This window comes from Klebsiella sp. CN_Kp104 (assembly GCF_040064515.1).
In the GTDB taxonomy this organism is placed as follows: Bacteria; Pseudomonadota; Gammaproteobacteria; order Enterobacterales; family Enterobacteriaceae; genus Klebsiella; species Klebsiella aerogenes.
This window is the reverse complement of record NZ_JBEAII010000045.1, coordinates 57,409-111,664: the sequence shown is the minus strand read 5'-3', so window position 1 is coordinate 111,664 and position 54,256 is coordinate 57,409. Positions and strand designations below refer to the sequence as shown.

The window sequence follows — 54,256 nt, the reverse complement described above, 5'->3', positions numbered from 1 at the left end:
GGTACTTCTGCAATCTGGTTAATTTGCTCATCTTATCCAGCCTTTTACGAATATGACCGCCAGCAGAAATAGCCAGGCGGATACAGCGGCCAGGTACCAGTACCACCCTGACCACTTTCCCCAATGGCGCGCTAACGCCTTCATGCCGCGGAACTCACCGGGCGATAAACTCTCTGATCAACCGGTGGCTTTTTTCCTGTGTATGCCTCAGGGCTATTGGCCTTTCTTTCATCAAGCCATTTTTCAACTTCTTCCTTAGTCCATGCACAGCGACGGTCGGTGATATACCAACGCTTAGGGAATTCGCCTGCAGCCTCCAGGCGGTCAATCGTGCTCCATGACAGTGGCACCACCGCCAGGAGTTCCTTCTTACCTAAAGCACCTTTCATAAAAACCTCTCTTTGATACAGGTGCGGCGCGCGTGGCGCCGCGGTGGTGGTTACATCGGAATTTCGTTAAGTTCGTCGCGTCGGATGGTGTACACGTCCGTTGCTTTCGCCAGGCGCTCATCATCATTGGCTAGGTTTTTGGCAACGTATTTGTATGCTTTATCCAGATCAGCAATGGTGTTGTAGTTCATTGCTGCATCGGTGAATGCTGTCAGCATTTCATCGGGATCACGGTCATCTGCTTTGCGCTGTCGCTCTTCCTGACTCTGTTCTGGCTTCGTGTTGATCAGTTTGTTCATGCCTGACGCAGTAGCTGGTGCTGGGGTAATGTCACGCTCAACGCGCGGCTGCGCTTCCTGCAACTCATCCGGTGTGTAGACACCAAGGAGAACATCAGGGGCGTGCAGACGGGCCCAGCGCTTAACGCACAGGTAAGCCAGTTGCTGACGCGGATCCTGTTCCCACAGAGGGGAATTACGCACGCCGACCTGAGCCATGCTGATCGTCAGTTCACGCGGTTCTGACTCTCCTTTGAGAATTGCCGAAACAGTGACGGTGAGTGATGGTGACTTATCGCTCTTTCCGTTTACCTTCGACCAGTCGCCATCCCAACGGTAATTCAGGCGGGTGGCCAGCAGGTTGGAAGACGAAACAACGGCGTTAACCAGTTGCGCTTCATAGCCCAGCGTGCCGTTTACAACATGCGTTTTCTGCGCTACCGCGAACGGGTTCATTCCCCACTGCGCCGCCTGCATTGTTACCGCCAGGCAGTCAGCAGGTTTTCCTGCAAGGTGCTGCGGAACGGTTGCCTTGCTGTCCGCCATCAGAGTTGCAAAGCGAACAAGACGATCCATGCCTTCAGGACTGAAAATAGCCGCGGCTGTGCCGACGGTAGCGCCTGGCTGAGAGGTGATTGCGATATCGTTGCTCATACGTACATATCCTGTTTGCGTGCCCACTCAGGGCGTTTAATAATTTCCACGCCGCCCCATTCATCTGAAAGGCGACACTGGTGATAGGTATTCAGATCACGGCGGAACAGCGCCATGCCCGCATCAACATCTGGTGCATCAAGTTCGAAAACGCGTACCGGGTATCGACCGCAGTCGATCGTTTCGCTTACTGCTAGGAAGAAGAATCCGTGTGGCTCACCAGTTACTTTCTGTGCACCTTCCCGGTACATGGCATCCTGAACGTGGTAACGAAACTCCTCGATGTGGCGGGCAAAGCGGTCCATATCTGCCACTTTCTTCACGTCGACAATCACGTTGTGCTCGTTTAGCCACTTATCAGGACGGATCCGGCACAACTCGCCGGTCTCATCGTCGTTCCAGTACATCGATGTTTCGCAGTGGCCTGGCGCTTCAAGCATCCAGCGCGCCGCCGGGTGAGCCATGGCGCTCTTATGCATTAACCCGAGTTTTCTCCAGTCTTCATCAGGTATTGGCGTCATATTGGATCCCTTAATTGAATCCTTAAATTCAGCCAGCGCTGCCTTTCCCTTTGTTGTTCTCAGGTCAACTTTTGGCTCTTTTATGAAACGCTTGTCGAATTCTTTCGGCTCCAGCAGCAGGCAGTGAAGGGCGGTACCCATATCCAGCGCAGATTTTTTATCTTCATCCTCCGGCGCCGCTTTTACCCATTTCAGCAGGGCAGGGTTCTTTGCAACCATATCCAGCTGTGACTTACTCACGCCGTCGCCGGCGTGGTAATCCTCGTTGCTGATATCGTGATAAATGCCAGGTGTCATGCCGCCGTCCTCGCGCTGTCGATCTGGTCAGCTACATCCCACTTACCAACGATCCCGGTCAGTTCGCTGATGAATGCCGCCAGTGATTCTTCAAACTCCACGCTTTCTACCGCGGCATTGATGATTTCCTGACGGACGCCAGCGCGGCGCAGATTGTCGAATGCCGGAAGCAGGTATTCAGTTTTCAGAGTTTCCTGCAGTTCAACCTGGCGTTCGTGAAGCATCTCGGCGACGCGGTAGTCGCGATCAAAACCAGCCATGATTTTTTGCAGGTTGCGTTGCTGTTGAGTTGAAATCATTTGCTCACCCCCATATCCATTTCAGTCCTGGCCGCCAGCTTGTTAACGAATGCCCAGCTAATGGCCTCTGTCAGCGTGCGAAACTTCCAGCTCATCAGCCCGCATGCCGTAACGCAGTACCAACCGTTGATGATCTTCCACTGCATAATTTGTTACCTCGGCTTGTTACCGTTGAGGTAATAATTATCCGTATGTGATTTGAAGTCAATAGATATGAACGTAAAAAATTACCCGACAGGTAATAATGGAGGCATAAAAAAAGCCGCTCAATGGCGGCTTACTTGTTGTTTATTATGGAATTATTGGTGAGGCTTTTCGTGCTTAACAATCACGAAATCAATGTAGTTCGCGATAGCCATCTTGTCGGACTCAGGTAACAATTTGTACCGGGCACGGTCATATTCGATGGCTGCCGGGTCATCTGGTGGCAGCAAAAGCTCGTAGGCATGGCGCCCGAACGGCTCAGCCAGCGCCGCCAGGTTGGTGATGGATATGCTGGCCTCGTTGTTGAGGAACCGGTTAATTGTAGACTGGCTGACGCCAGACTCTTCCGCCAGGCGCTGTTGAGATGACAGGTTTCGGTTCTCGCTCATCCAGCGTTTAAGGTTCCATGATGCCAGCTTGCCAATCTCTCCGAAATCGACATCCTGCACCTCTTCATGTACTGGCATGAATTTATCGATGTCGAGCCAGTTGGTCGGCTTGTTAGCTGCCTTCTCAATTTTACGCGCAGCCACGTCACCAATTATCTTTTTGCCGCTTGCCCAGCGGTTAATCAGATTTGGCTGGGTCTCCATCCGCTCCGCCAGGCGAGACTGAATTCCGTTGAACTCACGGTAAATCAGCTCTTTCAGGTTTTCGCGCCGGATATCGTGGATGCTTTTCATGTCAGTAAAATATTTCTCATATGTGAATCATTTAGTGTTTCAATTTACTGCCTTTTTACCTCTCGGGTAAATGCACCCCTGCGGTAACAAACATTGATTTTTGTTACCTTATGGGTGAATATTCATTATCTGAAATAAATATCAGGCAATAGTTATGAGCGAGAACACGCAGTTCGATTTTAAAAAGCACTGGCTTGCGCTGACGCCGGATGAGCGTGAAGCGTTCGCAGAAGAGGCAGGAACGACCAGCCATTACATCCAGACTCACCTGACGGGTAAGCGCAAAATGCCTGGTAAGGCATTGATGAATGGACTGTTTAAGGCATGCAAATCCCGCGAATGGGTTAAATCAAAGCCGGAGCTGGCTTACTTCTTCTACTCCTGATCCCCTAAAAATTCCCCTTCAGGCCGCCTTCTGGCGGTCTTTTCATATCTATTCGTACCTCAAAGGTAATAATCATCCATATACGGTTGATCTTTTTTCATGCTCAGCACAAAATGACCGATAACAATAACCAAATGGAGACAGCAAAGTGAAGATAGTTACCAGAATGGAGGCGGCGAAGGCCGGTCTTAACCGGTACTTCACCGGAAAGCGCTGCCGTAATGGTCATCTTGCAGAGCGTTATGTTCTGAACGGAACATGCGTTGAGTGCGCAATGAATAGCGCACACCGTCACCGCGATGAATTTACCTGCGCCCTGAAAGCTGCAAGGGGTGAGGCATGACATCCGCCGCGTATTACAACGAAATAGACCCTTTTGCAGCTCAATGGCTGCGCAACCTCATAGCCGCCGGGCATATCGCCCCAGGCGAAGTTGACGAACGGAGTATTGAAGATGTCACACCTGACGACCTCAGAGGATTTACCCAGTGCCACTTTTTCGCCGGTATCGGTGTCTGGTCCCATTCCCTCCGCCTCGCAGGATGGCCTGACGATCGCCCGGTCTGGACTGGCTCCTGCCCGTGCCAGCCTTTCAGCGCGGCAGGCAAAGGCGATGGGTTTGCTGACGAGCGGCACTTATGGCCCCACTTCTTCCATCTCATCAGCGAGCGCAGACCTCAGCATGTCTTTGGCGAACAGGTTGCAAGCGGTAACGCAAACACATGGTTCGACCTTGTACAAGCAGACCTGGAAGGAGTGGGATACGCCTTCGGGCTTGTGCCGTTTACGTCAGCGGGCATCGGTGCGCCGCACATCAGAGAGCGGGCCTACTGGGTGGCCAACGCCGACAGCGTCATCAGTGACCGGCGCGGGAACGTCTGGGCGCCAGGGCGGGATGAATATTCAAACAGCGGCGATGATGTCCGGCTGGCCGACGCCAACCACGATCGACAACAACCAGGTCAGGGGATTGGGTGCAGCTGCAAATGCGCCGAACAGGGGATCGACATTGGGAGGAGCCGCCAGAATGGCGGGCTGGGTGACACCAACGTCGCGCGACTGGAAAGACTCGGCGGGAATGACGGCGCAGCGGGACGGGAAGGAACGACTGGACCAGCTGCCGCGCCAGGCGTTCATGACGGGATGCCCAACTCCTCAAGTGAGCAATATCACCAATGCGACTACAGTGCAGATGAGCGGAGATGGTCGAGAAACTCCGAACAAAATCGGCTGGGCAGCGAGCTTATGCGGCCCCTTGAGGTTAACGGTTTTTGGCGAGATGCGGACTGGCTCTTATGTCGAGATGGGAAATGGCGTCCAGTTGAACCCGGCACTTTCCCGCTGGTTGATGGGGCTGCCGCGCGCCTGGGACGAGTCGAGCCCGGGGTGGCAAGAGTGGCAAGCAGCAACCGCGTCGGCAGACTAAAAGGCTACGGCAACGCCATAAACGCTCAGGCTGCCGCTGAGTTCATTCGTGCTTATGTGGAGGTAAACGATGGCCGGTGACTGGATAAAGATGCGCGCTGACCTTCATACGCATCCAAAAGTTGTCCGCATGGCGTCCGCATTGAAAGCGGACAGACTTCGGATAGTTGGCGGACTACATTCCGCATGGTGTCTTTTTGATGTCCATTCTGTTGATGGCTTTCTTGATGGTTACAGTCCTGAGACGCTTGATGATCTCATCGGATTTCCAGGCTTTGCCCGGGCGATGATGGCAGTTGGATGGCTTGAAGAAGATGGTGAAAGCCTAGTAATGCCGCGCTTTGAAGCCCATAACGGACAGTCTGCAAAGCGTCGGGCACAGGACGCAGACAGGAAAAGAGTTAAGAGAAATGTCGTCAAAATGTCCGCATCAGAAGCGGACGAAATGCGGACCAGAGAAGAGAAGAGAAGAGAAGATATAAAAGATATAGATCCCCCCAACCCCCCACGGGATAGAAAGCAGGTGAAACAGTATCCGTACCCTGAGCAACTCAATGCCAGTGCATGGGATGAGTGGAAAAGATATCGGGCTGAAATGCGATTCAAAGCCTATGCACCTACAGAGCGGAGCGAGGGAGCAGCTATCACAGAGCTGATAAACCTTTCTGGTGGAAACCATGAACGACAGATGCAGATCGTGAAGCAGAGCATGGCCAAGGGGTGGAAAGGGCTTTTCGAGCTGAAGGAATCACTTACCCGGCGGGATGTAAACGCCATATCTGTGCCGGATACGAGGATCCCGCAAGGATTCAGGGGCTGACATCCATCCTGATAAGCGACAGCGGCGCGGTAGCGCATTTTTTTACGCCCAAATTGTTACCTGCAAGGTAAAAATAAATGCGCATAGCTATTGAATATAATCCGTATATGGATTTAAATTACCCAAGAGGTAAATCATGAAGAAACAACTTCAGGCACTCGGAAGGCTCAAGTCTGGCCAGATGAACAAAACCGAAACCGCCTACGCGCAACAGCTTGAACTGCGTAAGCGTTACGGGGAAATCGCCTGGTACCGGTTCGAAGGTATCAAGCTGCGACTGGCTGACAACACGTTCTACACGCCTGACTTCGCAGTGATGCTTGCCGGCGGGCAAATGGAATTGCACGAAGTGAAGGGCTACTGGACAGACGACGCCAGGGTGAAAACCAAAGTCGCAGCTGAACAGTATCCGTTCCGGATCATCGGGGTAACGAAGCTACCAGCCAAAGCCGGCGGCGGTTGGAAGGTCGAAGAGTTCTGAATTGACGATCTTCATAGATATCAAATGAATCAATAAGTTAAGCGGGTAATCGGGGGTAATGATGGATCTGAATAAGTTAAGTCGTCGTCAGGCATGGATACTCGGCATCGGTGCATGCCTGGCAGTGTGGGGAGTGATTGTCTCGGTGATCGCTATTGGCGTCATGGTTGTTCGCAATGGGGTGTGCTCATGAATAACGAACTCACAGCAGCACTGTTAACTATCGAGAAGAGCAAAGAGGAATCAGGCTGTCCGGCTGGCGTAGACCTGCAGGACTGGGTGAAGCAGCTGGCGGCGGATAACTTGGCGCTAAAAGCAGGTGTCACTTACTTCGCATACTCGCCTGAATACGGTTTTGATTATTTCAAAGATAAACAGAGCGCTATCGACACAGCACAGGCGGAGATTGATGCATACCGTGAGGATGCAGACGACGGCTGGAGTGAAGATGTTAATCGCGTGTCATGGGGTGTCGTAATTCAGCAGGCTCAAGGCTTCGATGCCCAAGGGAAGCATACCTCCCATAGCCAGCATACCTATCAAACATGCGATTACCGGCTGGTTGACTTGGTATCAACTCCCGCCACCGATCGCATCGTAGCCGGGATTAAGGCTGATGGGGTGGCATTGGCTAAGTCTGCATTTGAGAAACATATCCAGTCTCCATCCTGCTATCAGGATGAAATGGTTGGAATGGAATCAGCGCTGAGCATTGCATGCCAAGTAGAGTCGCAGCTGCGCGAGAGGGCCGACAAATGACTGAACGCGGAATGATTTTTAACGGGGAAATGGTTCGTGCCATTCTCGACGGTCGGAAGACGCAGACTCGGCGGATTGTTAAAGGGACTGACGGCGCCGTGAAGTTCTGCAAGGAATGGGACATCAACGGAGAAGAGATTTTCGTTGTGCTCGGCGAAAAAGACCACACAGGAATGAACCCTGTTTTGGGTGCTATCTCATGCCCGTTCGGAGGCGTCGGCGATCGCATCTGGGTCCGTGAGACGTGGGCGCGCTACAACATCGACCAGAACAGCCACGACTTAGCGTACCGCGCCACAACTCCAGCAGACTGGCCAGAAGAAGGCCGCTGGCGTCCCAGCATCCACATGCCGCGATGGGCCAGCCGCATTCTGCTGGAAATTACAGACGTGCGGGTTGAGCGGTTGAACGCTATCAGCGAAGAGGATGCGCGAGCAGAAGGCATTATTGACGGTGGCTGTCTGAATTGCGGGGAACCTGAGCCATGCGGATGCGCCAATCCAGAGCCTGATGCTACCGATGCTTTTGCCTACCTGTGGCAATCGATTTACGGGCAGGAAAACTGGAATGCTAATCCCTGGGTTTGGGTTATCGAGTTCAAGCGCGTAGAAGGCGGTGCAGCATGACTGAAATCAACCGACTGATTGCCAGCCTCAAACGTCGCGCTGCCCATGCAAAAGATTTCGGCGACGATGTTACGTTTGTAAAACTTGAAGACCTTGATGTGCTGGTAGAGGCGCTGGAGAAGGCGCAGCAGGTAGACGAAGAACTTTGCAAGCTCCTGCCTCCAGGCGTTGAGTACATGGACCCACCAGACGGAGGTGATGTCACGCCGCTTGAAGGAGTGCGTCGAATGGTGGCTGATTACCGCCAGCGCATCGCCGAGCTGGAGTCCCGCACCGTCACCGTGAAGCTGCCAGATTGCGATTTGGCAGCCGTACAGCACATGTCTGGCGGAAGCAAGGATTACTGCAACGGGTTTGTTGATGGCACACAGAATGCCATAAGGGCTATGCGAGCTGCTGGCGTCGACGTCAGGGAGGCTGAGTGATGGCACTGACCAAAAAACAGCGCGCAGAATTGCGCATGAAATTTGGGGGCCGCTGCGCTTACTGCGGGTGTGAGCTTCCTGAAAAGGGCTGGCATGCTGACCACGTACAGCCTGTGGCAAGAATCTCTGAGCAGGATATGAAGGCCGCTGAAAAAGGAATTTTCAAGCTTAAAGCCACTGGAGATGTGCGGAATATCTACGCAGACACTTTGGAAAATCAGTATCCGGCGTGCGCTCCTTGCAACCTGTTCAAAACCTCTTACTCGCTGGAGATGTTCAGAAAACAAATCTCTCTACAGGTTGAACGGGGGAGAAAGAGCAGCGTTAACTTCCGCACCGCTGAGCGCTTCGGTCTCGTTGAAATCGTCGCAAAGCCTGTTGTGTTCTGGTTTGAAAAGTATCAAGCAGAAGGAGCCAACCAATGACCAGTAAATTAACCAGAGAACGTATCGAGCTAATCGCTAACTTTCATCGCGCAATGACGCTACCGCCAAGTCACGATGAAATTGAAGAGTTGGCCCGCATGGCGCTGTCCGCAATGGACAGCGAGCCGGTGGCGTACATTGGAGAGAGGATGCTAGAGGATCTGACTGAGGGATACAGGAGTTGCGGTCGCGTCTGGCCCTACATCAAAGATGAATTAAGCGGCGAATCCAGAATCCCTCTCTATCGCCACGCGCAGCCAGCGCCGGTAGTTGATGCCGACGATAATTTCTATTCGTGGTTTGGCAGGGAGTGGCAGGAGAATTATCAGCATAACCAATACACCACAGCAGCTAAGCAAATGCTGGGCGTGATGGCTGAATCTGCGTGGAAGGCTGGGCGCCGCGCCGCCATGCTCCAGGATGAACCTGTAACGACGGCTAACAAGTTGGGCAACTCTCCGGGAATTCCGGATACATGGATTCCGGTAAGCGAACGACTTCCAGAGGAAGGTGGTCGTTACTGGTGCTATGTGGAAGAGCAAAATGACTTGGGAAAATCCCACTATCAATGGAACTGTTCATGGAATGGGGAACGGTGGTGGGTTGAAAGCGAAAATGGCGGGATTGTTACCCACTGGATGCCGCTGCCAGCCGCCCCGCAGGGGGTGAAGTGATGACCAAGTGCAACGCTCTGCTTTATGCCATGGTGATTGGCTTCGGCCTGGCTGCTGGCATCCGGGTTTACATTGCCTGGGAATCATTAATCAATCTGGCGTGGAGTGCGATTCGTGGCTAAATCCCCAGCAGAACGCAAAGCCGCGCAGCGCGCGAGGCAGTCCGCCGCCGGTGAGCGCAAAATTGAACTGGTGCTGGATGAGCAGGAGCAGGAAATGTTGGCGCGCAATTGTGCCGCCCGGCGCCCTGGTCGTGATCCATATGATATGGCCGAGTATATCGCATTGCTGATCCGCCAGGATGATGCGCGGGTGCGCGGCCGTATAAATTCAATCAGCAAGCGACGCTGCGGTAAGTGTGGCGATGCGCTGCCGGTGGCGTCATGCCCGTGCGCTGGCGATTCTCAGTGCTGGGCCACACTCGGCTGGCACGAAACAAAATTACCTCTGTGACATGTCACGACGGATTGACTAAAGCCTCACACGATTATACTGTTTAAATATACAGTATTTTTATGTGAGGTCATCATGGGTTTTCCATCTCCAGCCAAAGACTACGTCGAGCGTACACTCTCCCCCAATATCCTGTGCCACATTGATGGTAATTGCCGGGTTATCGAAACCAGCGCCGGATACGCCGTTATCAACACCGCCATCAGGCCAAAGCAGGGTAGTAACATTCTGATATCTCTGTGCGGTCTCCTGCAGTTTGCAGTGGTGCGCGGTAAGGCAATTATCACCGAGGACGGCGAAACAATTGAAGGCGATGCGCTGGATGATGTCGACGTGAAAGGGGTGCTGACGTTCCTGGTTAATCGCGTCGACTGGCAGAGAGAAGATGATATTCCGATCATGTAACATCCTGGCTGGCATGATAGTATTACCATAGCGGTAATAATTACCCGGAGTGTTACCATGCCAAAGGACCCGAAACGAAAATCAACGCAGTTCAAGCCGCTGACAGTCCAGCAGGAGGCTTATTGCCAGGAGTATGTGAAATGCCCTGAGAACCAGACTCAGGCGGCAATTAACGCCGGATACTCACCAAATACAGCGGGAAAGTTCGCCAGCCAGAACATGCGCGATGCGCGTATTCAGAAACGAATTGCTGAGCTGATGGAAGACCGCAACAAGCGCCTGCGCGTCAGCGCTGATTATGTCCTGCTGCGCCTGGTTGAAATCGACCAGATGGACGTGCTGGATATCCTGAATGATGACGGCGGGATGAAGCCGATCGCTGAATGGCCGAAGGTCTGGCGTACCTCTCTCAGTGCTATGGATATCGCTACCATCAAGACGACCCAGGCTTCTCTGCAAAAAGAGAATGGAGAGGCGGATCTCTCTGTTGAGGATGTCGAGCATATCCTGAAGAAGGTGAAATGGCCCGACAAGGTGAAGAACCTCGAGCTAATCGGTAAGCACGTCGACGTGATGGCGTTCAAAGAGCGCATGGAAGTTAACGTGAATGTCACTATCGCCGACCGCATGGCCGCCGCGCGCAAGCGCCTGAAAGAGCACAATGGCGGTGACCAGTGACCAATGCCGTGCTATCCCCGGAAGAACAACTGATCGACGATATCGCCAGCTTCACGCACGACCCGCTGGGTTATGCGCTTTATGCGTTCCCGTGGGGCGAGGATGGCACAGAGCTGGCGCACGCCACCGGGCCGCGACAGTGGCAGGCTGATGCATTCCGCGAGATAGGTGAGCACCTGCAGAACTCGGCAACGCGTCACCAGCCGCTGATGATTGCCCGAGCCTCAGGTCACGGTATCGGTAAATCCGCTTTCATCTCGATGCTGATTAACTGGGGAATGTCCACCTGCGAGGATTGCAAGGTGGTGGTGACCGCCAACACCGACAACCAGCTGCGCACGAAGACCTGGCCAGAAATCATCAAATGGTCGAACCTTGCCATCAACAAAGACTGGTTTACCTGCACCGCCACGGCGATGTACAGCAACGATCCCGGCCATGACAAACGCTGGCGCGCTGACGCAATCCCATGGTCTGAGCACAACACAGAAGCGTTCGCCGGCCTGCACAACGAGCGCAAGCGCATCATCGTCGTATTTGACGAAGCATCCAACATTGCCGATCTGGTGTGGGAGGTGGCCGAGGGTGCGCTGACGGACGAAGATACCGAAATTATCTGGGTGGCGTTCGGTAACCCGACGCGCAACACCGGGCGTTTCCGCGAATGCTTCCGCAAATACAAGCACCGCTGGAAGTGCGCGAAGATTGATTCCCGCACAGTGGAAGGCACCAACAAACAGCAGTTGCAGAAATGGGTGGATGACTATGGCGAAGATAGCGACTTCGTGAAGGTGCGTGTGCGCGGGATCTTCCCTGACGCGTCAGAACTCCAGTTTATCCCTACAGGCCTGACCGACGAGGCCATGAAGCGAGTTGTCACTGCGGCGCAGGTGGCGCATGCTCCGGTGATTATCGGCGTCGACCCGGCTTATTCCGGCGTGGATGATGCGGTGATATACCTGCGGCAGGGGCTACACAGCAAAGTGCTATGGACCGGCAATAAGACCACCGACGATCTGATTATGGCGAAGCGTATCGCTGACTTTGAGGACGAATACAAAGCTGACGCCGTATTTATCGACTTCGGGTATGGTACCGGCCTGAAGTCCATCGGCGACGGATGGGGCAGGACGTGGCAACTAATCCCTTTCGGCGGTGGCTCCACCGACCCGCAGATGCTCAACAAGCGCGGCGAGATGTTCAACGCCTGTAAGACGTGGCTGAAACTCGGCGGCACGCTGGATGACCAGGAGACGGCTGATGACCTGTCAGCGGCAGAGTACAAGGTGAGAGTGGACGGTAAGATTGTCATGGAGCCGAAGGAAGATATCAAAGAGCGTCTTGGGCGGTCACCAGGAAAAGGTGACGCTCTGCTGCTTACGTTCGCCTTCCCGGTAGCGAAGAAACTGAATGACCCGCGACAGCAGCAGGGTAAGGCCATCACTGACTACGATCCGTGGGCGTAGCAAGGCTATTTCTAATGAAATCAATGGGCGCAAAATTGCGCCGGGTGAAGTTAAAAAAGGCCGCCTAAGCGACCTATCATCTCAATATGTTTCAAACGTCAGGATAAATCAGCGGCATCCAGTGAGTTACCTTCGTTGACCCTGAGTCAATAAATGCCTGAGTTCTTTGCCATGATCCGCCCATACAAGCCAGCCTGAACACGTCTCCAGTGTCACTTAGCGCTATGACATCTTTTGACCACCTGCCTTCCTGATTCTCTGGCGGGTGATCATCTGCGCTTATCCACAGGTCTTTAAAATCATCCATAACAACCTCGTCTAGTTGCTCGTCATGATATCAGTGGCAGGCGGTGACGATGCCGCTTTTCGGGAGCTACCCTAGCCACTGATGAATCTTAACACAGCCATCGGCGGGCAGATTGTGACATGTCACGGTATTATTTCCGCTTTCCGGCTTCGAGAATAGGAAGGTTAGCTTCAGTAGGGACGTAAATTACCTGACTCTTATTCTGCTGCAATCCATCAATCCATAAGTAACGTAAATATTCTTCATTGTTTCGCAGGCTATCGCCGATTATCTGGTTTGCTTTTGCTACTCCCTTTGCGCGCTCAATTTCTGCATCGGCTAACATGCGTGCGGATTCTTTTTTGGCCAGAGCTTCTTGCACCGCGATCTGTCTATCCTGAGTGGCACGTGCAAGAGAGGCTTTGCCAGCGAGATTGCTGCTCCATACGTTGTAATATGGGCAGCCTGCCATGCAAAGAGAGATTAGAACGGTAAAGAAAAACACAACATGGAGAACAATCGTCCCCCATTTAACCTCTTGATTACTGTAGTCGTAGTATCTACTCATGATTATCACCTTAAAAAAATGCCCGGCGAACCGGGCGAAATGGAAGCAATGAAGGGTGCCTTCCTTGGCTGGGTGTCACAGGGTTTACAGCATGAAGTCATCGTGATGGCGTCCTGCTGTAAAAAGGGCGGTGGTCAGAAAGGGAATAACTGCCACCGCCAAGTCTACACACAGCAATGTCTCTGGTACTGCATCACGGTCCTGAGGCGTGATTTGGTTGTGGCGCTGTGCGTCAGCATTTCCGTCGTCGCCTTGGTATCCGCCGCAACCGAACCAACTAGCATCTGGAAAACCACAACGAAGAGAGCACTGCGCCTGTATCGGTTAGCGTCACGGGTTTAACCGGTCACCCCAATGCTCTCATCGTTGCATCCTCGTCTCTTCCGAGGTGTCACACCGAACCGCCACAATGGTGAGTTGCAACTTCGTGCCTAAACGATGGCTTGCACATTCCGGCTACCCGCTCGGGGGTACAGAACAACAAGGAGCCCCGCCGGACCGATAACGACACATGTGCCATATGCCGTGTAAAGCACGGAGATGATGCTCCGCTATCCACCGCCTTTACTTTTAAGCCCCATTTACATCTGCGGTACTCCGGGCTACTGCACAAGCGGTTACATAACCACCTCCGCAATCAGTTACATGGATGTATTCTGCCATGCTCAGATAACTGCCTAAGCGTAAATCCCGTCATCGCCGAAGCTGATAAGAAATACGCCATTGCTGTTACCTAAAAGGTAATAATTGCAACCAATAAAGTCAATATACTACGCGAAATAATTCATATGTGGTTAAATTGGTAATAATTTAAACGCGTATGGAGTATCGATATGTGCATTGGCAGCAAGCCATCAGTACCTGCAGCACCAGAAGTTCAGGCAGCGCCGCAGGAACAGGATCAGGCTGTGGTCGATTCCCGCGATGAAGAAACCCGCCGCCGCCGCGCAGCCGCCGGTCGTAGCTCTACGCTGCTGACCAGTGCGCAGGGTGACACCTCCGCCGCCAATACCAGCGGTAAAACGCTGCTCGGTCAGTAACAGGAGCGCGGGATATGGCGGAAACCATTAAAGAGCAACTGCTGAAGCAGGTGGCTTTGCTCAATAACGATCGTTCTTCGTTCGAGCCGCACTGGCGCGAATTGAGCGACTTTATCAACCCGCGCGGATCCCGATTCCTGGTCACTGACGTCAATCGCAATGACCGCCGTAATTCAAAGACTGTTGACCCAACAGCGACGCTGGCAAACCGCACGCTATCAAGCGGCATGATGTCAGGAATTACTTCACCGGCGCGCCCCTGGTTTAAGCTGGCAACACCGGATCCTGACATGATGGACTATGGCCCGGTTAAGTTGTGGCTTGAAGCCGTCCAGCGCCGGATGAATGAGGTCTACAACAAATCGAATTTGTATCAGTCTCTGCCACTGCTCTACAGCAGCCTCGGCACTTACAGCACTGGTGCGATGGCAGTTCTGGAGGATGACGAAGACGTTATCCGCACCATGATGTTCCCAATCGGCAGTTACTACCTGGCGAACTCTGCGCGCGGCAGCGTCGATACCTGCTATCGCAAATTCACCATGACCGTGCGTCAACTGGTGATGGAATTCGGTATGAGCAACGTCAGCGCCTCCGTAAAAGGGCTGTGGGAGTCCGGATCATATGAAACGTGGATCGAAGTGATTCATGCCGTATATCCAAACATCGACCGCGATACCGGAAAGCTGGACAGCAAAAACAAGCGCGTCAAATCCGTTTATTTCGAAGTCGGCGGAGATAACGACAAGCTGCTGCGTGAGTCTGGTTTCGATGAATTTCCGATTATGGCGCCGCGCTGGGAAGTTAACGGCGAGGACGTTTACGGTTCATCCTGCCCTGGCATGATCGCTCTTGGTCAGGTTAAAGCTCTGCAGCTTGAGCAGAAGCGCAAAAGCCAGTTAATCGACAAGGCGACTAACCCGCCGATGATCGGTCCAACTTCACTCAGATCACAGCGCGTCTCTCTTCTTCCTGGTGATGTGACGTATCTGGATGTGATGACAGGCCAGGAAGGATTAAAACCTGCCTACCTGGTAAACCCGAATACTGCTGATCTGCTTGCTGACATTCAGGATACGCGGCAGATGATTAACAGCGCCTATTTCGTCGACCTCTTCATGATGCTGCAGAACATCAACACGCGCTCTATGCCGGTTGAGGCAGTGATCGAGATGAAAGAAGAGAAGTTACTGATGCTGGGCCCTGTGCTTGAGCGTCTGAACGATGAATGCCTGAACCCGCTTATCGATCGCACCTTCTCCATCATGGCGCGCAAAAACCTTTTACCACCTCCGCCAGATGTACTTCAGGGAATGCCACTGAAGATTGAATACATCTCTGTCATGGCGCAGGCGCAGAAATCTATAGGGCTATCAAGTCTGTCATCCACCGTTGGCTTTATTGGCCAGCTTGCTCAGGTCAAACCTGAAGCGCTCGACAAGCTTGATACAGACCAGGCCATTGACGCTTTCGCTGAAATGTCCGGCGTATCGCCAACGGTCATTGTTCCTCAGGAACAGGTTAACCAGATTCGTGAGGAACGTGCTCAGCAGCAGAAGCAGCAGCAGGCAATGGCAATGGGTATGGCTGCGGCGCAAGGCGCCAAAACGCTTAGTGAAGCGCAGACCGCAGATCCGAGCGTGCTTACTGCTATCTCTGGCGCCGTCGGCGCACCTGCAGGAGGTCAGCAATGACAGATATCGATGACGAAAAACTCAGGGCGGAGCGTGAACTAGAGGCGCGCGAGCGTGAGCAGCGCGATATCGACGATATCAAGTTTGTCATGGATAGCGAGAAAGGCCGCCGCGTCGTCTGGCAGATCCTGGTTGAAGGCCAGGTATTTGGAGCCTGCTTCAGTCCAGACCCATACGTTACAGCATTTAACGAAGGTAAGCGCAACCATGCGCTGTCGCTGTTCCAGCGCGTCATGGTGCATTGCCCTGATCAGTATCTGAAGATGGCCGCAGAGGCTAACGAGGTAACCAAATGAGCCAGTTACAAAAACAGCGCATCGTCCGCTTTGATGGCAATAAACAGATTGTTGAGGTTCCAGATCCTGCCGCTGCGGTTATTGGTCCACCAACAACTACCGATTACGGCGGAGTTAAGTTGGGCGCCACTATCGCAGCAGCCGCTGCGGCAACTGCTACCGCAGACACTGCATCGAGTGCCTCTGATGTAGCTGGTCTGCTTACTGACCATAACGACCTGGTTACGAAATACAACGCGCTTCTGACGGATGTCGCTTCGATTCGTACCACGCTGAACGCTGTCCTTGCGCAGCTAAAAGCCAAAACAATTCCTGTTTAAGGGGATAAGCAATGACTTTGTTCGAACGTTTGATGTATCGCCGCCTTTGCAATGAGCAGCCTGCTGACGGCGGCGCTGCTCCGGCTGCGGCATCCGAACCTGCACCGGCGGCCGGTGATAATCCTGCTGGTAACCCTGCGTCGACAGAAGCAGCTTCTGACGCTCCAGAAAACGGCGCAGACCCGGAAAAGCCGGAGGAAAGCAAAGCGCCTGATGATGGCAAGCAGGAAGAAAAGAAAGATGACGACAAGCCTGATGGTGCGCCAGAGAAGTATGAATTCACTGCCGCCGAGGGCGTCGACCTCGATACCGAAGCGCTGAAAGATTTCGAACCGGTAGCGCGCGAACTGAACCTGACCAATGAGCAGGCGCAGAAGTTGGTCGATGCATACCCGAAGATTCTGGCAGGTGTCCAGCAGCGCCAGGCGGAAGCATGGCAGGCGCAAACTGAAGAGTGGGCGGCAACTGTGAAGGCCGATAAAGAAATCGGTGGCGACAAGTTGACGGCAAACCTCGGCGTTGCGCAGCGCGCTCTGGATACCTTCGGTACGCCGGAGTTGAAGGAATACCTGAACGGTACTGGTCTTGGCAATCATCCGGAGCTGGTGAAGGCGTTTATCAAAGTAGGTAAGGCCATGTCGGAAGACGGCATGGTGACAGGTAAAGAAAACGGTCAGCTTAGTGCGGCCGAAGTGCTATATGGCAAATAAGAGAGGATATAACCATGGCTGTTAAAGGCATTAATGCGCTGACGCTGGCTGACTGGGGTAAGCGCATCGACCCAGATGGGAAGACTGATAAAATCACAGAGCTTCTCTCCCAGACCAACCCGATCCTGCAGGACATGCTGATCGTTGAAGGAAACCTACCTACAGGTCATAGAACAACTGTTCGCTCAGGGCTTCCCTCTGCAACCTGGCGCCTGCTGAACTACGGCGTGCAGCCGAGCAAATCTACCACTGTGCAGGTTACAGATGCATGCGGCATGCTGGAAACCTATGCGGAAATCGATAAATCACTGGCAGACCTTAACGGTAATACCGCTGAATTCCGTCTGTCTGAAGATCGTGCATTCATTGAAGCGATGAATCAGCAGATGGCTCAAACCCTGTTCTACGGTGATTCCAGCGTTAACCCGCAGCAGTTTATGGGGTTGTCTTCTCGCTATTCAGACCTGTCGGCAACTAACGCACAGAACATTATCGACGCCGGCGGTACCGGTACCGATAACACCTCTATCTGGCTGGTGGTGTGGGGTGAAAACACCGTACACGGCATCTTCCCGAAAGGTCAGAAAGCTGGGCTCCAGATGGAAAACAAGGGCCAGGTAACTCTTGATGATCCTAATGGCGGGAAATATGAAGGCTACCGCACCCACTACAAGTGGGATAACGGCCTCTGCCTGCGTGACTGGCGCTATGTCGTGCGCATCGCGAACATCGATATTAGCGACCTGTCCGACCCTGCGGCCGCGGCGAACATCTCCAAGCTGATGGTGAAAGCGCTGCACCGCATCCCTAACCGTGGCATGGGCCGCCCGGTGTTCTACATGAACCGTACCGTAGCCCAGGCTCTTGACCTTCAGTCTCTGGAGAAATCCTCCCTGGCGATCAGCGTCAAAGAGACCGAGGGAGAATGGTGGACCAGCTTCCGCGGCGTTCCGATTCGTGAAACCGATGCGCTGCTGGAAACCGAAGCCCGCGTGGTTTAACCCCTGACTATAACCAGCCGCTCGCTACCGGGCGGCTCAATGGAGAAACAAAGATGATCCTCGACAAACTGTTGATGTTCTCCGAAGCGCAGGCGGTTACTGCCACTGCTGCTTCTACCGACGTGATTGACCTGGGGCCAATCGACGGCACCCGCCGTGATATCGGCGTTGGTTATCCGCTGGAGTTCTGGGCGATGGTTAACACCACTGCTACCGCTGCTGGCGCCGCAACCGTCAATGTGCAGCTGCAGACCAGCCCTGACAACAGCACATGGACGACCATCTATGACAGTGGCGCGCTGGCGCTGGCGGCTCTGAAGGCTGGTAAGCGTGTGGTATCCGCGAAGGTTCCCGCAGGTGTGATGCGCTATCTGCGCGTTAACTACACGGTTGGCACTGGCCCTCTTACCGCCGGCGCGTTCACTTCCGGTATTAACCTGGATGTTGATGCGAATACCCCATATCCGACTCGCTCTAAAGTGACCGGCTAAGGAGATATCGATGTCAGCAGAAAAAGCAAAATACCGCGTGCTGCGTTTGTCTCATATTCACAACAACCTCTGGCCGGAAGGCTCTGAGGTTGAATATGACGGCGTTCCTGGCTCTGCGCTTGAGCCGCTGAACGAAGCGGCAAAGGCGGCTAAAGCTAAAGTCACTGGCAAGGCTGCAGTGGTCAATGCAGTCAAACAGTCTGAGCCGCTGAACGAAGAAGGCCATGGCGGTGATGATGCTCTGGATAAGCTCCGCGAAGAGTATGAACTGCTCTTTAACGAGAAGCCGCATCACAACACCAAACCCGAAACGCTCCGCGAGAAGATCGCCGAGAAGCGAAAAGATTTAGGCGTCTGAGCCTCAGTTTAAACCAAGGGGCTCAGGCCCCTTTCTTGTAGGAGCGTTCTATGGAAATGGTCAATCTCAAAACCGGTACCGACAGCTACCAGGATGAAAGCGGTGAAACGAAGACTCGCGATGAATATCCGTGGGGGCTATGCATCACACTGAACAATGACACCCTGAATAAGCTGAAGGCGCAGCCGCAGAATGTTGGCACTGAGGTGATGATTACGGCTAAAGCAGTGATTAAAGGCATCTCGGCACGTGAAGGCGACGATGGCACTTTCCGTAGTGCGGATCTGCAGATCACTGATATGGCACTTGCACCAGTGTCCGGTGAAGAACCGAAGACCGCGGCTGAAACTTTATATGGTGAAGGAGGCGAGTAATGGCCTCAGTTATCGAAATTTGCAACCGCGCGCTGAGCAATATCGGCAATAACCGCAGCATTAACAGCCTGAATGAAGCCAGCAAAGAAGCCGGGCAATGTTCACTTTATTACGAATCAATTCGTGATGCTGTCCTGGCAGATTTCGACTGGAACTTTGCCACGAAGACTGTAGCGCTTGCTGACACTAATAATCCGCCGCTGGACTGGGATTACGCGTATACGTACCCAACGGACTGCCTGAAGATTATTGAAATCCCTGTTCCTGGTATCCGGTACCCAAATGCAGCGATGCGTGTGCAGTATACCGTCGGCGCAGACAGCGCCGGCACGGGGCGCCTGATTTACACCGACCTGCCGCAGGCGTGGCTGCGATATGTGGCGCGCATCACTGATGTGAACATGTTCGATTCAATTTTCCAGGAAGCGCTATCCTGGCGCCTGGCCGCGGCTATTAACATGGTACTCACTGGCAATGCTGACCTGGGCAATAACGCTCTCAGCATGTATAGCCGGATCATCCTTAGCGCCAGCTCGCACAGCATGAACGAATCGCAGGAGCCGCAACCGCCTGTTGACCCCTTTACTGAAGCGAGGATGTGCTGATGGCTGTTAGCTGGATACAACCGAGTTTCTCCGGCGGAGAGATTGCGCCATCGCTATACGGCCGCATTGATATGGCCAAGTACCAGGTGGCGCTGCGCAAGTGCGATAACTTTATTGTGCGCCAGTATGGCGGTGTAGAGAACCGCCCGGGAACACAGTTTATCGCCGCGGCAAAATACCCTGATCGTAAATGTCGCCTGATACCGTTCCAGTTCTCAACGGTTCAGACCTACGCGCTGGAGTTTGGTCACAACTATATGCGCGTTATCAAAGATGGCGGCCTTGTGCTGACCACTGGCGATGTAATTTACGAACTGGCGACGCCGTATGCTGATAGCGACGTTTTCGGCCTGAAGTTCACGCAAAGTGCAGATGTGATGACGATCGTTCATCCTTCATACCCGCCAAAAGAACTACGACGCTACGCGCATGACAACTGGCAGATTGTCGACGTCGAAACAAAGAATGGTCCGTTTGAAGATATTAACGTCGATGAATCAGTTACCGTTTATGCCAGCGGCACGACCGGGGCGATCACTCTCACTGCGAGCAGTGCCATTTTCGGCAGTGAGCAGGTAGGGAAATTATTCTATCTTGAGCAGCCTGCCGTTGACTCAGTTCCGGTATGGGAAACCAGTAAGACCACCGCAATTGATGATATCCGCCGCGCCGACAGCAATTACTACCGGGCGAACACAGCAGGTAAAACCGGTACGCTGCGACCATCGCATACCGAAGGGATGGCCTGGGATGGATGGGGCGGTACTGGTGACGATGATACTGGTGTGCAGTGGGAATACCTGCACAGTGGATTTGGTATCGCGAGGATCACTGCTGTCGCCGGCGACGGCCTGTCTGCTACTGCTGACGTTATTTCGCGTATCCCTGAAAATGCCGTAGGCTCAGACAAGGCGAGCTATAAGTGGGCGCGGTATGCATGGAATAGTGTCAATGGCTATCCGGCGACGGTCGTCTATTACCAGCAGCGGTTGTACTTCGCAGCTTCCTCAGCTTATCCGCAAACCATCTGGGCCAGCCGTACTGGCGATTATAAAGACTTCGGAAAAAGTAACCCTGTTCAGGATGATGACCGGATCGTTTATACCTACGCCGGGCGCCAGGTGAACGAGATCCGCCATCTTATTGATGTTGGATCACTGGTTGTTCTTACCTCCGGCGGGGAGTTTGTTGCCACCGGCGATCAGAACAAAGTGCTTACGCCTTCCTCTTTCTCTCTGAGTTCCCAGGGTTCAAATGGTAGCAGCGATGTGCCGCCGATAGCGGTTTCAAACATCGCACTGTTTATCCAGGGAAAGGGTAGTGTTGTGCGGGACCTGGCCTATTCGTTTGATGTTGATGGGTTCCAGGGTAATGACCTGACAATACTCGCTAACCACCTTTTCCAGAAGCGCAGCATTGTTGACTGGTCATTCTGTATCGTGCCTTTCTCCAGCGCGTTCTGCGTGCGTGATGACGGTAAATTACTGGTCCTTACATATCTGCGTGACCAGCAGGTTTTTGCCTGGTCTCCGCAATCCAGCGCCGGCAAATATGAAAGTACCTGCGGCATCGGTGAAGGCAGTGAAGACGCCATTTACTTTGTGGTAAACAGAACCATTAACGGGCAGGTTGTACGCTACATTGAGCGGCTGTCCAGTAGGCAGTTTACTAACGACCTCGATGCTTTCTTTGTTGACAGCGGGCTCAGCTATGACGGACGAAACACTGCAGGCAGAGCAGCAACGATAAGCGGCGGCAGCGGTAGCTGGAGTTATCAGGTGCCGTACACTCTGACAATGAGCGGTAGCTCGTACTTTTCCGCCGGCGACGTCGGCGCACAGATTCAGTTTCCGTATACCGGTACGGATCCGGTTGATGGCACTGATGTAGCCATGCAGTTGCGTTGTGACATTATTTCAGTGGAAAGCGGCAACTCAGTAACCATAACCGCAAACCGCGATATTCCGGAAGTTCTCCAAAATACCGCAACTGCAAACTGGACAATGGCCAGACAAACCTTTTCAGGGCTTGAGCATCTGGAAGGGCAGACCGTCAACATTCTTTCCGACGCCAGCGTAGAGCCGCAGAAAGTCGTCACCGGCGGCGCCGTAACGCTCGAAAAGCCTGGCGGTGTGGTGCATATCGGGTTGCCGATAAACGCACAATTCGAAACGCTGGACATCAATATTAACGGCCAGGAAACGCTGCTGGACAAGAAACAGCTAATCAGCACCGTAACGCTGGTAGTAAATGCCAGCAGAGGGATATGGGCGTCCACGCCCGGCGGCCAGTGGTATGAATATCCACAGCGCGAGTTTGAGTTTTACGACGATCCTGTTGAAGACGCTACCGGGAAAGTAGAAGTGAAACTGGACAGCATTTGGGAAAAGAACGGACGTTTAAAGATCCGACAGACTGACCCGCTACCTCTTTCTGTCCTGGCTGTTATACCGCGTATTACGGTGGGAGACTTCTGATGATTAATGCTCAAATCGTCCCGGCCACGGCTGCTCATATCGCTGAAATTCTCCCGTTAGTGCGCGCCGCTGACCTGCAGGAGTTTTCTGCAACCAATGGCTGGAGCGCAAAACGAGTGCTGGAATGCGGCCTCAAAACATCAACGTTCTGCTGCGCCGGGCTGGTTAACGGCAAGGTGGTGACAATCTTTGGTGTGGCGCCGGCTTCAATGATTGGTGGGAGTGGCATCCCCTGGCTGGTTGGCACTGATTCCCTTGAAAAATATCAGCGCACATTCCTGCGCCGCTGCCGGAAAGTGGTCAATGCAATGCTGACGGTTTACCCGTATCTTGAAAACTATGTTGATGCCAGAAACTACGTCGCAAAGGCGTGGCTCCACTGGCTTGGCTTTACCCTGGAAGACCCGGCGCCGTATGGCGTGCAAGGCCTGCCGTTTCATCGATTCCACATGGAGAGAAAATAATGTGCGAACCAGCAACGATCGCCGCCGGCGCGACATTAGTTATAGGTGCGATGTCAGCCTACAACCAGAACCAGCAATCAAAATATCAGTCAGCGGTAGCTAGCCAGAACGCGGATATTGCTGAAGCACAGGCGCAGGATGCCGTTAACCGAGGAAACATTCAGGCGGCAGAGGTGCAGCGTCGAAACCGGCAGGCAGCGGGAACCCAGGCTGCCACGATGGGAGCGACAGGGGCTGATTTAAGCACTGGCACATCACTGGACATTTTCGGCGACACTGCGCAGTTTGGCACGCTTGATGCGCTTACAACTGTGAACAACGCACAGCGTGAGGCGTATGGGTATCAGATCCAGTCTGTTAATTATGACGCAGAGGCTAAAGGTGTTCGTAGTGCTGGCAAAGCCAATGCAACCACGACCCTGCTTTCTGCGCCTCTTAATGCCTTTGGTGCATATAAAACATTCGGTGGGACATGGGATCCATTCAGTCAGAAATCAGCGCCAATATCTGCGGCCGTCGGCACCAAAACCGGGCGATAAGGAGATAATTCATGCCAGTCGTACCTACCGTCACCGGCCGCCAGGTCGAAAGCCGCGGCGTATCCACCCAGGGATTTCAGGCCGTAAATCAGCCAAACATTACCGATGCGCTGGGCGCCGTTGGCACTCAGGCGATCGACTTGTTTGGTCAGGCCAAACAGCGCGCTGATGTTGCAATGGCTCAGGACGCATCACTGCAACTGACGCAAGCCGCCAGTGACCTGATGACTAACCCGCAAAATGGTCTGCTTAACTTGCAGGGTAAAAACGCTCTTGGCAAAGGCCAGGAGTACACCCAGTTGTTTGACGCAAAGGCGCAGGAACTGGTAATGCAGTTGCCTGAGTCAGCCCGCCAGGGGTTCCTGCAGCAGGCTCAACAGCAGCGTATTCAGTTCACATCGCAGGCTGGGCGCCATGAAATCAGCCAACTGAATGCTTATGAGCAGGGACAGTTTCAGGCCACGCTGGCGACTGGCGCCAAAACTGCAGCAACGATGTATGGCGATAATGCAAACTACGTTCTCGCAAACCAGCAGGCTTTCCAGCAGATAGATGATTTCGGCGCGGCGCATGGCTGGAGCCCTGAACAGATCCAGGCCAAGAAAATAGAATTCAAAGAGAAAGTAGCTGATAGCGCGCTTTCACAATGGTCTGCTGAAAACTCAATCGCTTTTATCCAGAGCAACGGTGAATTAAGCGACACGGTAGCCGGCTCACGTCGTGCTGTCGCAGGCGGTGGTGGTGAAGTATCGGCGGATGGCCCGCGCGGCGTTCGCAACAATAACCCAGGAAACCTCGAGGCGAGTTCATCAAATCCATGGGTAGGCCAAACTGGTAGTGATGGCCGGTTTGCAAAATTCGAGACTCCGGAACACGGGATCCGCGCGCTTGGGCGTAACCTGCTGTCGTACCAGCGCCAGGGGATTGATACCGTCAGCGACATCATTAACCGCTGGGCGCCGCCGTCAGATAACAATGACACCGCCGCTTATATCAAATCAGTCTGCGCGCAACTCGGAGTAAAGGCCGACCAGCCTCTTGATGCTTCAAACCCTGATACTCTGCAGGCGCTGTGCGCCGCCATTATCAAGCATGAAAATGGAAGCCAGCCGTATAGCAATGAGCAGCTTTCTACTGGCGTCAGCGCTGCGCTAGGGCTTTCACAGCTTCCTACCAGTAACAAGCGCTACACGGGTAACGCCGCCTTTGATGCTGCGTCTCCTGAATCACAGGCAGCATTCCTGCGTCAGGCAGACCAGATCCGCAAGCAGCAGCAGGCGGAATACAGAACACAGATTGATGGTCAGGTTCGCGATGCTACGGCCGCCTATATGCGCGGTGTAGAGTTTCCTGACCCGCCAGGAGAGAAGGAGTTTCTGAGGGCGTATGGCGTGCGAGAAGGTAACCAGCGATATACCGAGTTCAAAAATACGCAGATCGCCGGGCAGTACATTGGCTCATTCCGCAACATGCCGACCAGTAGCATCACTGCATACGTCAAACAGCTTGAGCCGACGCCGGAGCAAACTGGGGAAGGTTACGCCTCGCGCGCTGCGCTTTATGACAGCGTGGTTACCGCCGCAAATCAGGTGATTAAACAGCGCCAGGCCGATCCTATTCAATTCTCCCTTTCCTCTGGCCAGGCTAAGCCAATTGACATGACGAACCAGAATAACTTTGGGCAAACAATAGCTGTTCGTGCTTCTCAGGTTTCTGGTTTATCAAAGAGCTATGGCACTCCTCTTACTTTCTTTTCCAAAGAAGAGGCCAACCAAATCGGAACATTTTTCCGCGATGCCCCAGTGTCGCAACAGTCTGCATACCTCGACACCATCAGGCAGAGCACCGGCGGCGGGCAGGTCTATATGGCTGCATTGCAACAAATTAGCACCAACGCACCATCAGCCGCTGTAGCAGGGATCCTGATGGACAAGCCCGGAGGTATTGTTGCTGAAAAAAGCTGGTTCAGTTCAGACGTTAATGTATCCCCGGAAACAGCAGCACAAACCATCCTCTCAGGTGCGGCAGCAAGAAAGGGAACCAATGATGTCAAAGGAATTGCAATGCCTAAAGATTCTGAGTTGATGCCAGATTTTACTGACATTGTAAAAGATGCTTTCGCTGGTGATGCCAATGGTGCGGCAATGGCTTATGACATTGCAAAGAGCTATTACGCTGGCGTAATGGCAAAGAAAGGCGTTGTATCTGGAGAAATTGACAATGACACCTGGAAGCAGGCTGTTAACGTAGCAACGGGCGGAGTGCATGACTATAACGGCATGGGAAGCGTTTTATTGCCGTGGGGTATGTCAGCTGATCAATTCGATAAGCAGGTAGACCAGGCATGGAAAACACAGGTGATTGGCGCGGGTATAAAAGCTCCTTCAGGGCAGTATGGCCTGCAGAGTTATGGCGATAGTCAGTACCTTGTAAAGCTAGGCACAGGCTACTTGCTGAAGAGTGATGGGACTCCTGTTGTTATTGACCTCACGCAGCAGAAACAACGCTTCTCTGGAGATATTCCGCAATGAGTTACTTCGGCCTGAACCCAGTAAATCAAAACCAACAACTGGATGATGCTGTTTCAAACCCGGCAGGGTTTAACAGTGACGTTGGTTTCTTTGATAATACTTTTGGTGCAGCGGCATCTGGCCTGTATTCCGGTCTGGTTGCCAAGCCAGATCAGCTTCTCTGGGCTGGAATGGATAAGTTAGTGTCACCGATCGCGCAGTTTGTTAATGACAACACGCCAATAAATGACACTTCTGCAGCTTACATTGCGGAGCAGCGAAGCCTGGCGCAGCAGCAAGTAAAGCGTCTTACACCAGATGCTGCTACTACCGGCACTGCAGGCCAGGTTCTTTATGGACTGTTTGATATGGGCGGGCAGGCAGTGGTAGGTACTGCTCTTGCCGGTCCTGCTGGTGGTGCTGCCGCTGTTACATCACTTCAGGGGTTTTCAGAGTTTGAGAGGCTGAAAGCCGAGGGAGTAGATTTTGGGACAGCTCAGGAAGCTGGCTTAATACAGGGGATCACTGCTGGCGCAGGCACACTTATCCCAATGAGTCTAGGCTTGCGCGCTGGTGGTGCTTTAGCTGAAAGTGTTGGCGCGCAGCTAGCCAGAACCGGTGAAAGCGCTATCAGAAATGCAGCGGCAACTGCAGCCAGGGCTGCACCAGATATTGCCTATGCCGCCGGAACAAACATCGCATTCGGAATGGCCCAGCGAGGACTGACGGCACAAACTTTGCGGGCTGGTGGTTATGATGAAATGGCTAGCCAATATGATGTTTTTGACAAGCAGGCTATAGCGATCGATGCCGTTTTAGGTGTCGCTTTCGGTGGGATTGGAAGATTCATGAATTCTCGTGGTGAATCAATGAGCGCCCCGGAATTCTCACCAATTGAAGTAGATGCAGCATTATCGGCTAATGCCTCTCACCATGCAGAAATTGATGTTGCTCCTGGCGTACCAGTCAATGTGCTTTCCCGTGATGCGCACATCCAGGCTTTGCAGAAAGCTATGCGTGATGTCAGTGAGGGGCGCCCGGTAGATGTTGCTAACATCGCAGAGCCAGCATCCTTCAGTGATATCCCTGGGCGCAAAAACCTTATAGCCCAAACGATTGATGAAGCGTTATTTAATGCAGATGAGGGGAGCGCATCCAGAGCAGTTGAAACGCGCATTCTCGAAGAGCAAGCATCACAAGTTATTAGCCGAGGAGAGCGGAAAGCTCTGCAATCCGAGATCGCTAATGGCGAGCGAGTGCTGCAAAAGTTAAGGGATGAGAGAAATGCTGTTGTGGCTGAAGATGTTTCAGGAAGTGGCGCTGCTCTTTCCAGGGCCAGAGCAGAAAAACAATCACGTTTACGCAGTTTAGATAAACAGATAAACGAAACATCTTCCCGACTACAAGCCGCTAAAGAGAGTCTGGCACCGCATGAGCCTGGCGGTGCTAATTATGAGGCGCGAGCAGAATTGGCTCATCGCCAGCAGGCAGAGAGCGATCTCAATGCCCAGGCGCTTTCATTCTATAAAACCGCTGAGGTTCGAACCGCTGATGAGGTGGCGCCGTTTGATACAGCCACATCACTTCGACAAGTAGAGCAGAAACCGACGGCCGATCAGGCTGGAGATATGGATTTACGCATTGCCGAGGATTCTCTAAGCGAATCGCCAGACATGATGATTACTGTTCTTGATGACGATGGTAACCCGCAGTCTCGTAGTGCTCGCGAGGTGCTTGACGAGGCCAATAGAGAAAGCGAACAGGCAATGCAGGATTCAAGCCTATTCGATGTGGCTGTGACATGTTTCTTGAGAGGTTAATTGAATGAGACAGGAATGCATTCAGGCAGTACAGCAGGCGGCACAGCGAACCCTGACAGCAAGAGAAATACAGGATATCGAGGATCGCATATACCGTAACATGCGGTCTCTGGCGCGTGATGATCCAGCATCGTGGCGACAACTAACCGATGCGGAGCGACTGCGCCGTGCCGGGCAGTTAGCTGCAGATGAACTGCAGCAGGAGGCAGCACTTAAGAAGCGCCGCGTTGCACTGACCATAGCGGCACGTCAACGGCTGGATAAGTTTATCAATAGCTATCAGGGAGCTGATGGTAAGTTGGGGGCTCTGAATCGTACGATCGCGTTCACCGCTGATGGAAAATCCAATTTTCTTTCTGTTGAGTCGAGAACCAAGGCAACGCGTGACTATGCCCTTAGCCAGTTGCAGGAAGCATTTGAAGCTGTTGATCCTCGTTTCTTTGGCCTTTTTGAAGATGAGAAAGGGGTGCGTGATCTGATATTCGAAATCCGCGGACAGAATACTGGCAATGCCAAAGCGCGAAAAGGTGCTAAGGCATGGGGAGAAGTAACCGAACTTTTGCGTCGTCGGTTCAATGACGCTGGCGGTGATATCGGATACCTGGAAAACTGGGGGATCCCACAGCATCACTCTATGGAAAAGGTGGGGAAGGTTTCACGCGATAAATGGGTGAGTGATGTCATTGGCAAACTTGACCGCAAATATTATACCCGCGCCGACGGGCAACTAATGAGTGAAGCTGAGTTATCAGCATTCCTTGGTGAAGCGTATAACACTATCGCTACAGGCGGTCTGAACAAGCTCAGTGATACAGGAATGCGGATATCAGGTGCACGAGCTAACCGCGGTAACGCGTCGCGCCAGATTCATTTTAAAGACGCTGATTCATACCTTGAGTACCAACAACAGTATGGAGACCGATCGCTGTGGGAAATCATGGTTGGTCACCTGGAGGGAATCAGTAAAGATATTGCGTTGGTGGAAACTTACGGGCCCAATCCGGATCATGTATTTCGCTCACTTCTGGACCAGACAAAATCGGAGACGGCAACAGCGAACCCGAGCAAAACCGGTAGCGTAGAGCGCCTGGCAAATAACACTGAAAATCTCTATAACTTTATTTCCGGGAAAACTCAGCCTGTCGCTAACCCACATATCGCTCGTTGGTCAGATAATATCCGTAACTGGATGGTTGCCAGTCGTCTTGGTTCTGCGCTGCTTGCTTCATTCTCTGACCTTGGCACCATGTATCTTTCAGCTAAGGTTACGAACCTGCCTATGAACCAACTTTTCCGCAACCAGCTCGAAGCGATGGATCCAACAAATCGCACTGAGTTGGCCCGGGCCCGCCGGGCGGGCCTGGCTATGGAGTCGCTTCTCGGCAGCGTGAACCGTTGGGCGATGGATAATATGGGGCCGTCAGTGTCACGCTGGGCGGCAACCGCAGTGATGCGAGCAAGTGGCCTTACTGCATGGTCAGATGCCCATAAGCGCGCTTATGGCGTAACTATGATGGGTAGCCTGGGTGATGTTGTCACCAGAACGCCTGATCTTCGCAGTCTCGATGATGCTGATTACCGCATCCTGAAAAGTAAAGGCATCACAGAAACAGACTGGAGCGTGTGGAAACTGGCTCAGCAGGAGGACTGGGGAAAAGGAAACAATACGATGCTGACTCCAGAAAGCATCATGCGCATTCCTGATTCTGCTGTACAGCATCTTGGCTCACCTGAGCGTATTAAGTTCGAGGCCATGCGCAAACTGCTTGGTGCTGTAACTGAAGAAGTTGATATGGCGGTGATCACGCCAGGTGCGAGAGAGCAAATGCTTACTGGTTCAGGAATACAGAGAGGAACGTGGAAAGGGGAATTAACGCGAAGCGTATTCCTGTTCAAATCATTCCCGATCTCTGTGGTCATGCGCCACTGGTCGCGTGCTATGGGTATGCCTTCTGCTGGTGGGCGTGCAGCATATATTGCTACATTTATTGCAAGCACGACTATCCTTGGCGCGCTTTCTCAGCAACTTAACGATATGGCGTCAGGGCGAAATCCACGCGATATGACTGGTGAAGATGCTGCAAAATTCTGGCTTGGTGCATTGCTGAAAGGTGGTGGTCTTGGCTTGTATGGTGATTTTCTGCTATCCGATCATACCCGGTACGGAAGCGGTGCGCTGGCGTCAATGCTCGGCCCGGTAGCTGGTCTTGTTGATGATGTCATTAAGATAGGGCAGGGTATCCCTTTAAACGCGGTAGAGGGTAAGAGCGAACAAACTGGCGGTGACCTTGTTAAACTTGGCAAAGGACTGACGCCAGGTGCTAATATCTGGTATCTGAAAGCAGCTGTAGACCATATGATTTTCAACCAGATGCAGGAGTATTTTTCACCCGGCTATCTGCGTAAGATGGAGCAGCGGTCAAAGAAAGAATTCAATCAAACATACTGGTGGCGGCCGCAGGACGTTACACCACAATAAGGACATAGTGATGAAGAAATTGATACTGCTTTTCGCTACCTTAGCTCTTGCTGGGTGCGCCTCTACAAAAAACGTTGATGTTGTTTCTTCAGAAAAAGCTCAAGGTTCGAAAACTGTAGCTATCAACTCTACTAGGGCACCATGGGTTTATGAGATAGAAAAACGACTGAAACAAAAGGGATTTACTGTACTCAGAAGCGCTAGCCAGCAAGTAACTATTGAGAAGCAGTCTGATACGACAACTGGTGTTTATAACCAATCCACATCTCGATATGTACTTAATTTAAATGGGTTTGCTCCTAATGGTGCAATGACTCGTTGTTTTGGCGGTGGGTATAATTTCAATTACATTGATGCTGAACTAGTCGATGTAAAAACTAATCAAACAATGTTTCATTATTCAAACTCTGGTTATTCAGAAAACTGCCCTCCATTATCTGGAACAATTTTTTCTGATATAACTAATCTGGTTGCCAATTCGTGGTGACATGTCACAACGCCACACAACAAAAAGCCCGCGGCGCGGGCTTATCCACTTTTAACTTTCTTTGGAACTATCGCAGATAGCGATATCATAAAACCTGTTAATGCCGCGATAATAAGCGGAAAAATAAAAGCATCAGAAGTTCTGAGTGGGTTTTTTATGTCAAACAGGATCACTATAAAGAACGCGCTTGTTGCGAACGTTGACGAGGAGTATACCTCATTCATCTTGTACTGAAGCTGATCCAACGAGAATGGTGGTGTCTCTTTACACCAAGCGTCCCAGATAAGATGAACCAAAAGATAAGCAATGCACAGGATGAAGTAAAATCTGGTTAACTCCTGTGCATTCTGTGGTGCCAGCCAGTCAAGAACGTGCATTTTAGTTAGCAAATTTCCTGGCAGCATAGATAGCTGGCAGAGCAACAGCACCTGCTAAAGCAAAACCATAGGCAATTCCTGCCGTTACGGTAAACGCAGGAATAACGAAAGATAAGCCGCCAGGAAGTGCGAATCCTAATCCAGCACCGCCAATGATAGCTTTCATCAAAGTAATGATGTTGATTTCCATTGTTCCTCCTGAGCATTCAACAAAAGGTTGAATTACCTCTGGGGTAATCTTAATCAAATTTGAGCAAGGACGCAATGAAAGCATACGAATTAAGGCGAACTTGGACGAACTCTGACGAATGGATATAAAGGCGCTTCCCTGCGCCCAGCATCAGAACTCAGAGGCGTTCTTGTTGATGTACTGCGCATGGCTGCGTATGTCCTGCAGGCAGCGGCTAACACCAACAATATAGCTCACCATTGTTGTGAATTCTGCCGCGGCGCCGGCTACGTCATGACCATCTTCATCAAGCTGCTGCAGCAGGTTCATCAGTAGTGACTTCTCAGCCAGGCCGACAACACCCTCAGGGCAATGGATCATCTCGCGGTATCCTGGCTTGAGTGGATAACTGTATGAAGGCTTATCCCCTTCCTTCATTGCCTCCAGGATGGCTGGCATAAAGCTGGCCACAACCTTCTGAGCTTTATCCGCCGGGGATAGTTCTTCGCGAACGTAACGACCCGTCTTGCGGATCTGCGGAAGCACTTCACTGGTAACCCATTTTCGGAAACGATAGGGGATGGTTCCCGGCGTCACCGCGTCGCGGCAGCGAAGGATTAAGGTGTAGAGTCCGGATTCGGAGATGATAAGGGTATTAGGGTTACCGCGTTTTCCGTCGGTTAAAGCGACGGTATTCTTTTCATCATCGTCGAGTTTAAGAAGGGCATCTCGGTTGTTGGCTATGCCAAGTGCGTGGCATACATCGAGTGCAATAAACCACGGTGCGCCATCAATAATAATGGCGCGGATATCAGCTTGCGATTCAAAAGAGAAAACGGAGGTACTTTTTGTGCATGTCATAGCGATCACCTTTGTAGTTTGGTAATCACCACTGCGACGCCAATCGCTGGTGGTGAACTGTGCAGGGTTGGCGTAACCGGCTACAAAGGACCCGGCGCGGATTTCTCCGCCCCCACACAGCCCACCATAATCTGGTTGCAGCTGTGCTTTACGCATAAAAAAACCGCTTGCGCGGTGTATGCGCCTTTGTAGTAATCGGGACGCCAATCCCGGCACCGGATTTTGCCGATGCCTGATCACTATGGCACAAGTAATATGCGTTGTAAATTTACCGCAAAGGTAATGATTCCATGCATTTTAGGTAATTTCAATTCTTATTTGGTTTGTTGTCGCAATTGAAGCGCGCAGAAATCAAGATGCGTTTGAAGATCACGCATCGACATTTGAGAGCTTGTAACGTAGTTAATGAGCGCAACAAGTTCAGCAAGCGCGCCGCTGACATCGTGCCCGTCTTTGTCCAGTTCCCTGAGCAAATCCATTAAATGCGAGCTCTCAACCAGAGAGCGAACGCCAGCAGGCGTGTGAATTCGCTCCGTGAAACCTTCTTCAAGAGGGTGATGGTACCGCTGCGACATCTCAACAACTCCACAATAATACTGTATGTATATACATATATCAAAACCTTACTACCATTTCCAGTGATGTTTCAATTACCCTTTAGGTAATAATGCCATTCAACAGTGCACGTTTTATTCATATAGGGGTTGTCAGGTAATAGAATGACGGTAGTGCGGTGCGCCGGGCGCTGCGACAATCGGAGATTTCTACATGACGGTCTCAACCGAAGTCGACCACAACGACTACACAGGTAACGGCGTTACCACGTCATTCCCATATACGTTCAGGATTTTCCAGAAGAGTGATCTGATGGTGCAGGTAGCAGACCTGAACGAAAACATCACTGTGCTTACGCTTGATACTGACTACACAGTTACTGGCGCTGGCGGATATTCTGGCGGCGCGGTAGTGCTGGCGTCACCGCTGGCCAATGGATGGCAAATTTCTATTTCACGCGAATTGCCCGTAACCCAGGAAACGGATCTACGCAACCAGGGGAAGTTCTTTGCGGAAGTCCATGAAGATGCTTTCGACAAGCTGACGATGCTGATACAGCAGTGCTTCGGCTTCCTTCGCCTGGCACTGCGCAAGCCATCATTTATCGCTAACTATTACGATGCGTTGAATAATCGTATTCGAAACCTTCGTGACCCGTCACAGGCTCAGGATGCCGCTACAAAACATTACGTTGATGATAGCGTTGCTGGGTCAAACTCCCATGCTGATAATTTATTTAAAAGAACACTAAGGGTTCCAGAGGGTAGCGTTAATCAACTCTATCCTGTTACTGGAAGAAGAAATTCACTCCTTGGTTTTGACAGCAACGGCGATCCGGTTCCGATATTTTCGATGACTTATACCGCTGACCTCGCCATTAAACTAGCTTCGCATTTGAAGGGGCTAGGAGCTTCTCTGATTGGGCTTTTCAATAAAGGGACTGTTCAGGATGCGCTTCCTGATGTTTATTTGCCGTCTTACGGTGTATTGATTCAGCCTGCTTCAATGATTGGAGACATAGCTGCTATTGATATGACGGATAAGCTTATAGAGGCAATTAACGATGCAAAACGGCTTGGTGTAGGTTTAAATACTTGTATCAGTACAATCTGGGGGCCGGCTCCATCTGGTTATATTTACGTTACAAAATCAGTAGATTTCACCGGTCTTAAATGTGTTAAAGGAGCCTTGCCTTTAGCTGTTCTTCCTGAAACCTTTACTCCAACTCTGTTCACCGCAGAGACGCCACCACGTGGAATTGTAATGCGCAATATGAACGCGCGTTATGACGCCGACGGAAAGCAATACGGATATTCTACAGCGGTTGGCCCTGATTTTGACCAGTTCGGCATATATGCATTAAGAGACATGCCAGAGAATATTGTTGGCACAGTTCAGACATCTGCCTATTCGCACTATTACGGTCAGGTATGGGCTCGTCGCTTTGCCACAGGAATCTATCTGGCGAACGTGTATGATGTGTCAGTCCATGGTCAATGGGCTGTTGTTGATAGTGGATCAATGAACTATCCAGCGTTAATGGTTGGCTCATATCCTGCTGCCGATGTTGCTGATGAATCGAATAGTATTACCTTCCCAAGGTTATTACTTCATTCCAATAAGTACAGGGATGCTGAACTTGTTGGTAGCAAAATAAATTTTGTTGCTGCTCATATAGAGGACTGCACAATAGGTAGTCTGGATGGTATGCGTCCGCGTGGTTTTGATCAGTTCGCCCCTGGTGGTATTGCATCATTTGTCATTGCCTCTACTGGTGGTAAGTCTGGAAATCTTAACTACAGCATAAACAGGAACTCAACAACTAAAGGATGCCTTTTAGTTAATATGCTGGGGACACGTATTAGCCAGATATATGCTGACAGAAACATCATTGATGTAAAAATAAGTGACGTATATTACATTGGTGATAGCGGAAGTATTGGTGCAATTAAAACAGAAGGGAACCTGTACACTGATGGTGGGTCTGAGTTTGTTATTGGCGCTGCTGTTGTTGGTGGTGATTTTTATAATAAATGCGTTCATTCCCATACTACGCGGGCCACGGTTACGGGCAATGTAGATAACTCCGGAACAATCGAAAGGTTGGAGTGCAAAGGCTCATTAACTCAGACCCAGTACGGAAAAGTTAACGGGGGGAGTATTGGTGGTAACGTAACAATGGTGTCTTCAAGTAAGCTCACTGACGTTACCATCAATGGCGACTTTATTTCCTCAGCCGCTAAGCCAACATTGACGCGTGTAACTGTAAACGGTCAATGGCGAGTAACAGGTGGTGGGGAATTCATTGATTGCACGATGCAGGGGTTTGGTGTGCAGTCGGTAGGCTTTGTTCCTAACTATGAGAAATGTACGATTACATCTTCTGTGACAGCGCCGACTGCTAACGCACGGGCAATTTTCAATGCCTGCCGGTCCGCTCCTTATAATTTTAACGATGCTGTAAACCCAGATTTTCGAATTTATAACGGTTCTGCAGTTAGCATTTCAATGGAGAGGGTAACAACTGGTTCGATAATTATTGAAGGCGTCATTCTAACAACCGGTAATGCGATTAACGGGTGGTCAAGACCGGTAAGTACAGGTGTTGGATACGGTGCTAAAACTATTAACCCGTATACCGGAAAAGGCTGGATGTTATTAGATAACAGCGGTACTCCTGCTTGGTTACCAATTAGTATCTATCAATAAGGTGAATATTATGGGAAGTATTAAAGTCATTAAGAATTGTGAAACACAAGTGCAATTGCCATGGTATGGCGTTGTTTTACCGGCAGATAACCGCGATATTGAATTAGAGTTTATTGATTCAGATATCAGTACTGTTTTTGTTCCTGACCCTGATACATACCAGATGGTGAAAGTCCATGAGGTAATTTTCACAGTTAAATGTGAAGGGCAGATCAGAAGCGGTACTCACACGGTGCTGGTTACAGGGATGGATAATGCGTCCAGCGTGGAAATCTTCGAAGCGGCAAGAGCAAAGATCGCAAACTAAGCGCTGTTACCTTTTATTCAGATTCGGATTATTGTGTATGATGTACTTACCAACTATAGGAGGTACATCATGCATAATAAACGGTGGTCACCATGTCTGCATCGCTAACCGCTGACACAATAAATCAGGGGCTTAGCTATGGCGCGCTGGCGGCAGTTATCGCTGGCGTTCCGCCTGAGGTGGCGCTTGGCTCACTGGCAGGAGCAGTAATTTTTGTTACCTCTGCTGTTGAGTACCCTGTAAGGCGCCGCGTTCTTCTTTCACTTGTCAGCTTCCTCTGTGGGCTTCTCTTCTACAAACCAACAGCCTCGATACTAATCGGGCTTGCCAGCATGATACCGAAAATTACGCCGGACTCTTTTGAAAGAGGAATCGTGTACTCCGCCGGCGCGTTCGTCGCGTCTATCGTGGCGGTGCGGGTTGGCATATGGCTGTATCACCGTTCTGATAATCCACGTGATTTAATTCCGGGAGGAAAAGACGATGACAGGTCATGATCTGTTGCTAATAACCAATGCCCTTATATGCGCAGGAATTGCGGCCAGGGTGATGTTTTTCCAACGCAACGGATCGCGCCACCGCCGGTGGGGTGGATGGATTGCCTACTTCCTGATTGTGTCGGCCGCCAGTATCCCGGTACGTGCCGTTTACTCACTCCTCTATCACTTCCCCATGACCGCAGATCTGTCTGAGGTAGTCATCAATGCTGTGATGCTTGCTGCTGTTCTGAAAACTCGCGGCAACGTCGTGCAAATATTCAAAATAACGAGGTCCCAACATGGACATTAATCAATTCCAGAAAGCTGCTGGTATTAATATGGCGCTGGCGACACGCTGGCATACGCACATTGTTGCAGCCATGAAAGAGTTTGGCATCAGCAAGCCTGATGATCAGGCAATGTTTATTGCCCAGACAGGTCATGAAAGTACTGGCTTTACCCGGCTGGTCGAGAGTTTCAATTACAGCGTGGCCGGCCTTGCAGATTTTGTCCGCGCCGGTCGGCTAACTCAGGGTCAGGCAAACTCTCTTGGCCGCCGGCAAGGTGAGCCATCTTTACCACTGGAGCGCCAGCGCGCGATCGCCAACCTGGTGTATAGCAAACGCATGGGTAACAACGGTCCAACCGATGGCTGGTTTTACCGCGGGCGCGGACTTATCCAGATCACCGGCCTGAACAACTACCGGGACTGTGGCAATGGCCTAAAGGTGGATCTGGTGCAGCAGCCAGAACTGCTGGCGCAGGATGAGTATGCTGCTCGCAGCGCGGCGTGGTTCTTCGCTATCAAAGGATGCATGAAGTACACCGGTGACCTGGTGCGCGTCACGCAGATCATCAATGGTGGGAAGAACGGCATCGACGACCGGCGCGCACGGTACATCACCGCCAGTAAGGTGCTGGCGGTATGATCCGGGCATTCGTCAAAGCGTACTGGAAACAGTTGCTTATCGTGGTGATGCTTGCTGCTCTGGTGGTCGGCGGCATTGTAGCCTGGAATGTTCACGGTGACAGGCAGTACGACGCAGGGTACGCACAGGCAAAGGCAGACCGCAAAGCAGAAGATGAGAAAGCTCGTCAACATGACGAACAGGAGAAAGCAACCAATGAACGAGAAGCGCAGCAGAGGATCGACCAGGCGCGCAATGATGCTCTTGATGCTGCCGCTCGCGCTGGCAGGTTGCAGCAGCAGCTCGTTGCCATCCGTGAGCAGCTCAGGCAGTATAACGCCACTGTCGGCGCTGGGTCGTCAGCCGCAGACACCGGAATTTTGCTTACCGACGTGTTCGAAAAATCTCTCGAACGAAACCGACAACTGGCAGAATACGCTGACCGGGCAGCAGAAGCCGGAAGGGTCTGCGAAAGGCAGTATGATCAACTGACGAAACAGGGTACTGTTTCCCGGTGACGGTATATAAAACGGTATGGAGAATTTGTCGTTTTATAAATTTGTTTTCAGTCAATTGGTTACGAGTGCTGTAAATAATTGAGTGGGAATAATTCCTGCTGATAGCTGAACGAAACCCTCTGTTTACAGAGGGTTTTTTTATGTCCTGGTAAATGGCGCTGAGGAAGGATTATTGAGCGTAGTCTAAATATAGTCTATATTAAAACCGAGACATGACCATTAGGCGGACCAACATGAAAGTAGAGACTATCAGCTACGTTAAAAAGAACGCCGCAACGCTTGATCTGTCAGAACCTATCCTGGTCACACAAAACGGTGTGCCTGCTTATGTTATAGAGTCCTATGATCAGCAGCAGGAACGGGAAAACGCCATTGCTTTGCTGAAATTGCTTACTCTGTCAGAGAAAGATAAAGCGGAAGGGCGCGTGTTCTCGAAAGACCAGTTGCTGGATGGCCTTGCGGATTAAACGCAGCGCGCTCAACGTTAAGGGATTTCCATGGAACAGCAGGTGATCTTTGAGTATACGCTTACAGTAAAGCACTGCATCGACACAATAGCGGGTTTTCTGAAGCGTGTTGATATTGAGCCGCATCCGGTTATCGCAGATATTCTCACCCAGTTTGAGAGCACCGTAGGACAGTTCCCCTTGGGCTGCCAGATTTGCCCCGAATTGCTGAAAATTGGCTGCGCCAAATATCGGGAGTTTAATCACGCTGAAGGCTACCGGGTTTTGTATTCCGTAGACGGAACGTTAGTAACCGCGCATGCGATCCTGGCACATCGGCAGGATGTTCAGCAGCTGCTGTTTAAGCGTCTGATCGTGGCCTGATAGTCCTAAATGTGTGTGTTTTACAGAGGGTTTTTCATACCCTCTCTTCACTTTGTCCATGACTTATCCGCACAACCTGCCGCCGCTGCAGCCAGCCGATTCTCAGCGCCAGCCCCAGTACGACCAGCGATAATAGACCCGAAATAGCAAGGCTCCTTTCTATCCCCAGATGTTGATTTAGCCAGGCATAGGCAAATGGCGAGACGGCGGCCAGTAGTTGCGCTGGGATCAACAGCCGTCCGGTACGCCGCGCGTAATCTTCCGCCGCGAATAGCTGCAACGGTAATGTTGCTTTAAATACCGTCGTCAGGCCGTTAATGGCCCCGTAGGCGAAAACGAAACCGCCAACGATCCAGTTTAGCGAGGCGGCGTTGAGGCCCAGTAAAAAGCAGAGCGGCAACAGCGCTGTGGTCAACAGCGTTAACCGAAGTGGGGAGAGGCGCGCACCTGAAATCACCTCCAGAAATCGGGCGCCGGTCTGTCCGATGCCCCATAGTACGCCTATCGTTACCGGCAGACCGTAGCTGGCGATAAACTCAGGCAGATGGGTGGATGTGCCGTTAGAAATAAAGGTGACCAAAGCGATAAGCGAGGCGTACAGCAGGCCTATGTGCTGGTTGCGACGGGAAAGCGGCACTTTCTCCTGATGAGCGCCCCGGTCGGACAAGCATTGATTAGGCATCCGCCACAGCAGTAGTGCGCTAAGCAGGCCAAACAGGCTGTAGATTACCAGCGCTCCACGCCAGCCCATTAGCGCGAGCAGCGCGGTGCCCAGCGGCCAGAATATCGCTGAGGCCAATCCTCCAGCCAGGGTCACCCGTGAAATAGTTACTCTGGCGCGTTGACCATACAGGTTAACCAGCGCGGCGAACAGCGCATCGTATAGCGCCAGCCGCATACCGACACCGGCCAGTAGCCATGCGACGTACCAGAAGATCAGGCTGTCTGCCTGCGACATTGCCAGGCAGCTTGCCGCGATGGTTAATGAACCGATGAACACCACCCGCTGACCGCCAAACCAGGCCAACAGGCGGGCGATAAAAGGCGAGATCGCCGCCATCATCAGCATGGCGAAGGTCAAACCGAGAAAGATCTCTGTTCCGCCCCAGCCAGTATCATTAGCAATAGCGCCGGCAAAGGTACCGGGCATATAAAAAACGATCCCCCAGTTGATGAGCTGGTTGCCGCCGGCTGCGAGGGTAAGGGAAAGAGGCGCGGTGCCAGGCAAGATTGACGTTTTCATTGAATTCCAGAGCGTTATGCAGTTGTCGGCAGCATATCGCGCGCGCTATTGTGCAGGCAGCACCTGGGGCTTATAGCCTGCATAAGAGAAACTTTGTGATGACGATGCTGAATTTGGTAAATCTGACCACCTTCCGGCTGGTGGCGCAGCGCGGCAGTTTTTCCGCCGCCGCTGATGTACTGGGAATATCGCAGCCGGCGGTAAGCCTGCAGGTTCGCCAGCTTGAGCAGTTCCTGCAGACGCGGTTGGTTGAGCGTACCGGGCGAGGGATCAAGGCTACTGCCGCCGGATTGGCGCTACTGGCCCATAGTGAGATTATTGAGCAGGCGGTGAATACGGCGGTGCAGTCGGTGGCTGAGTTTAACCATGAAGTGCACGGCACGATGAGCTTCGGTACCGGGGCGACGGCCTGTATTCATTTGCTGCCGCCGCTATTGTGCCATCTACGCGAGAAGCATCCGCTGTTAACAGTTGGCGTCACGACCGGTAATACGCTTGACATTGTACGTGCGGTGGAAGAGAGCCGGCTTGATCTGGGATTGGTGACCTTACCTGCCAGCGGCCGCAGCCTGGCGGTAACGCCAGTGCTGGAGGAAGAGTTTGTATTTATTACTGCCAACGATGATGAACCGCTAGTGGGGCAATTGACGCCTTCACTGCTACAGGCACTTTCGCTAATAGCATTTGAAGCCGGCAGCGGGACCCGTGAGCTGATCGATGGCTGGTTTCGCGCTGCCGGGGTAAACTCGGCGCCGGTGATGCAACTCGGTAGCATTGAGGCTACCAAGCGTATGGTGCGTGCTGGTCTGGGATACAGTATCGTACCGAAGATGGCGGTGGCGGCTGAAGATGACCGCACCGGAATACGTGTACAGTCGCTATCGCCGCGGCTCTATCGCCAACTGGGCGTAGTGATGCGTCAGGATAAAGTTATCAACAAAGGGATAGCGGAGATGCTGCGTCTGCTGCACCAACTAAAAATTTTGCCGTAGGCGTTATTCCTGGGCTGGGGTCGTTGGCGTCGCGGGAGCGTCAATGGTGATGGTCGATTGCTGCGACTCTTGTTTGTCCTGATGATGGTACCAGGCACCGATAGAGGAGTAGACAAAGCGTCCAAAGAAGAAGAGAAAACTGATAAGTAGTACGATACGGGTCATGCGACGGTTAAATCGATGTCGTTTACGCATACTGGGTGCCTGACTCACAAAAGGTTCCTTGAAGTATACCCGAAGACGGGCGATGGGGGTATTAAGTCATAGTATAGCGGCGGGGTCAATTGTCGGCGGTGTAAAAATCGTCGTGCTAAAACATTACTTAATGTTATATAAGATGAACATCGTATTTACACGGATTTTGATTATTGCACCAGTCCGCAAAAAAATAAGTTTTATTAATATTAGCTAAATAGTTTGTTGATTTGCGTCAATTGCTTGATTCCATTGGCCACTAAAATCGTCCATCTGTTCCGCATCGTTATTACTTTCGCGGTTAGCCTGGTCGGGTTGGATGCCTGTCTGAATATACTCCGCAGGAGTTGGGGTAATCTGTCGAGCATCTATGAGTATTATTAAACTATACAAACGATATCAGGATAAATGGTGGGCGCTACCGCTCATCCTCCCTACGCTGCTGTTGCCGCTGGCGCGCGCCGCGAATACATTTGCAAATCTTAACGGTCACACCGTCTTTCTGTTTTATCTTCCACTGGCGTTAGTATTGAGCCTGATGCTGTTTTTCGGCTGGGCGGCGATTCCGGGCATTATAGTCGGCTTGCTGCTGACCATTACGCGCGGAATGACCTTCGAGCAATCTATCGGCGTATTGTTTCATTTTTTGATCCCCTCAGTGCTGTGCTGGGGCGGTTATCGCATTTTCGTTCCACGCCGTCAGCAGATTTCACATGGTAATGTTGCCCTGATGCCGCATCGGCTGTTCTGGCAGATGCTGCTGCCCTCGGTAATTTTTCTCATTATTTCGCAGATTGCTGAGTATCTTGGCCTGCATCCGCGGGCGGCGGAGCTGGTGGGGTCAACACCATTTAGTTTACGTTCGTTAATCACTTTTCAGGCGCTGATGGTGGGATGTTTAACCGGTGTGCCACTGTGCTATTTTTTGCTGCGTGTTATTCGTAACCCGCTACACTTACGCGGTTTTATATCCCAGGTGCGTTTACAAATCGACCAAAAAATAAAACCGCTGGAAATTATTGTCTGGGCAATAGTATTGTTAATAATACTGGCTTTATTATTCATGCCGTTAAATGCCAGCAGCACGATATTTAGCACAAATTATACATTGTCATTACTTATGCCGGTCATGTTGTGGGGAGCGATGCGTTTTGGCTATCGTTTTATTTCTCTGGCGTGGCCGCCGATATTGATTCTGGTTATCCATTTTCATTACAGCTACCTGCCATTTTCCCCGATCTACAATAACCAGCTGGCGATTACCTCCTCCAGTTACCTGGTGTTCTCTTTTATTATCGCTTATATGGCAATGCTGGCGACGCAGCAGCGGATGATCCACCGTCGGGTTCGCCGGATGGCCTTTCTCGACCCGGTCGTTCATATGCCAAATTTGCGCGCCCTGAGCCGAGCGCTAAGCCACTCGACCTGGTCGGTGCTATGCTTTTTACGCATGCCAGAGCTGGAGTTGCTTGGGCGGCACTACGGCGTGATGCTACGCATTCAGTATAAGCAGCAGCTGTCGGAATACCTGAGTCACATACTGCAGCCGAACGAAATGGTCTATCACCTTTCGGGCCATGACCTGGTGATACGCCTGAATAGCGACGATCATCAACAACGCATCGTGATGCTGGATGAGCGGATTAAGCAGTTCCGTTTTATTTGGGATGGTATTCCGCTACAGCCGCCTGTCGGGATCAGCTATTGCAACGTACGTTCTCCTGTCAAGCATCTGTATTTACTGCTCGGCGAACTGAATAATATTGCTGACATGTCATTGACCAGCGGCCACCCGGAAAACGTGCAGCGCCGAGGCGCCGTTCACGTTCAGCAGGGGTTAAAAGAACGTGTGTCAATGATGAACCAGATCCTGCAGGCGCTGGATCAGAATCGTTTTCGGCTGATGGCGCAGCCCATTATCGGCATGCGCGGCGATAGCTATCATGAAGTCCTGTTGCGTATGGTGGGCGAGCAGGGCGAGCTGGTTGCGCCGGATAATTTTTTGCCTGCGGCGCACGAATTTGGCCTGGCTTCGCGCATCGACAACTGGGTTATCGACAATACGCTGGCTTTTATGAACGCTAATCGCCATACGTTGCCGGGCATGCGTTTGGCCATCAATCTGTCGCCAGTCTCGGTCAGCCGCAGCCGTTTCCCGGACGAAGTCGAGGAAATGCTGCATCATTATAATATTGAGCCCTGGCAGCTTATTTTTGAGCTGACGGAAAATCACTCGCTCAGTAATCCGGAACAGGCGCAACAAACCCTCGCGCGGTTGCAGGAGTTGGGATGCCGGGTGGCGATTGATGATTTCGGTACCGGCTATGCCAGCTATGCGCGGCTGAAAACGCTTAACGTTGATATGCTGAAAATTGACGGTAGCTTTATCCGTAATCTGGTCACCAGCAGTCTGGATTATCAGGTTGTGGCGTCGATTTGCCGGTTGGCGCAAATCAAAAATATGCAGGTAGTAGCGGAGTATGTGGAATCGCCGGAGATCCGCCAGGCGGTGATTTCGCTGGGGATTGATTATATGCAGGGCTATGATATTGGTATGCCGGTCCCGATAGAACAACTGGCCTGCGCGGCTGACGTCGCATAAAAAACGGCCGGGCGTATGACCCGGCCATTTTAGTGAAAGATGTCAGCTTTACGCTTCTTCTTCAGTAATTTTCAGCAGCCATTCCGGCACGCCTTCCCAGTACTGTTGCTCTTTTTCCAGATCCAGCAGCACCAACGCATTCTGGCTAAACCAGTCATGCGGGAAAATTAATGTCCAGTGGTTGGCTTCTGTCTTTAATGTCAGTGTTGGCGGCGTAGTCGTCGCCTGACGCTGATTGTTCAGTAATACGCCCAGACGCAGCAGTTGGATCAGCGGCAGGAACTGTTTTTTCTTGAACAAGGTAAAACGCGGCAAATCATCAAGCTTGATAGCTTTGCGGTGATAGCGCACCAGTGTGGCCATCAGCGTCTGCTGCTCCTGATTAAAGCCCGGCAGATCGCTATTTTGCAGGATATAGGCAGAGTGGCGATGCATGCCGCTGTGGTTAATGTTCAGCCCCACTTCATGTAGCATTACCGCCCACTTCAGCAGGGCAGACAGATGTGGGTTAGCCAGTTTCGGGTTTTGCTCCTGCCACTGTTCCAGCATCTGAGTGGTGGTCTCCAGTACCCGGCGCGCCTGTTCGCGATCGATATTGTACTGGTTCGCCAGGCTCTGGGCCGTACGGCTGCGAATATCCTGGTGGCGGAAGCGACCTTCCATCTCGTACAACACGCCTTCGCGCAGGGCGCCGTCGGACAGGCGCAGTTCTTTGATCGCCAGCGCGTCGAATACCCCGCACAAAATCGCCAGACCCGGGGCGAATACCGCTTTGCGGTCCTCCGACAATCCCGGCAGGCTTAATGAGTCGAAGTTTTTATTCTTCAGAAGCTCACTGACCAGCATTTCAAGACGTTCCGGGGTAATGAAGCCGTCTTTCTCCCCCATGGCGACCAGCACTTCGTGCGCGGCTTTGATGGTGCCAGAGGCGCCCAGCGCCACGTTCCACCCCTGAATACGGAACTGCCAGGCCAGGGTTTCCAGTTTCTGCACCGCCGCCAGGCGCGCGCGCTGGAAGTTTTCTTTATTGATAACGCCGCCGGCGAAATAGGCCTGCGAGAAGCTTACGCAGCCCATACGTCGGCTTTCAACCAGGCGGGGCTCGAAATCTTCGCCGATGACGAGCTCAGTCGAACCGCCACCGATGTCGATAACCAGCTTACGGCCGCGCTCCGGTTGCGTATGTTCGACGCCCATAAAAATCAGACGCGCTTCTTCGTTACCGGAGATTATTTCGATGGGATAAGGGATAACTTTTTCCGCTCGTTTGAGAAAATCCGCCGCGTTAGCCGCCTGGCGCAGGGTATGCGTCCCGACGATACAAACGCTGGAAGGGGAGAATCCCTGCAGACGTTCCGCAAACAGCGACAGGCAGTTCAGCCCACGAGTAATCGCTTCTTCGCTCAACACCGAGTTTTCATCCAGGCCATCGGCCAGGTGGACGCGCTGCTTCAGGCGACCGATGATCTGCATTGCCCCGTCGACGACACGGGCGATCACCATATGAAAACTGTTCGAACCAAGGTCGACCGCAGCGAACTCCTGCGGCCGAGGGGTTTTTTCGTTTATTGGCATAGGTTAATCGGGTTGTTCGAGTGATTTGAGATAATCGTAAATCGCTATCTGTGCGCGTACTTTGCGGCGATTGCCGCGCGGCACGTAGCGATTACTCAGTTCTTTATCAAGATAGCGCGCTTTTACGGTATCGTTGAACAGGATATCGAGAATATCCAGTACGCGTTGCTTCAGACGCGGGTCCAGCAGCGGTACGGCGACTTCGATACGATAGTCGATATTGCGCGTCATCCAGTCGGCGGAGGATAACCACACCTGTTTATCACCACCGTTTTCAAAACAATAGACCCTATCGTGCTCAAGGAAACGGTCAACGATACTAATCACGCGAATATTTTCGCTAATTCCTTCAAGACCCGGGATTAGCGAGCACATGCCGCGGATAAGCAGGTTAACCGGCACGCCGGTACTGGAGGCGGCATAGAGTCTGTCCACCAGCCCTTTATCGACCAGGTTATTTAATTTAAGCGTAATTCCGGACGGTTGCCCATTCTGCGCATTGGCGATTTCGCGGTCGATCATTTCATACAGCAGACGACGCGAGTTCTGCGGCGACACCAACAGGTAGTCGAAGCTGACTGGCCGGTAAGGGTTTTCGATAAAATTAAACACGCGACGGACTTCATTAGTGATGCGCGCGTCGGCGGTGAGGAGTGAATAGTCGGTGTAGATACGAGCGGTTTTCTCGTTGAAGTTGCCGGTGCCGATATGCGCATAACGCACTACCTCATCGCCTTCTTTACGCGAAATGAGGAAGAGTTTGGCGTGGATCTTCAGCCCCGGCGCCGAGAAGATAACGTGTACGCCGGCTTCTGTCAGACGTTTGGCCCAGTGAATATTGGCCTCTTCGTCGAAGCGAGCCTGCAGTTCAACCACCACGGTCACTTTTTTACCGTTGTGGGCGGCGTGGATCATCGAATCGATAATCCGTGAATCCTTAGCGACGCGGTAGATATTGATTTTGATCGCCAGCACGCTCGGGTCGAACGACGCCTGACGCAGCAGTTCAAGCACGTGCTCGAAGGTATGGTATGGGTAGTAGAGCAGTACGTCGCGTTCGCGGATAGCGTCAAAGCCGTTGCGAAATTTATCGAACCACAGGTGGCGCAGGCGCGGCATCGGTTTGTTGACCAGATTGGCCTTGCCAACATTCGGGAAACCGATAAAGTCTTTAAAGTTGTGATAACGACCGCCCGGCAGCATCGAATCGTAGTTCGAGATGGAGAGCTTATCGCGCAGCATTTCGACCATCGCATCCGGCATATCGCGCTGGTAGACAAAACGCACCGGCTCGGCGGTTAAGCGCTGCTTCAGGCTCGAGGACATCAGCTCCATCAGGCTCGATTCCATTTCGTGTACCAGATCGTACTCGGCATCACGGGTCATTTTCATCGAGTATGCATTCAGGGCATCGTAGTCAAAGAAGCCCTTAAAGATATCATCCAGGCAGTAACGCAGAATGTTATCCAGCAGAATCATTGGCTTGCGGCGTCGCGGCGTCTCCGGCGGCAGGTTCACAAAGCGTGGCACCTTATCGGATGGAATCTCCAGCAGCGCATAGTTAATGGTATCGCCGCGGATAATCTCCACCGCCAGATAGGTGTAATCATCTTTCAGGAATTGAACCAGGTCCGTCTCGCGGTTGATCAGAATCGGCGAAATATGCTGGCGCAGATACTGTTTGAAGTAGTTGCGTAACCAGGATTGCTGGTTAACGGACAGCTGGCGTTCGTTAATCAGGAAGATCTGATTACGCGCCATTTCCAGCAGCAGTTCATTATAGAGACCATCAAATTCCTGATCGGCCTTTAGCACGCGGGCCTGGATTTTGCCTAACAGATGACGCGAATGGGCGGTACTACCTTGTTCTTCACTGATAAGAATGCGTCGCTTAAGTTCAGCGAAGCGCACTTTGTAAAACTCATCAAGGTTATTGGAGTAAATTCCTAAGAAGCGCATGCGCTCGATAAGCGGGTTGCTCTTGTCCGCCGCTTCCTGAAGTACGCGCTCGTTAAAGGACAACCAGCTGAGTTCTTTTTCGATGTATAGCTTTTCCTGGCCCATTACAACTCACACTCCGGATCATTGACGTCGCTTTTTCATTATGGCGAGCTTTGCCATTGAATGTCCAACTATGTCAAAGCAATATGACAGTTTTCTTGCAATCAGATGCCGGGAAAAAGCGGACGCGTTTGTTTGTTTACGTTATGTTCAGTCAGGGGCAAAATGGAGGGCGAAACAATGTGGGAAACGCGGGCGCTGGAGCTCAATAATCAGGACATCTGGCACTGGCCGTCGGCCTGTCGGTTGATTGAATACGCAATTGAGCATGATTTTAATACCGTGGTGGTGGGACAGGCCGAGTTATTTGGCAAGCTGGTTTCGCCGCAGGGGTATACGCCTTTTGACTACAACGACCGGTTGTCGAGCCAACAACGAGCGCGCTGTATCTATCTCAACCGGCTGGCGTTACGCTGCCGTGAGCAGGGGTTGCGATGTTATCTGCAGGCGAAAGAACTTAGCTTCCCGACCGAACTGTTATTAGCGCATCCGGAACTGCTGGATACCCCGCGCGGGGTGCGTTTTGATGTCGATTTCTGGAGCCGCTGGTTAACCGACAAAATCCGCGCCGTGTGTCAAAGCGTACCGGCGCTCACCGGTTTGATTATCGCGCTCTCCAGTACCGATGGATTATTACCGATCTCTCGCCCGCAGTGGGACAGACAACACGACGATCCCCGCCAGCCAGCGCAAAGCTTGATGCTCTACCGCCGCTGTTTTAACGCCCTGAGTCAGGCGGTAGCCGCGCAAAATAAGCATCTGGTACTGCGTGTCTTCCCTGCCAGCAATGACGATCTCAGTGCCGTGCTGGACGCGATTGAACCGTTGCCGCCTGCGGTTTCGGTATCGATAAAACTTACGCCGGAACGTTTCTGGCCTGCTTTCCCTAACAATCCGGCGCTGTTGGCGGTGCAGACGCGAGATGTATGGATCGATATCGATCTTGCCGGCGAAGAAGTGGGATGGGGAGTCATGCCGTTTTTACGTATTGATGAGCTGCAGGGGCGACTGTTGTGGTGTCAGAGTCGCAACCCGCGCATTACCGGCGCTATCTGTAAAACCAGTTGGGAAAGTATCGATAATCACTGGATCCCTGCGACGTTAAGCGAATGTAATCTCTTCGCCTGTAGTCAGTTGCTGGGCGAAGGGGCGGCGAAAAATCAACAGCAGTTACTGGTGCAATGGCTGGCGCAGCGTTACGGGTGGTGTCCGCCAGCCGAAGTCGCGCAGCAGTTCCAGTCGCTGCTTGAACAGGCGACGCAGACGCTCTATCAGTCAATATATGTGCGAGACCATGTTTTCCATCGCCATAGCCAATTGCCTGAAAGCTACGGCCAGGCGGTGTGGGGCCTTTACGGACAACTGGCGCGCAGTCACTGGTTACCCGGTTCGGCGCAGGATATCCACTTCACCCGCGACGACCCGCAGAAGTCGATGGCTAATCTCACGCAAATCGCGCAAGAAAAAGATGAGGTCGCAGCCAGCGCGCAGCTGCTGGGGAAAGCAGCGCAAGCGTTCGCTCTCACTGCGGATTTTCCCACCGCGCTGGCGCTTCGGTGGCGTGAGGAGTGGCAGGGATTGGCGCTCTATTGTCAGACGTTTACCCACGCGCAAAAGGCCTTCTTTACTCTGCACTTCGCCCGAGAGGTGGAAAACAGCTGGAGCATGCGGGAGATTTGCCATATTAACGTGCAGGCGTTATATCGCTGCGCATCGGAAATGGAAACGCTTTGTCAGCAGACAGGCGAGGCCTCACCGGCGTTTTACGTGATGTTCGATCCTGTACGAGCACGTAATCTGGCGGATAGCCTGAGCACCGAACTGACGGCGCTCAGATAGCCGTATTAAAGCGTGCGGCGTAGCGCTTCAACCAGGCACAGTATCGCCATTGCCTGGCCGTAGGGCATGGCGGTCAGGGGGATGTTACGATAGTGGTCGAGGTCGTTGCCCATCGCCGTGCCAAACGACACCTGCGTTAACTCTCCTTGCGGCGAGATATGTTCGATAATGCCCCGGCAGGCTTTCCCGGCGACCGGCAGAAACGCATCGTCGAGGTAGCCGAGGCGCACCGCCTTGAAAATACCCGCGGCAAAGCCCGCCGTCGCAGAGGCTTCCAGATAACTATCCGGGTCGTTAAGCAGCGTCGGCCATAGGCCGTTTTCGGCCTGGCAGCGGGCAAGGGCGCTGACCTGAATCTGCAGAGTATTTTGCAACTGGCGGTAAAAGGCGTCATGTTCGTCGAGCTCAAGCATCTCCAGCAGTTCCGGTATCGCCAGCGTTATCCAGCTATTGCCGCGGGCCCACAGCGCGCCGGCGAAATGGTGTCTGCCGTCGAAATGCCAGCCGTGAAACCACAGGCCGCTTTGGTGGTCGCTTAAATAGTGCAGGTGCTGCAAAAACTGAAATTTCGCCTCTTCTACCCAGCGCGGTTTATCAAACATCTTGCCGAGCATCGCCAGCGGCAGTACCGCCATCATGAGCGTATCGTCCCAAATTTGTTGATGATGGGGATTCTCATAGGTGACGTGTTGCAGGCAGCCCTCTTCGGTACGCGGCATCTGGCGATATATAGCATCTCCCCAGCTTTCCAGATAGGCGCGCCAGTCGCTGCGCGGCGTCTGTTGATAGCACAGCGCCAGGGTTAAAAACGGACAAGCGGTGTTGATGTTTTTCTCCGGCGTACCCTCGGCGAAACGGGCGCTAAACCAGCCGTCGATAAGTTCACGAGCCCGAAGCGATCCTGTCAGCTGCTGGTAGCGAAACAGGCCAAACAGGGCGATGCCATGCGTCCACTCCCAACCGTCCCAACCTTTGGTGTCAACCACCCGGCCATCTGCCAGCCGCTGCAAATACTCGCCGCTATCATCGGTAATCGCGGTTAAGTTGCCGATTAGCGCTTCGATGAGTGATTGTAATTCAGGACGGTTGTTTTTCTGCGACATAGTGATTTCCTTGAGAAGAAACGGCGGCGTGTTGCCAGCGATCGTTGCGATGAGGATGGCCGGTCAGTAGCTCGATAGTTTCGCGGGTCTGCGGGCTGGCATCCTGTGGATGACCACCGGCGCGCAGACGCTCCAGTTCGCTAATCAGGATTTGATGTCGCGGCTGGCTCAAGCGAAAACGAAACGCGCCATACATTGCCAATAAGGCCAGCAGGCCGGGGCCAACGAGGAATACCCACCAGATACCATTCAGCGCGGCGGTATTCTGCGTTTCGGCGCCTTTGGTGAATCCAAAGGCTTCCAGCGCCAGGCCGACGATAAACAGCGCCAGCGCCTGGGAGAATTTACGCGTCAGCATCATCACCCCCGCGTAGATCCCTTCACGCCGCACGCCGGTGTAAGCTTCATCGATATCGGGCAGAAAATTGTAGACATTCCATGGGATAAGATAGGTGCCGCCGCGGGCGATGCCCATCACGATTGCGCCGCCGAGTAGCAGCCAGGAAAGATGGCTGAAAGAAGCGGTCAATTGGCTGAACCACAGTAGCGCGCAGAGGATCAGCGCGATGGCGACCTTATAGGCGTTGCCGTTGCCGACGCGGATGCAAAGCCAGGTAAATAAAGGGATCGCGAAAAACTGAAACAGCGTCATCAGACTCATGGCCTGCGAAGCCAGCGAGGTGCCGACACGTAGCACGTAGGTCATGTAGTGCATAAACAGCGAGCCGAAAATATCCAGCGCCACCGCGCCGCCGACATACATCATGATATGAATACGGAAGGTCCGCAGACGGAAGGTAGAGGCCATTTCGCGATACAGCGAACGTAGTGTTTTGCCTAAACCTTGCTGCGTCTGCGGTGGTGGGAGATGCTCACGTTCCCAGGTACCGCGCCAGACGAAGATCCACGGCAAGGCAAAAAGCAGGGCGAAGATAATGCCGATATAGAGAAACGCCTGCGATTTATCGGCGACGTGGGCCATGATTTGCCCGGGGATCAGCGCCGCGAGAAAGGCTGTCGCCTGAGCGAATAGCATTCGCGCGCCGGACATTTTCGAGCGCAAATCATAGCGGGTGGTCATCTCTGCAGGCAGCGTATCGTAAGGCACCATCAGCAGGGTGAAGACGGTGCTGAATAGTAGATAGGTACCAAGGTACCAGGCGTAGCCAAAACCACTTATCCACATCAGGGCGAAACAGAGCGATAACGGCGCGCCGAGAATAAAGAAGATCCGTCGCCGCCCCCAACGGGTGCGAATGTTGTCGGTAATGTAGCCCATCACCGGGTCCGTGATGCCGTCCCAAATCTTGGCGATGGCGAAAATAGAGGCCGCAGCGGCGGGCGAGAGCCCGGCGACTTCAATATAAAAGTAGAGCAGCCACAGGCCGGTGATGGTCATCGCGCCGCTGCCGAAAATATCGCCCATCCCCCAGCAGAGGATGTTGCGGGTTTTGACTTCTCGTTGTGGGGAGACTGTCCTCGTCATTGGAATATCTCTTATATGAAGGAAAGCGAGGTTGCACAGTAAAAGAGGGGGAAGGAGGCGAAAATCCCGACAGTCGGTTTTTCGTACCGTTCTGCGAGCAGCATGCCAAAAGGCGACAAAATGAAATAAATCCCGTGACGCTGCTCACATATGCAGCGGTTTAAGAGGGCGTTTACTGTGATAACGGCCCTGTTTTCATTTTTTCCGCAGGCAAATTTTGCGCGTAATCTCACGTTTTGCCCCAGATCCTGACGGCGAATGTGAAAGAGTACGCAGATATTTCCGCGGTAGCGATTTCGACCCTACGCTGAGGGTGAGAGAGATGGTGAGATAGTCCCCACGTTGATTTCCAGGACATGCTATGAACATTTATCTTTCGCACCGTCATCCCCATGCGGATGGCGTGACGCCTGATACTGAACTCTTTCAACAGGCGCTGGACGAACTGGCGCAGGCGGGCGGCGGCCGGTTGGTGGTTGATTGTGGCAGGTACGCGCTCGGCGGTTTACGGATAGGCTCGAACACCTGTTTGTGGCTGTCGCCGGGCGCCGAGCTTATCGTTAGCGAAAACTATGATGACTTTGCTCAGGCGACGGCGCTGAGCCGGGCGGAATCTTCAGATCGGGCCTTTCTGTATGCTGTGGATGCACAGAATATTACTATCTGCGGAGGCGGCGAGATTTACGGCAGTGCTGACGGCTGGTTTTCCCGTCAAGTTGATGCCATGGGTTACCGCACGCCAGCCACGGCGCGTCCGCGGATCATTTTGCTGGAAAATTGCCGTCGCGTCCGGCTGGAAAACATCACCGTACGACATGCCCCGATGTGGACAATTCATCTGGTCTCCTGCATGGGCGTGGTGGTTGACGGCGTCACCGTCGACAACGATTTGACGATGGCTAATACCGATGCGCTGGATATCGATAGCTGCCAGCAGGTACATATCGCCAATAGCTATTTCAGCGCGGCGGATGATGCCATCTGTCTGAAGACCACCGATAAACCTGAGCGTATCCAGCGACCGTTGCGTCAGGTAACCATCGTTAACTGCACGCTGCGCTCGAAAAGCTGCGCCTTTAAAATCGGTACTGAAACCTGGCAGGATATTGAAGATGTGCTGGTGAGTAACTGCACTATCTTTGACTCCAATCGCGGCATTGGCCTGATATCCCGCGACGGCGGGCGGCTACGGCGGATGATTTTTAGCAGCATTGCTTTTGATTGCGTGAGCGCGCCGGCCTGTCATTGGGGCGAGGCGGACCCTGTTTTCCTTTCCGCGCGCCGTCGCGATCCGGCGATTGAACCCGGCGAAATCTCACAGATCCAGTTCCGCGGGCTGGTTGGCGAGTGCGAAGGTGCGATAAACCTGCATAGTGAAACGCCAGGTCAGATCCGGCGCATTCTGTTTGACGGCGTGCAGCTCACCCAGAAGCTGAACCTGGCAGCGGAGCAGGGGCTTTATGATATCCGCCCGCCGTGCAATCCGATGTCGCCGACCGGGATGGGGATTGATAACGCCTGGTGTTTGAATCCGCAAAGCGGCCGCGTTTGGGGGGTCGAGCCTTATCCCGGCGGTTTGCCGGTACTGTACGCCAACGGCGTAGCGGGTCTGACACTGCGCGAGTTTGATTATCAGCGCCCGATACCGTTACCGACAGCCTGGAACCCTAACGCGCTATGTCTGGAAAACGGCGATAATTAGCGAGGAAATAAGAGAGGAAGGTGCCCCGGCGATTGCTCCGGGGCAGGTCGAACTTATTCTTCGGCGGCATAGCCCTGCGGCGGCAGCTTGCGATTATCCAGCCACGCAGAGTTAGCTTCCATACGCAGGCGGCCATCAACAAACCAGCTCACCACCAGCGGGTAGATATCGTGCTCCTGCGCCTGAACGCGGGCGGTAACGTCATCTTCGCTGTCTTCCGGAAATACCGGCACCCGAGCCTGTAAGATCACCGGTCCGCCGTCGAGTTCGTCGGTGACGAAATGCACCGAGGTGCCATGTTCCTCATCACCGTTTTCCAGCGCCTGGCGATGAGTATGCAGCCCTGGATATTTCGGCAGCAGAGAAGGATGGATATTCAGCAAGCGCCCCTGATAGTGGTCAACAAACGCTGGGCTAAGGATGCGCATATAGCCTGCCAGCACCACCAAATCCGGTTGGAAGGCGTCGATTTTCTGCATCAGCTCGCGGTCGAAGGCTTCGCGGCTATCAAACGCTTTCGGCGAGAGCGCAAAGGCCGGAATACCGGCCTCGCGGGCGCGCTCAAGGCCGAATGCTTCGGCCTTATTGCTGAATACCGCACGCAGGGTGCCGTTGATTTGCTTCCGGGCGCAGGCATCAATAATCGCCTGTAAATTACTGCCGTTACCGGAAATCAGCACCACAATGTTTTTCATTCAATGACCACGCGTTGTTCGGCATCGGATGCCTTGATATAACCGATTTTCCAGGCGTTTTCACCCTGCTCGTTCAGCAGGGCGATGGCTTTATCCGCCTCGGCTGCCGGCAGCGCGACCAGCATGCCGACGCCGCAGTTAAAGGTGCGGTACATTTCGTGGCTGCTGACATTACCGGCGGTTT

General features: G+C 52.5%; 64 protein-coding genes (2 of these 64 running past the window's edge). 44 read left to right on the top strand and 20 right to left on the bottom strand.

All coding sequences use genetic code 11. The features are described from left to right. From ABLU80_RS23500 to ABLU80_RS23470, 7 genes are all read right to left on the bottom strand, one after another. On the bottom strand, positions 1-31 hold the start of the coding sequence (locus ABLU80_RS23500; protein ID WP_348850530.1) for a PerC family transcriptional regulator. Its footprint begins 266 nt before the window's first position; only the first 31 of its 297 coding nucleotides appear in the window; its start codon is at positions 29-31; its stop codon lies beyond the left edge, outside the window. 109 nt (positions 32-140) lie between these two features. Further along, a complete protein-coding gene (locus ABLU80_RS23495) occupies positions 141-389 on the bottom strand; it encodes an AlpA family phage regulatory protein (protein WP_047062695.1) in 249 nt (82 codons plus the stop codon). A gap of 50 nt (positions 390-439) precedes the next feature. Then, positions 440-1,321 (bottom strand): RecT family recombinase, encoded by an 882-nt coding sequence (locus ABLU80_RS23490; RefSeq protein ID WP_348850529.1) that lies wholly within the window; start codon positions 1,319-1,321, stop codon positions 440-442. Continuing rightward, positions 1,318-2,139 (bottom strand): PD-(D/E)XK nuclease-like domain-containing protein, encoded by an 822-nt coding sequence (locus ABLU80_RS23485; protein ID WP_348850528.1) that lies wholly within the window; start codon positions 2,137-2,139, stop codon positions 1,318-1,320. The genes ABLU80_RS23490 and ABLU80_RS23485 overlap by 4 nt, the downstream gene beginning before the upstream one ends. Then, positions 2,136-2,438 (bottom strand): hypothetical protein, encoded by a 303-nt coding sequence (locus ABLU80_RS23480; RefSeq protein ID WP_015370345.1) that lies wholly within the window; start codon positions 2,436-2,438, stop codon positions 2,136-2,138. Before ABLU80_RS23480 ends, ABLU80_RS23485 begins: the two co-directional genes overlap by 4 nt. Beyond that, positions 2,435-2,584: a hypothetical protein gene (locus ABLU80_RS23475; RefSeq protein WP_162840112.1), complete on the bottom strand. Its 150-nt coding sequence runs from the start codon at positions 2,582-2,584 to the stop codon at positions 2,435-2,437. The genes ABLU80_RS23480 and ABLU80_RS23475 overlap by 4 nt, the downstream gene beginning before the upstream one ends. A gap of 153 nt (positions 2,585-2,737) precedes the next feature. Next, complete coding sequence (locus ABLU80_RS23470) at positions 2,738-3,325, bottom strand: helix-turn-helix transcriptional regulator (protein ID WP_348850527.1); 588 nt, start codon at positions 3,323-3,325, stop codon at positions 2,738-2,740. Between the two features lie 154 nt (positions 3,326-3,479). Between ABLU80_RS23470 and ABLU80_RS23465 the strand changes: the two genes are divergently transcribed. The 15 genes from ABLU80_RS23465 to ABLU80_RS23395 all read left to right on the top strand — a co-directional run bounded on the left by ABLU80_RS23465 (position 3,480) and on the right by ABLU80_RS23395 (position 12,347). Further along, the gene (locus tag ABLU80_RS23465; protein ID WP_032723170.1) at positions 3,480-3,710 is read left to right on the top strand and encodes a hypothetical protein; all 231 of its coding nucleotides are present in this window, start codon (positions 3,480-3,482) and stop codon (positions 3,708-3,710) included. A gap of 148 nt (positions 3,711-3,858) precedes the next feature. Beyond that, positions 3,859-4,053, top strand: coding sequence for a hypothetical protein (locus tag ABLU80_RS23460; RefSeq protein WP_071609827.1), 195 nt, complete (start codon positions 3,859-3,861; stop codon positions 4,051-4,053). Continuing rightward, the gene (locus ABLU80_RS23455; protein ID WP_348850526.1) at positions 4,050-5,216 is read left to right on the top strand and encodes a DNA cytosine methyltransferase; all 1,167 of its coding nucleotides are present in this window, start codon (positions 4,050-4,052) and stop codon (positions 5,214-5,216) included. The genes ABLU80_RS23460 and ABLU80_RS23455 overlap by 4 nt, the downstream gene beginning before the upstream one ends. Next, positions 5,206-5,955: a DNA replication domain protein gene (locus ABLU80_RS23450; protein WP_181481947.1), complete on the top strand. Its 750-nt coding sequence runs from the start codon at positions 5,206-5,208 to the stop codon at positions 5,953-5,955. Before ABLU80_RS23455 ends, ABLU80_RS23450 begins: the two co-directional genes overlap by 11 nt. Positions 5,956-6,091: 136 nt before the next feature. Continuing rightward, positions 6,092-6,436, top strand: a complete 345-nt coding sequence (locus ABLU80_RS23445) for a DUF1064 domain-containing protein (RefSeq protein ID WP_047075472.1) — start codon at positions 6,092-6,094, stop codon at positions 6,434-6,436. Positions 6,437-6,625: 189 nt separating this feature from the next. Then, positions 6,626-7,195 carry a hypothetical protein gene (locus tag ABLU80_RS23440; RefSeq protein WP_348850525.1) on the top strand — a complete coding sequence of 190 codons (570 nt, stop codon included), beginning with the start codon at positions 6,626-6,628 and terminating at the stop codon, positions 7,193-7,195. Continuing rightward, positions 7,192-7,821 carry a morphogenetic protein gene (locus ABLU80_RS23435; RefSeq protein WP_348850524.1) on the top strand — a complete coding sequence of 210 codons (630 nt, stop codon included), beginning with the start codon at positions 7,192-7,194 and terminating at the stop codon, positions 7,819-7,821. The genes ABLU80_RS23440 and ABLU80_RS23435 overlap by 4 nt, the downstream gene beginning before the upstream one ends. Next, a complete protein-coding gene (locus tag ABLU80_RS23430) occupies positions 7,818-8,246 on the top strand; it encodes a hypothetical protein (protein WP_348850523.1) in 429 nt (142 codons plus the stop codon). Before ABLU80_RS23435 ends, ABLU80_RS23430 begins: the two co-directional genes overlap by 4 nt. After that, entirely contained in the window at positions 8,246-8,671 is a 426-nt protein-coding gene (locus tag ABLU80_RS23425) for an HNH endonuclease (protein WP_348850522.1), read from the top strand. Before ABLU80_RS23430 ends, ABLU80_RS23425 begins: the two co-directional genes overlap by 1 nt. Then, entirely contained in the window at positions 8,668-9,345 is a 678-nt protein-coding gene (locus ABLU80_RS23420; RefSeq protein ID WP_348850521.1) for a DUF551 domain-containing protein, read from the top strand. The genes ABLU80_RS23425 and ABLU80_RS23420 overlap by 4 nt, the downstream gene beginning before the upstream one ends. After that, the gene (locus tag ABLU80_RS23415) at positions 9,345-9,467 is read left to right on the top strand and encodes a hypothetical protein (RefSeq protein WP_025269968.1); all 123 of its coding nucleotides are present in this window, start codon (positions 9,345-9,347) and stop codon (positions 9,465-9,467) included. Before ABLU80_RS23420 ends, ABLU80_RS23415 begins: the two co-directional genes overlap by 1 nt. Next, positions 9,460-9,798 (top strand): hypothetical protein, encoded by a 339-nt coding sequence (locus tag ABLU80_RS23410; protein WP_348850520.1) that lies wholly within the window; start codon positions 9,460-9,462, stop codon positions 9,796-9,798. The genes ABLU80_RS23415 and ABLU80_RS23410 overlap by 8 nt, the downstream gene beginning before the upstream one ends. Positions 9,799-9,873: 75 nt before the next feature. Beyond that, on the top strand, positions 9,874-10,203 hold the full coding sequence (locus ABLU80_RS23405) for a hypothetical protein (RefSeq protein ID WP_348850519.1): 330 nt from the start codon (positions 9,874-9,876) through the stop codon (positions 10,201-10,203). Between the two features lie 57 nt (positions 10,204-10,260). Further along, entirely contained in the window at positions 10,261-10,881 is a 621-nt protein-coding gene (locus tag ABLU80_RS23400) for a terminase small subunit (RefSeq protein WP_348850518.1), read from the top strand. After that, positions 10,878-12,347: a terminase gene (locus tag ABLU80_RS23395; protein WP_348850517.1), complete on the top strand. Its 1,470-nt coding sequence runs from the start codon at positions 10,878-10,880 to the stop codon at positions 12,345-12,347. Before ABLU80_RS23400 ends, ABLU80_RS23395 begins: the two co-directional genes overlap by 4 nt. 91 nt (positions 12,348-12,438) lie before the next feature. Here ABLU80_RS23395 and ABLU80_RS23390 read toward each other — a convergent pair whose 3' ends face one another. Together ABLU80_RS23390 and ABLU80_RS23385 are read right to left on the bottom strand one after the other, a co-directional pair. Next, entirely contained in the window at positions 12,439-12,654 is a 216-nt protein-coding gene (locus ABLU80_RS23390; protein ID WP_348850516.1) for a DUF551 domain-containing protein, read from the bottom strand. A 130-nt stretch (positions 12,655-12,784) separates the two neighbouring features. Next, a complete protein-coding gene (locus ABLU80_RS23385; RefSeq protein ID WP_196796016.1) occupies positions 12,785-13,201 on the bottom strand; it encodes a hypothetical protein in 417 nt (138 codons plus the stop codon). Positions 13,202-14,034: 833 nt separating this feature from the next. Here ABLU80_RS23385 and ABLU80_RS23380 point away from each other — a divergent pair. Genes ABLU80_RS23380 through ABLU80_RS23300 form a run of 17 tightly spaced genes read left to right on the top strand, consistent with a single transcriptional unit; the run spans position 14,035 to position 30,866 of the window. Continuing rightward, positions 14,035-14,241: a hypothetical protein gene (locus tag ABLU80_RS23380; RefSeq protein ID WP_196565202.1), complete on the top strand. Its 207-nt coding sequence runs from the start codon at positions 14,035-14,037 to the stop codon at positions 14,239-14,241. Positions 14,242-14,255: 14 nt separating this feature from the next. Beyond that, positions 14,256-15,935: a portal protein gene (locus ABLU80_RS23375; protein ID WP_348850515.1), complete on the top strand. Its 1,680-nt coding sequence runs from the start codon at positions 14,256-14,258 to the stop codon at positions 15,933-15,935. Continuing rightward, complete coding sequence (locus tag ABLU80_RS23370; RefSeq protein WP_116348964.1) at positions 15,932-16,231, top strand: hypothetical protein; 300 nt, start codon at positions 15,932-15,934, stop codon at positions 16,229-16,231. The genes ABLU80_RS23375 and ABLU80_RS23370 overlap by 4 nt, the downstream gene beginning before the upstream one ends. Then, on the top strand, positions 16,228-16,551 hold the full coding sequence (locus ABLU80_RS23365; RefSeq protein WP_047062726.1) for a hypothetical protein: 324 nt from the start codon (positions 16,228-16,230) through the stop codon (positions 16,549-16,551). The genes ABLU80_RS23370 and ABLU80_RS23365 overlap by 4 nt, the downstream gene beginning before the upstream one ends. An 11-nt stretch (positions 16,552-16,562) precedes the next feature. Further along, positions 16,563-17,261: a peptidase gene (locus ABLU80_RS23360; RefSeq protein ID WP_348850514.1), complete on the top strand. Its 699-nt coding sequence runs from the start codon at positions 16,563-16,565 to the stop codon at positions 17,259-17,261. 14 nt (positions 17,262-17,275) lie between these two features. Further along, positions 17,276-18,262, top strand: a complete 987-nt coding sequence (locus ABLU80_RS23355) for a major capsid protein (protein WP_348850513.1) — start codon at positions 17,276-17,278, stop codon at positions 18,260-18,262. Positions 18,263-18,315: 53 nt separating this feature from the next. Next, entirely contained in the window at positions 18,316-18,753 is a 438-nt protein-coding gene (locus ABLU80_RS23350) for a Bbp16 family capsid cement protein (protein ID WP_079953708.1), read from the top strand. Positions 18,754-18,763: 10 nt separating this feature from the next. Continuing rightward, on the top strand, positions 18,764-19,111 hold the full coding sequence (locus tag ABLU80_RS23345; protein WP_348850512.1) for a hypothetical protein: 348 nt from the start codon (positions 18,764-18,766) through the stop codon (positions 19,109-19,111). Between the two features lie 50 nt (positions 19,112-19,161). Beyond that, positions 19,162-19,485 (top strand): capsid staple protein, encoded by a 324-nt coding sequence (gene gp10 / locus ABLU80_RS23340; RefSeq protein WP_348850511.1) that lies wholly within the window; start codon positions 19,162-19,164, stop codon positions 19,483-19,485. Then, positions 19,485-20,090, top strand: coding sequence for a hypothetical protein (locus ABLU80_RS23335; protein ID WP_260767375.1), 606 nt, complete (start codon positions 19,485-19,487; stop codon positions 20,088-20,090). Before gp10 ends, ABLU80_RS23335 begins: the two co-directional genes overlap by 1 nt. Further along, complete coding sequence (locus tag ABLU80_RS23330; RefSeq protein WP_348850510.1) at positions 20,090-22,567, top strand: hypothetical protein; 2,478 nt, start codon at positions 20,090-20,092, stop codon at positions 22,565-22,567. The genes ABLU80_RS23335 and ABLU80_RS23330 overlap by 1 nt, the downstream gene beginning before the upstream one ends. After that, on the top strand, positions 22,567-23,031 hold the full coding sequence (locus ABLU80_RS23325; protein WP_348850509.1) for a hypothetical protein: 465 nt from the start codon (positions 22,567-22,569) through the stop codon (positions 23,029-23,031). The genes ABLU80_RS23330 and ABLU80_RS23325 overlap by 1 nt, the downstream gene beginning before the upstream one ends. Continuing rightward, on the top strand, positions 23,031-23,570 hold the full coding sequence (locus ABLU80_RS23320; RefSeq protein ID WP_348850508.1) for a hypothetical protein: 540 nt from the start codon (positions 23,031-23,033) through the stop codon (positions 23,568-23,570). Before ABLU80_RS23325 ends, ABLU80_RS23320 begins: the two co-directional genes overlap by 1 nt. A gap of 11 nt (positions 23,571-23,581) precedes the next feature. Beyond that, on the top strand, positions 23,582-26,101 hold the full coding sequence (locus ABLU80_RS23315) for a hypothetical protein (protein WP_348850507.1): 2,520 nt from the start codon (positions 23,582-23,584) through the stop codon (positions 26,099-26,101). Further along, positions 26,098-27,900: a hypothetical protein gene (locus ABLU80_RS23310; protein ID WP_348850506.1), complete on the top strand. Its 1,803-nt coding sequence runs from the start codon at positions 26,098-26,100 to the stop codon at positions 27,898-27,900. Before ABLU80_RS23315 ends, ABLU80_RS23310 begins: the two co-directional genes overlap by 4 nt. A gap of 4 nt (positions 27,901-27,904) precedes the next feature. Further along, positions 27,905-30,379 carry a hypothetical protein gene (locus ABLU80_RS23305; protein WP_348850505.1) on the top strand — a complete coding sequence of 825 codons (2,475 nt, stop codon included), beginning with the start codon at positions 27,905-27,907 and terminating at the stop codon, positions 30,377-30,379. Between the two features lie 10 nt (positions 30,380-30,389). Further along, complete coding sequence (locus ABLU80_RS23300; RefSeq protein WP_327061874.1) at positions 30,390-30,866, top strand: hypothetical protein; 477 nt, start codon at positions 30,390-30,392, stop codon at positions 30,864-30,866. A 378-nt stretch (positions 30,867-31,244) separates the two neighbouring features. Here the strand turns inward: ABLU80_RS23300 and ABLU80_RS23295 are convergent, their stop codons facing one another. The 3 genes from ABLU80_RS23295 to ABLU80_RS23285 form a co-directional block, all read right to left on the bottom strand. After that, positions 31,245-31,433 carry a hypothetical protein gene (locus ABLU80_RS23295; protein ID WP_032418553.1) on the bottom strand — a complete coding sequence of 63 codons (189 nt, stop codon included), beginning with the start codon at positions 31,431-31,433 and terminating at the stop codon, positions 31,245-31,247. A 150-nt stretch (positions 31,434-31,583) separates the two neighbouring features. Continuing rightward, positions 31,584-32,273 carry a BRO family protein gene (locus ABLU80_RS23290; protein WP_142448155.1) on the bottom strand — a complete coding sequence of 230 codons (690 nt, stop codon included), beginning with the start codon at positions 32,271-32,273 and terminating at the stop codon, positions 31,584-31,586. A gap of 314 nt (positions 32,274-32,587) precedes the next feature. Beyond that, the gene (locus ABLU80_RS23285; protein WP_348850504.1) at positions 32,588-32,848 is read right to left on the bottom strand and encodes a hypothetical protein; all 261 of its coding nucleotides are present in this window, start codon (positions 32,846-32,848) and stop codon (positions 32,588-32,590) included. Between the two features lie 193 nt (positions 32,849-33,041). On the opposite strand from ABLU80_RS23285, the gene ABLU80_RS23280 reads away from it, so the two are divergent. From ABLU80_RS23280 to ABLU80_RS23245, 8 genes are all read left to right on the top strand, one after another. Then, a complete protein-coding gene (locus ABLU80_RS23280; RefSeq protein WP_348850503.1) occupies positions 33,042-35,537 on the top strand; it encodes a hypothetical protein in 2,496 nt (831 codons plus the stop codon). Positions 35,538-35,547: 10 nt separating this feature from the next. Beyond that, on the top strand, positions 35,548-35,844 hold the full coding sequence (locus ABLU80_RS23275; protein ID WP_348850502.1) for a hypothetical protein: 297 nt from the start codon (positions 35,548-35,550) through the stop codon (positions 35,842-35,844). Positions 35,845-35,936: 92 nt separating this feature from the next. After that, positions 35,937-36,341, top strand: coding sequence for a putative holin (locus tag ABLU80_RS23270; RefSeq protein ID WP_047065071.1), 405 nt, complete (start codon positions 35,937-35,939; stop codon positions 36,339-36,341). After that, a complete protein-coding gene (locus ABLU80_RS23265; RefSeq protein WP_047062972.1) occupies positions 36,328-36,633 on the top strand; it encodes a phage holin family protein in 306 nt (101 codons plus the stop codon). The genes ABLU80_RS23270 and ABLU80_RS23265 overlap by 14 nt, the downstream gene beginning before the upstream one ends. Continuing rightward, a complete protein-coding gene (locus ABLU80_RS23260; RefSeq protein ID WP_220788652.1) occupies positions 36,623-37,252 on the top strand; it encodes a glycoside hydrolase family 19 protein in 630 nt (209 codons plus the stop codon). Before ABLU80_RS23265 ends, ABLU80_RS23260 begins: the two co-directional genes overlap by 11 nt. Then, the gene (locus ABLU80_RS23255; protein WP_348850501.1) at positions 37,249-37,749 is read left to right on the top strand and encodes a DUF2514 domain-containing protein; all 501 of its coding nucleotides are present in this window, start codon (positions 37,249-37,251) and stop codon (positions 37,747-37,749) included. The genes ABLU80_RS23260 and ABLU80_RS23255 overlap by 4 nt, the downstream gene beginning before the upstream one ends. 233 nt (positions 37,750-37,982) lie before the next feature. Next, positions 37,983-38,216, top strand: coding sequence for a type II toxin-antitoxin system Phd/YefM family antitoxin (locus ABLU80_RS23250; RefSeq protein WP_004853132.1), 234 nt, complete (start codon positions 37,983-37,985; stop codon positions 38,214-38,216). Positions 38,217-38,246: 30 nt separating this feature from the next. Beyond that, the gene (locus tag ABLU80_RS23245) at positions 38,247-38,579 is read left to right on the top strand and encodes a type II toxin-antitoxin system RelE/ParE family toxin (protein WP_348850500.1); all 333 of its coding nucleotides are present in this window, start codon (positions 38,247-38,249) and stop codon (positions 38,577-38,579) included. Positions 38,580-38,613: 34 nt separating this feature from the next. On the opposite strand, the gene ABLU80_RS23240 is transcribed toward ABLU80_RS23245, so the two are convergent. After that, entirely contained in the window at positions 38,614-39,822 is a 1,209-nt protein-coding gene (locus tag ABLU80_RS23240; RefSeq protein ID WP_348850499.1) for an MFS transporter, read from the bottom strand. A 98-nt stretch (positions 39,823-39,920) separates the two neighbouring features. Between ABLU80_RS23240 and ABLU80_RS23235 the strand changes: the two genes are divergently transcribed. Continuing rightward, positions 39,921-40,814 carry a LysR family transcriptional regulator gene (locus ABLU80_RS23235; RefSeq protein WP_348850498.1) on the top strand — a complete coding sequence of 298 codons (894 nt, stop codon included), beginning with the start codon at positions 39,921-39,923 and terminating at the stop codon, positions 40,812-40,814. Positions 40,815-40,817: 3 nt separating this feature from the next. Here the strand turns inward: ABLU80_RS23235 and ABLU80_RS23230 are convergent, their stop codons facing one another. After that, positions 40,818-41,009 carry a YfgG family protein gene (locus ABLU80_RS23230; protein ID WP_015370389.1) on the bottom strand — a complete coding sequence of 64 codons (192 nt, stop codon included), beginning with the start codon at positions 41,007-41,009 and terminating at the stop codon, positions 40,818-40,820. A 370-nt stretch (positions 41,010-41,379) separates the two neighbouring features. On the opposite strand from ABLU80_RS23230, the gene ABLU80_RS23225 reads away from it, so the two are divergent. Beyond that, on the top strand, positions 41,380-43,611 hold the full coding sequence (locus ABLU80_RS23225; protein WP_260842064.1) for a sensor domain-containing phosphodiesterase: 2,232 nt from the start codon (positions 41,380-41,382) through the stop codon (positions 43,609-43,611). Positions 43,612-43,659: 48 nt separating this feature from the next. Here the strand turns inward: ABLU80_RS23225 and ppx are convergent, their stop codons facing one another. Further along, complete coding sequence (gene ppx / locus ABLU80_RS23220) at positions 43,660-45,186, bottom strand: exopolyphosphatase (protein WP_042893029.1); 1,527 nt, start codon at positions 45,184-45,186, stop codon at positions 43,660-43,662. Between the two features lie 3 nt (positions 45,187-45,189). Beyond that, positions 45,190-47,250: a polyphosphate kinase 1 gene (gene ppk1, locus ABLU80_RS23215; RefSeq protein ID WP_015370393.1), complete on the bottom strand. Its 2,061-nt coding sequence runs from the start codon at positions 47,248-47,250 to the stop codon at positions 45,190-45,192. A 177-nt stretch (positions 47,251-47,427) separates the two neighbouring features. Between ppk1 and ABLU80_RS23210 the strand changes: the two genes are divergently transcribed. After that, positions 47,428-49,086 carry a hypothetical protein gene (locus ABLU80_RS23210; protein WP_047058465.1) on the top strand — a complete coding sequence of 553 codons (1,659 nt, stop codon included), beginning with the start codon at positions 47,428-47,430 and terminating at the stop codon, positions 49,084-49,086. A gap of 5 nt (positions 49,087-49,091) precedes the next feature. On the opposite strand, the gene ABLU80_RS23205 is transcribed toward ABLU80_RS23210, so the two are convergent. Next, the gene (locus ABLU80_RS23205; protein WP_015370395.1) at positions 49,092-50,189 is read right to left on the bottom strand and encodes a glycoside hydrolase family 88 protein; all 1,098 of its coding nucleotides are present in this window, start codon (positions 50,187-50,189) and stop codon (positions 49,092-49,094) included. Then, on the bottom strand, positions 50,164-51,615 hold the full coding sequence (locus tag ABLU80_RS23200; RefSeq protein ID WP_015703155.1) for an MFS transporter: 1,452 nt from the start codon (positions 51,613-51,615) through the stop codon (positions 50,164-50,166). The genes ABLU80_RS23205 and ABLU80_RS23200 overlap by 26 nt, the downstream gene beginning before the upstream one ends. A gap of 421 nt (positions 51,616-52,036) precedes the next feature. Here ABLU80_RS23200 and ABLU80_RS23195 point away from each other — a divergent pair, with 421 nt between their 5' ends. After that, positions 52,037-53,377, top strand: a complete 1,341-nt coding sequence (locus tag ABLU80_RS23195; protein WP_047063690.1) for a glycosyl hydrolase family 28 protein — start codon at positions 52,037-52,039, stop codon at positions 53,375-53,377. Between the two features lie 53 nt (positions 53,378-53,430). On the opposite strand, the gene purN is transcribed toward ABLU80_RS23195, so the two are convergent. Further along, the gene (purN, locus tag ABLU80_RS23190) at positions 53,431-54,072 is read right to left on the bottom strand and encodes a phosphoribosylglycinamide formyltransferase (protein ID WP_045410924.1); all 642 of its coding nucleotides are present in this window, start codon (positions 54,070-54,072) and stop codon (positions 53,431-53,433) included. Beyond that, a protein-coding gene (purM, locus tag ABLU80_RS23185; protein WP_045392672.1) for a phosphoribosylformylglycinamidine cyclo-ligase crosses the window boundary here: on the bottom strand, positions 54,069-54,256 show its final stretch. The gene runs 850 nt beyond the window's last position; the window shows 188 of its 1,038 coding nt (coding positions 851-1,038); its start codon lies off the right edge, out of view; its stop codon occupies positions 54,069-54,071. The genes purN and purM overlap by 4 nt, the downstream gene beginning before the upstream one ends.

Bases quoted from the DNA above. Each gene is read 5' to 3' on its own strand.
- ABLU80_RS23260 (WP_220788652.1), top strand. From the start codon at position 36,623: ATGGACATTAATCAATTCCAGAAAGCTGCTGGTATTAATATGGCGCTG.
- ABLU80_RS23325 (WP_348850509.1), top strand. From the start codon at position 22,567: ATGATTAATGCTCAAATCGTCCCGGCCACGGCTGCTCATATCGCTGAA.
- ABLU80_RS23445 (WP_047075472.1), top strand. From the start codon at position 6,092: ATGAAGAAACAACTTCAGGCACTCGGAAGGCTCAAGTCTGGCCAGATG.
- ABLU80_RS23310 (WP_348850506.1), top strand. From the start codon at position 26,098: ATGAGTTACTTCGGCCTGAACCCAGTAAATCAAAACCAACAACTGGAT.
- ABLU80_RS23415 (WP_025269968.1), top strand. From the start codon at position 9,345: ATGACCAAGTGCAACGCTCTGCTTTATGCCATGGTGATTGGCTTCGGC.
- ABLU80_RS23455 (WP_348850526.1), top strand. From the start codon at position 4,050: ATGACATCCGCCGCGTATTACAACGAAATAGACCCTTTTGCAGCTCAA.
- ABLU80_RS23345 (WP_348850512.1), top strand. From the start codon at position 18,764: ATGTCAGCAGAAAAAGCAAAATACCGCGTGCTGCGTTTGTCTCATATT.
- ABLU80_RS23320 (WP_348850508.1), top strand. From the start codon at position 23,031: ATGTGCGAACCAGCAACGATCGCCGCCGGCGCGACATTAGTTATAGGT.
- ABLU80_RS23465 (WP_032723170.1), top strand. From the start codon at position 3,480: ATGAGCGAGAACACGCAGTTCGATTTTAAAAAGCACTGGCTTGCGCTG.
- ABLU80_RS23390 (WP_348850516.1), bottom strand. From the start codon at position 12,654: ATGGATGATTTTAAAGACCTGTGGATAAGCGCAGATGATCACCCGCCA.
- ABLU80_RS23275 (WP_348850502.1), top strand. From the start codon at position 35,548: ATGGGAAGTATTAAAGTCATTAAGAATTGTGAAACACAAGTGCAATTG.
- ABLU80_RS23265 (WP_047062972.1), top strand. From the start codon at position 36,328: ATGACAGGTCATGATCTGTTGCTAATAACCAATGCCCTTATATGCGCA.
- ABLU80_RS23240 (WP_348850499.1), bottom strand. From the start codon at position 39,822: ATGAAAACGTCAATCTTGCCTGGCACCGCGCCTCTTTCCCTTACCCTC.
- ABLU80_RS23200 (WP_015703155.1), bottom strand. From the start codon at position 51,615: ATGGGCGATATTTTCGGCAGCGGCGCGATGACCATCACCGGCCTGTGG.
- ABLU80_RS23450 (WP_181481947.1), top strand. From the start codon at position 5,206: ATGGCCGGTGACTGGATAAAGATGCGCGCTGACCTTCATACGCATCCA.
- ABLU80_RS23330 (WP_348850510.1), top strand. From the start codon at position 20,090: ATGGCTGTTAGCTGGATACAACCGAGTTTCTCCGGCGGAGAGATTGCG.
- ABLU80_RS23440 (WP_348850525.1), top strand. From the start codon at position 6,626: ATGAATAACGAACTCACAGCAGCACTGTTAACTATCGAGAAGAGCAAA.
- ABLU80_RS23370 (WP_116348964.1), top strand. From the start codon at position 15,932: ATGACAGATATCGATGACGAAAAACTCAGGGCGGAGCGTGAACTAGAG.
- ABLU80_RS23300 (WP_327061874.1), top strand. From the start codon at position 30,390: ATGAAGAAATTGATACTGCTTTTCGCTACCTTAGCTCTTGCTGGGTGC.
- ABLU80_RS23495 (WP_047062695.1), bottom strand. From the start codon at position 389: ATGAAAGGTGCTTTAGGTAAGAAGGAACTCCTGGCGGTGGTGCCACTG.
- ABLU80_RS23255 (WP_348850501.1), top strand. From the start codon at position 37,249: ATGATCCGGGCATTCGTCAAAGCGTACTGGAAACAGTTGCTTATCGTG.
- gp10 (WP_348850511.1), top strand. From the start codon at position 19,162: ATGGAAATGGTCAATCTCAAAACCGGTACCGACAGCTACCAGGATGAA.
- ABLU80_RS23475 (WP_162840112.1), bottom strand. From the start codon at position 2,584: ATGCAGTGGAAGATCATCAACGGTTGGTACTGCGTTACGGCATGCGGG.
- ABLU80_RS23270 (WP_047065071.1), top strand. From the start codon at position 35,937: ATGTCTGCATCGCTAACCGCTGACACAATAAATCAGGGGCTTAGCTAT.
- ABLU80_RS23350 (WP_079953708.1), top strand. From the start codon at position 18,316: ATGATCCTCGACAAACTGTTGATGTTCTCCGAAGCGCAGGCGGTTACT.
- ABLU80_RS23295 (WP_032418553.1), bottom strand. From the start codon at position 31,433: ATGGAAATCAACATCATTACTTTGATGAAAGCTATCATTGGCGGTGCT.
- ABLU80_RS23365 (WP_047062726.1), top strand. From the start codon at position 16,228: ATGAGCCAGTTACAAAAACAGCGCATCGTCCGCTTTGATGGCAATAAA.
- ABLU80_RS23210 (WP_047058465.1), top strand. From the start codon at position 47,428: ATGTGGGAAACGCGGGCGCTGGAGCTCAATAATCAGGACATCTGGCAC.
- ABLU80_RS23420 (WP_348850521.1), top strand. From the start codon at position 8,668: ATGACCAGTAAATTAACCAGAGAACGTATCGAGCTAATCGCTAACTTT.
- ABLU80_RS23290 (WP_142448155.1), bottom strand. From the start codon at position 32,273: ATGACATGCACAAAAAGTACCTCCGTTTTCTCTTTTGAATCGCAAGCT.
- ABLU80_RS23400 (WP_348850518.1), top strand. From the start codon at position 10,261: ATGCCAAAGGACCCGAAACGAAAATCAACGCAGTTCAAGCCGCTGACA.
- ABLU80_RS23230 (WP_015370389.1), bottom strand. From the start codon at position 41,009: ATGCGTAAACGACATCGATTTAACCGTCGCATGACCCGTATCGTACTA.
- ABLU80_RS23235 (WP_348850498.1), top strand. From the start codon at position 39,921: ATGACGATGCTGAATTTGGTAAATCTGACCACCTTCCGGCTGGTGGCG.
- ABLU80_RS23195 (WP_047063690.1), top strand. From the start codon at position 52,037: ATGAACATTTATCTTTCGCACCGTCATCCCCATGCGGATGGCGTGACG.
- ABLU80_RS23280 (WP_348850503.1), top strand. From the start codon at position 33,042: ATGACGGTCTCAACCGAAGTCGACCACAACGACTACACAGGTAACGGC.
- ABLU80_RS23485 (WP_348850528.1), bottom strand. From the start codon at position 2,139: ATGACACCTGGCATTTATCACGATATCAGCAACGAGGATTACCACGCC.
- ABLU80_RS23385 (WP_196796016.1), bottom strand. From the start codon at position 13,201: ATGAGTAGATACTACGACTACAGTAATCAAGAGGTTAAATGGGGGACG.
- ABLU80_RS23205 (WP_015370395.1), bottom strand. From the start codon at position 50,189: ATGTCGCAGAAAAACAACCGTCCTGAATTACAATCACTCATCGAAGCG.
- ABLU80_RS23360 (WP_348850514.1), top strand. From the start codon at position 16,563: ATGACTTTGTTCGAACGTTTGATGTATCGCCGCCTTTGCAATGAGCAG.
- ABLU80_RS23245 (WP_348850500.1), top strand. From the start codon at position 38,247: ATGGAACAGCAGGTGATCTTTGAGTATACGCTTACAGTAAAGCACTGC.
- ABLU80_RS23490 (WP_348850529.1), bottom strand. From the start codon at position 1,321: ATGAGCAACGATATCGCAATCACCTCTCAGCCAGGCGCTACCGTCGGC.
- ABLU80_RS23375 (WP_348850515.1), top strand. From the start codon at position 14,256: ATGGCGGAAACCATTAAAGAGCAACTGCTGAAGCAGGTGGCTTTGCTC.
- ABLU80_RS23480 (WP_015370345.1), bottom strand. From the start codon at position 2,438: ATGATTTCAACTCAACAGCAACGCAACCTGCAAAAAATCATGGCTGGT.
- ABLU80_RS23430 (WP_348850523.1), top strand. From the start codon at position 7,818: ATGACTGAAATCAACCGACTGATTGCCAGCCTCAAACGTCGCGCTGCC.
- ABLU80_RS23305 (WP_348850505.1), top strand. From the start codon at position 27,905: ATGAGACAGGAATGCATTCAGGCAGTACAGCAGGCGGCACAGCGAACC.
- purN (WP_045410924.1), bottom strand. From the start codon at position 54,072: ATGAAAAACATTGTGGTGCTGATTTCCGGTAACGGCAGTAATTTACAG.
- ABLU80_RS23355 (WP_348850513.1), top strand. From the start codon at position 17,276: ATGGCTGTTAAAGGCATTAATGCGCTGACGCTGGCTGACTGGGGTAAG.
- ppx (WP_042893029.1), bottom strand. From the start codon at position 45,186: ATGCCAATAAACGAAAAAACCCCTCGGCCGCAGGAGTTCGCTGCGGTC.
- ppk1 (WP_015370393.1), bottom strand. From the start codon at position 47,250: ATGGGCCAGGAAAAGCTATACATCGAAAAAGAACTCAGCTGGTTGTCC.
- ABLU80_RS23335 (WP_260767375.1), top strand. From the start codon at position 19,485: ATGGCCTCAGTTATCGAAATTTGCAACCGCGCGCTGAGCAATATCGGC.
- ABLU80_RS23405 (WP_348850519.1), top strand. From the start codon at position 9,874: ATGGGTTTTCCATCTCCAGCCAAAGACTACGTCGAGCGTACACTCTCC.
- ABLU80_RS23285 (WP_348850504.1), bottom strand. From the start codon at position 32,848: ATGTCGCAGCGGTACCATCACCCTCTTGAAGAAGGTTTCACGGAGCGA.
- ABLU80_RS23250 (WP_004853132.1), top strand. From the start codon at position 37,983: ATGAAAGTAGAGACTATCAGCTACGTTAAAAAGAACGCCGCAACGCTT.
- ABLU80_RS23225 (WP_260842064.1), top strand. From the start codon at position 41,380: ATGAGTATTATTAAACTATACAAACGATATCAGGATAAATGGTGGGCG.
- ABLU80_RS23425 (WP_348850522.1), top strand. From the start codon at position 8,246: ATGGCACTGACCAAAAAACAGCGCGCAGAATTGCGCATGAAATTTGGG.
- ABLU80_RS23470 (WP_348850527.1), bottom strand. From the start codon at position 3,325: ATGAAAAGCATCCACGATATCCGGCGCGAAAACCTGAAAGAGCTGATT.
- ABLU80_RS23315 (WP_348850507.1), top strand. From the start codon at position 23,582: ATGCCAGTCGTACCTACCGTCACCGGCCGCCAGGTCGAAAGCCGCGGC.
- ABLU80_RS23380 (WP_196565202.1), top strand. From the start codon at position 14,035: ATGTGCATTGGCAGCAAGCCATCAGTACCTGCAGCACCAGAAGTTCAG.
- ABLU80_RS23435 (WP_348850524.1), top strand. From the start codon at position 7,192: ATGACTGAACGCGGAATGATTTTTAACGGGGAAATGGTTCGTGCCATT.